The organism is Clostridium porci, assembly GCF_009696375.1.
In the GTDB taxonomy this organism is placed as follows: Bacteria; Bacillota; Clostridia; order Lachnospirales; family Lachnospiraceae; genus Enterocloster; species Enterocloster porci.
Genome location: NZ_VUMD01000023.1, coordinates 1 through 40885, shown reverse-complemented (window position 1 = coordinate 40885; position 40885 = coordinate 1). Strand labels below are relative to the sequence as shown.

34 protein-coding genes, 4 tRNA genes and 1 pseudogene are annotated in these 40885 nt (G+C 47.1%); 4 read left to right on the top strand and 35 right to left on the bottom strand.

The genetic code is table 11. The features are described from left to right. Positions 1-186: 186 nt before the first annotated feature. The 4 genes from FYJ39_RS18145 to FYJ39_RS18130 all read right to left on the bottom strand — a co-directional run bounded on the left by FYJ39_RS18145 (position 187) and on the right by FYJ39_RS18130 (position 6844). Positions 187-1245, bottom strand: coding sequence for an aldose epimerase family protein (locus FYJ39_RS18145; protein ID WP_154473812.1), 1059 nt, complete (start codon positions 1243-1245; stop codon positions 187-189). Positions 1246-1344: 99 nt separating this feature from the next. Then, on the bottom strand, positions 1345-2430 hold the full coding sequence (gene asd / locus FYJ39_RS18140; protein ID WP_154473811.1) for an aspartate-semialdehyde dehydrogenase: 1086 nt from the start codon (positions 2428-2430) through the stop codon (positions 1345-1347). 180 nt (positions 2431-2610) lie between these two features. Beyond that, complete coding sequence (locus FYJ39_RS18135; protein WP_154473810.1) at positions 2611-4845, bottom strand: DNA gyrase/topoisomerase IV subunit A; 2235 nt, start codon at positions 4843-4845, stop codon at positions 2611-2613. A 79-nt stretch (positions 4846-4924) separates the two neighbouring features. Then, positions 4925-6844 carry a DNA gyrase/topoisomerase IV subunit B gene (locus FYJ39_RS18130; RefSeq protein WP_154473809.1) on the bottom strand — a complete coding sequence of 640 codons (1920 nt, stop codon included), beginning with the start codon at positions 6842-6844 and terminating at the stop codon, positions 4925-4927. A gap of 169 nt (positions 6845-7013) precedes the next feature. On the opposite strand from FYJ39_RS18130, the gene FYJ39_RS18125 reads away from it, so the two are divergent. Continuing rightward, positions 7014-7084, top strand: a tRNA-Gly gene (locus FYJ39_RS18125). 196 nt (positions 7085-7280) lie between these two features. On the opposite strand, the gene FYJ39_RS18120 is transcribed toward FYJ39_RS18125, so the two are convergent. The 24 genes from FYJ39_RS18120 to FYJ39_RS18005 form a co-directional block, all read right to left on the bottom strand. Next, a complete protein-coding gene (locus FYJ39_RS18120) occupies positions 7281-8597 on the bottom strand; it encodes an AI-2E family transporter (protein WP_154473808.1) in 1317 nt (438 codons plus the stop codon). Between the two features lie 336 nt (positions 8598-8933). Beyond that, positions 8934-9006, bottom strand: a tRNA-Thr gene (locus FYJ39_RS18115). A gap of 77 nt (positions 9007-9083) precedes the next feature. Beyond that, positions 9084-9155: transfer RNA gene (locus tag FYJ39_RS18110), tRNA-Glu, on the bottom strand. A 12-nt stretch (positions 9156-9167) separates the two neighbouring features. Further along, a tRNA-Pro gene (locus FYJ39_RS18105) sits at positions 9168-9241 on the bottom strand. A 123-nt stretch (positions 9242-9364) separates the two neighbouring features. Further along, entirely contained in the window at positions 9365-9559 is a 195-nt protein-coding gene (locus FYJ39_RS18100; RefSeq protein ID WP_154473807.1) for a heavy-metal-associated domain-containing protein, read from the bottom strand. Between the two features lie 77 nt (positions 9560-9636). Beyond that, positions 9637-9942 carry a metal-sensing transcriptional repressor gene (locus FYJ39_RS18095; RefSeq protein ID WP_154473806.1) on the bottom strand — a complete coding sequence of 102 codons (306 nt, stop codon included), beginning with the start codon at positions 9940-9942 and terminating at the stop codon, positions 9637-9639. A 24-nt stretch (positions 9943-9966) separates the two neighbouring features. After that, positions 9967-12303 carry a heavy metal translocating P-type ATPase gene (locus FYJ39_RS18090; RefSeq protein WP_154473805.1) on the bottom strand — a complete coding sequence of 779 codons (2337 nt, stop codon included), beginning with the start codon at positions 12301-12303 and terminating at the stop codon, positions 9967-9969. A gap of 141 nt (positions 12304-12444) precedes the next feature. Beyond that, positions 12445-13815 carry a sodium-dependent transporter gene (locus FYJ39_RS18085; protein ID WP_154473804.1) on the bottom strand — a complete coding sequence of 457 codons (1371 nt, stop codon included), beginning with the start codon at positions 13813-13815 and terminating at the stop codon, positions 12445-12447. 133 nt (positions 13816-13948) lie between these two features. Then, positions 13949-18571 (bottom strand): PolC-type DNA polymerase III, encoded by a 4623-nt coding sequence (locus tag FYJ39_RS18080; RefSeq protein WP_154473803.1) that lies wholly within the window; start codon positions 18569-18571, stop codon positions 13949-13951. Between the two features lie 45 nt (positions 18572-18616). Then, the gene (gene ispG, locus FYJ39_RS18075) at positions 18617-19681 is read right to left on the bottom strand and encodes a flavodoxin-dependent (E)-4-hydroxy-3-methylbut-2-enyl-diphosphate synthase (protein WP_154473802.1); all 1065 of its coding nucleotides are present in this window, start codon (positions 19679-19681) and stop codon (positions 18617-18619) included. A gap of 10 nt (positions 19682-19691) precedes the next feature. Continuing rightward, positions 19692-20744, bottom strand: coding sequence for a M50 family metallopeptidase (locus tag FYJ39_RS18070; protein ID WP_178257995.1), 1053 nt, complete (start codon positions 20742-20744; stop codon positions 19692-19694). A 69-nt stretch (positions 20745-20813) separates the two neighbouring features. Next, complete coding sequence (locus tag FYJ39_RS18065) at positions 20814-21971, bottom strand: 1-deoxy-D-xylulose-5-phosphate reductoisomerase (protein WP_154473801.1); 1158 nt, start codon at positions 21969-21971, stop codon at positions 20814-20816. A 45-nt stretch (positions 21972-22016) separates the two neighbouring features. Continuing rightward, complete coding sequence (locus FYJ39_RS18060; protein WP_154473800.1) at positions 22017-22817, bottom strand: phosphatidate cytidylyltransferase; 801 nt, start codon at positions 22815-22817, stop codon at positions 22017-22019. A gap of 14 nt (positions 22818-22831) precedes the next feature. Further along, a complete protein-coding gene (locus tag FYJ39_RS18055; protein ID WP_154473799.1) occupies positions 22832-23551 on the bottom strand; it encodes an isoprenyl transferase in 720 nt (239 codons plus the stop codon). A gap of 89 nt (positions 23552-23640) precedes the next feature. Further along, positions 23641-24192, bottom strand: coding sequence for a ribosome recycling factor (gene frr, locus FYJ39_RS18050; protein WP_154473798.1), 552 nt, complete (start codon positions 24190-24192; stop codon positions 23641-23643). Positions 24193-24258: 66 nt separating this feature from the next. Then, complete coding sequence (pyrH, locus tag FYJ39_RS18045) at positions 24259-24960, bottom strand: UMP kinase (RefSeq protein WP_154473797.1); 702 nt, start codon at positions 24958-24960, stop codon at positions 24259-24261. A 162-nt stretch (positions 24961-25122) separates the two neighbouring features. Continuing rightward, on the bottom strand, positions 25123-25935 hold the full coding sequence (locus FYJ39_RS18040) for a mechanosensitive ion channel family protein (protein WP_353847310.1): 813 nt from the start codon (positions 25933-25935) through the stop codon (positions 25123-25125). Between the two features lie 70 nt (positions 25936-26005). After that, positions 26006-27943 (bottom strand): ABC-F family ATP-binding cassette domain-containing protein, encoded by a 1938-nt coding sequence (locus FYJ39_RS18035; RefSeq protein ID WP_154473796.1) that lies wholly within the window; start codon positions 27941-27943, stop codon positions 26006-26008. Between the two features lie 215 nt (positions 27944-28158). Further along, positions 28159-29196 carry an SIS domain-containing protein gene (locus FYJ39_RS18030; protein ID WP_154473795.1) on the bottom strand — a complete coding sequence of 346 codons (1038 nt, stop codon included), beginning with the start codon at positions 29194-29196 and terminating at the stop codon, positions 28159-28161. Positions 29197-29207: 11 nt separating this feature from the next. After that, entirely contained in the window at positions 29208-30023 is an 816-nt protein-coding gene (locus tag FYJ39_RS18025) for a PTS system mannose/fructose/sorbose family transporter subunit IID (protein ID WP_154473794.1), read from the bottom strand. After that, entirely contained in the window at positions 30016-30813 is a 798-nt protein-coding gene (locus tag FYJ39_RS18020) for a PTS mannose/fructose/sorbose/N-acetylgalactosamine transporter subunit IIC (protein WP_154473793.1), read from the bottom strand. Before FYJ39_RS18020 ends, FYJ39_RS18025 begins: the two co-directional genes overlap by 8 nt. Positions 30814-30829: 16 nt before the next feature. Continuing rightward, positions 30830-31315, bottom strand: a complete 486-nt coding sequence (locus FYJ39_RS18015; RefSeq protein WP_154473792.1) for a PTS system mannose/fructose/N-acetylgalactosamine-transporter subunit IIB — start codon at positions 31313-31315, stop codon at positions 30830-30832. 19 nt (positions 31316-31334) lie between these two features. Then, complete coding sequence (locus FYJ39_RS18010) at positions 31335-31742, bottom strand: PTS sugar transporter subunit IIA (RefSeq protein WP_154473791.1); 408 nt, start codon at positions 31740-31742, stop codon at positions 31335-31337. Between the two features lie 24 nt (positions 31743-31766). Further along, positions 31767-32774 carry an SIS domain-containing protein gene (locus FYJ39_RS18005; protein ID WP_154473790.1) on the bottom strand — a complete coding sequence of 336 codons (1008 nt, stop codon included), beginning with the start codon at positions 32772-32774 and terminating at the stop codon, positions 31767-31769. A gap of 298 nt (positions 32775-33072) precedes the next feature. On the opposite strand from FYJ39_RS18005, the gene FYJ39_RS18000 reads away from it, so the two are divergent. After that, on the top strand, positions 33073-33759 hold the full coding sequence (locus FYJ39_RS18000; RefSeq protein ID WP_178257988.1) for a GntR family transcriptional regulator: 687 nt from the start codon (positions 33073-33075) through the stop codon (positions 33757-33759). Continuing rightward, the gene (locus FYJ39_RS17995; protein ID WP_178257987.1) at positions 33759-34487 is read left to right on the top strand and encodes a GntR family transcriptional regulator; all 729 of its coding nucleotides are present in this window, start codon (positions 33759-33761) and stop codon (positions 34485-34487) included. The genes FYJ39_RS18000 and FYJ39_RS17995 overlap by 1 nt, the downstream gene beginning before the upstream one ends. 235 nt (positions 34488-34722) lie before the next feature. Here FYJ39_RS17995 and FYJ39_RS17990 read toward each other — a convergent pair whose 3' ends face one another. The 6 genes from FYJ39_RS17990 to FYJ39_RS17965 are packed head-to-tail and all read right to left on the bottom strand — an operon-like array spanning position 34723 to position 38947. Continuing rightward, complete coding sequence (locus FYJ39_RS17990) at positions 34723-35559, bottom strand: PTS system mannose/fructose/sorbose family transporter subunit IID (protein WP_154473787.1); 837 nt, start codon at positions 35557-35559, stop codon at positions 34723-34725. Beyond that, the gene (locus FYJ39_RS17985; protein WP_287847809.1) at positions 35549-36304 is read right to left on the bottom strand and encodes a PTS mannose/fructose/sorbose/N-acetylgalactosamine transporter subunit IIC; all 756 of its coding nucleotides are present in this window, start codon (positions 36302-36304) and stop codon (positions 35549-35551) included. Before FYJ39_RS17985 ends, FYJ39_RS17990 begins: the two co-directional genes overlap by 11 nt. Before the next feature lie 29 nt (positions 36305-36333). Next, positions 36334-36798 carry a PTS sugar transporter subunit IIB gene (locus tag FYJ39_RS17980; RefSeq protein ID WP_154473786.1) on the bottom strand — a complete coding sequence of 155 codons (465 nt, stop codon included), beginning with the start codon at positions 36796-36798 and terminating at the stop codon, positions 36334-36336. 6 nt (positions 36799-36804) lie between these two features. After that, a complete protein-coding gene (locus FYJ39_RS17975) occupies positions 36805-37224 on the bottom strand; it encodes a PTS sugar transporter subunit IIA (RefSeq protein ID WP_154473785.1) in 420 nt (139 codons plus the stop codon). Between the two features lie 46 nt (positions 37225-37270). Next, a complete protein-coding gene (locus tag FYJ39_RS17970; RefSeq protein ID WP_154473784.1) occupies positions 37271-37945 on the bottom strand; it encodes an HAD family hydrolase in 675 nt (224 codons plus the stop codon). A gap of 24 nt (positions 37946-37969) precedes the next feature. Further along, complete coding sequence (locus FYJ39_RS17965; protein WP_154473783.1) at positions 37970-38947, bottom strand: SIS domain-containing protein; 978 nt, start codon at positions 38945-38947, stop codon at positions 37970-37972. A gap of 173 nt (positions 38948-39120) precedes the next feature. Between FYJ39_RS17965 and FYJ39_RS17960 the strand changes: the two genes are divergently transcribed. After that, positions 39121-39885 carry a GntR family transcriptional regulator gene (locus FYJ39_RS17960; RefSeq protein ID WP_154473782.1) on the top strand — a complete coding sequence of 255 codons (765 nt, stop codon included), beginning with the start codon at positions 39121-39123 and terminating at the stop codon, positions 39883-39885. A 345-nt stretch (positions 39886-40230) separates the two neighbouring features. On the opposite strand, the pseudogene FYJ39_RS17955 reads toward FYJ39_RS17960, so the two are convergent. Beyond that, positions 40231-40482 (bottom strand): annotated as a pseudogene (locus tag FYJ39_RS17955) (DDE-type integrase/transposase/recombinase); the annotation flags it as partial. Positions 40483-40885: the final 403 nt, after the last annotated feature.

Here is a 40885-nt window from a genome sequence, read left to right as displayed (position 1 = left end):
GTTTTTTACTGTAAGCTGAAGCAATACTAACTCACCTGCATAGCAGGTGGTTTATTCGTTTTCCAAAGTTCCGTTTTTCGGATCAGCGAAAAACTCCACATTGGTAAACAGGGCTTTGCCCTAACAAAAAGAAGGAAAACCGGCAGAGCCTACCCTCCTGCCGTTTTTCCCTCCTGTCCCTTGCTTTTAAGCTGTCAGAAATTTGTAAATGGTAGTTGTCTGGTACGTTTCTCCCGCCTTCAGTATAGGCGAGGGAAAGCTAGGTTTATGTACCGCATCTGGGTAATACTGAGTCTCAAAGCAAAATCCATGGCGGCGGTCATAGTGGGCTCCTCCCTTTCCAGGCATCTCATCTGTAAGAAAATTAGCTGTATAAAACTGCACACCTGGAAGATCTGTATATACCTCCATCATGCGGCCACTGACTGGATCCATCGCTTTCGCTGCCAAAGCCAGCTCCCCTTTCCTGTGATCCAGAACCCAGTTGTGGTCATAGCCCTTTCCCAAAATAAGAGCCTTAAACTCGTTCCCAATATCTCTTCCAATAGGCTTCATGACTGTAAAGTCCATTGGAGTACCCACAACAGGAGCAAGCTCACCGGTTGGAATCGAATCCTCGTCTGCAGGGGTGTAGTACCTGGCGTTTATCCATACCTCCTGCTTCAAAATATCGCCGCTGTCATGGCCTGCCAGGTTAAAATAGCTGTGATTCGTGAAATTAGCAATGGTATCTGCGTCACATACCATATGATAGTCCAGAACCAGGCTGTTTTCATCTGTCAGAGTATAGCTTACCGTAATATTTGCGGTTCCAGGATATCCCTGATCCCCGTCCGGGCTTTCCAGCATAAAATCCAGCCGGCTTTCCCCCTCTTTCTCAGATGCCTGGCACTCCCACACCCTGTCATGATACAGGGCCGGGCCGCTATGAAGGTTGTTGGGGCCGTTGTTGGCCGCCAGCCTGTAATCCCTTCCGTTAATAGTGAGCGACGCACCGCCGATCCGATTGGCATTGCGGCCTATAGGGGCTCCGAAATGGGGCGGATTCTTCCGATAGCTGTCCAGGTCATCGTACCCCAGCACAACATCCCCCAGACTGCCCTTTCTGTCCGGCGCCATCATGGAAACCCACACGCCTCCCAATGTGAGAAATGAGGCGGATACACCGCTTTTGTTATTCAGTATGTACTTGTAAACCTCTGTTCCATCCGGCATTGTCCCGAATCGTTCCCTTAATACCCCCATAGCTCTGCTCCTTTCTGCCGCTTAAAGCTGATTCCTGCATTTGCAGGTTCCGGCTTCTTTATTAATAGACTCCGTCAGCCTGCTCCCTTTTCCTTTATCCTATTTAGCCTGAATATACCCCTTCGCCGTCAGCAGCTCCGCGCACAAAACCGCTCCTCCGGCTGCGCCTCGAACTGTATTATGGGACAGGCCCACAAACTTATAGTCATATACCGTATCCTCTCTCAAACGGCCGATTGAGATGCCCATTCCATGTTCAAAATCTACGTCTGCTGTTACCTGAGGGCGGTTATCCTCCTCCAGATACTGGATGAACTGCTTTGGCGCGCTTGGAAGCCTTAACTCCTGGGGTGCTCCTTTATACTCAACCAGCTTTCTGATAAGCGTTTCCTTTTCCACCTTCTTCCTGAACTTTACAAAGGCGGCAGCCGTATGGCCGTTCAACACAGGAACACGTATGCACTGGCAGATGATAACGGGGCTTTTAGCCTTTACGATCACGCCCCCTTCAATGGTGCCCCAAAGGCGCAGCGGCTCCTGCTCGCTCTTTTCTTCCTCCCCTCCGATATAAGGAATAATATTGCCCTCCATCTCCGGCCAGTCCTTAAAGGTCTTTCCAGCGCCGGAAATAGCCTGATAGGTTGTTGCCACCACCTCATAGGGCTCAAATTCCTTCCATGCGGTCAGAGCCGGCGCATAGCTTTGAATCGAGCAATTCGGCTTAACTGCAATAAAGCCCCTTTTAGTTCCCAAACGCTTTCTCTGGAAGGGAATCACCTCAAAATGCTCTGGGTTGATCTCCGGCACTACCATAGGAACATCCGGAGTCCAGCGGTGAGCGCTGTTATTGGAGACAACAGGAGTCTCAGTCTTTGCATACGCTTCCTCAATAGCCTTAATCTCATCCTTTGTCATATCCACTGCGCTGAATACGAAATCCACGCTGGCAGCCACTGCCTCCACCTCATTTACATTCATCACAACCAGCTTTTTAACAGATTCTGGCATAGGAGAGGTCATTTTCCAGCGGTCTCCTACTGCCTCCTCATAGGTTTTTCCCGATGAGCGGGGACTGGCAGCTACCGTTGCCACCTCATACCAGGGGTGATTTTCCAGCAGGGAAATAAACCTCTGCCCAACCATACCTGTTGCGCCTAATATTCCGACCTTCAATTTCTTTTCCATCGTTCGTTCTCCTCATTGTCCTTTTTCTTCCTCCTGCGGGGGGAATCTTTCCTTATCCTATACCAAAATCCAAAAAAATGCAACAAGAAATTCGCCTTTAGCGCACATTTGTATTTTCTGAACGGACATATCCAGTTTTTTGTATGTGGAAGCTGCTGGAGTCAGCCACTGCATTACCTTTTACAGCCGCACCTTGCTCCCCTTCCCATCTCTCCTGGAAAGCTTCAGACGATTCAGATGAACCTCCTTCCCTTTGTAATCAATCGTGAGGTACTCTCCCAGCAGATACAATTTCTCCAACTCCTCATTCTTAGCCAGCTTAATTCCTCTGACACCTTTGGAAGCCTTCTTCATTACAGAGATCTCCTCCAGCATAAACCGCAGGAATATTCCTCCTGTAGTCTGCAACACTGCTTCCCTCTGCCCCTCTACAGGAATCACAGCCACCAGCTCATCTCCCTCCTGGAGCTTGGTCGCAGCTACCATCCGGTTGTTGGTCTCAAATTCCCCGGCTGGAACCTGCTTCACCATAGCCATTCTGGTAGCAAACACAAGCACCTTCCCCTTCATATTCTCTGCGCTGGTAAGATGAAGAATGGTATCCCGTGTTCCGTCAAATTTGCTCAGATTTTCAATGGGAGTGCCCTTACCCTTAAGCTTCCCTGCCGGCACGTCCAGAACCTTGATCTGATACAGGCTCCCCTTAGCGGTAAAAAAGCAAATTTTATCTGTATTCAGACATCTTATCACATGAATCTGCTCCTTATCCACCGTCTCCTGATTCCGCTCGTAGGTTCCCCTATCCAGGCATTTGCAGTAGCCGAATTTATCCAGCACAAACACTACCTCCTGAACCTCTACTGCTGATTCATCATACACAGCTTCAGCTCCGTCTTCGATCAGCGTCCTGCGGGAAACAGAAAATTCCTTTTTGATAGCTTCCAGATCCTCCTTTATCACCCGGTTCATCTCCGCCCGGCTGCCCAATATCTGGCGATACTCTTCAATTTTCCTCAAGGTTTCCTTATGCTCCTTTTCCAGAGCCAGAATCTCCAGACCAATTAATTTGTACAGACGCATTTCCAGAATAGCAGAGGCCTGCCGCTCTGTAAAACGCAGCTTTCTGGCATCTTCCTCAAATCCAGGCATCTTAAACCGGATATTGGACACATCACCGGCCATCAGGCAGGCCTTTGCGTCTTTTAAACTCCTGGAGCCCCTTAAAACGGCAATAATCAGGTCAATACAGTCGCAGGCCTTTATAAGCCCCTCCTGAACCTCCTTCTTATCCGTCTCCTTTTGCAAAAGCACGCTGTATTTGCGCTCCGTATTTTGATACTGAAAATCCAAGAAATTCTTAAGAATTCCCTGAAGCCCCAAGGTCTCAGGACGACCGTCTACAATAGCCAGCATATTGACACCAAGAGTATCCTCCAGCTTGGTTTTTTTATATAAAATATTTTTGATCCGATCAATATCCGCATCCTTGCGCAGCTCCAGCACAATTCGGATTCCCTCTTTATTGGACTGGTTGGAAATGTCCACCACATCAGCCAGCTTCTTACTCTCCACCAGCTCCGCCACATCCACCAGAAACTTATTGATACCTGCTCCTATCATCGTATAAGGAATCTCAGAGACAATCAGCTTATCCTTATCCGCCTTCCGCTTCCCAAGCTCCACCTCAAGCTTTCCTCTCAGCTTCAGCTTTCCAACGCCCGTCTCATAAATTCCCAAAAGCTCGCTCTTATTGGCAATAATTCCCCCTGTGGGAAAATCCGGCCCTGGCATGTACTCCATCAACTGCTTAACAGATGCCTGAGGATTATCAATATAGGCCCTGACCACGTCAACCACCTCCCCAAGATTATGAGGCGGAATACTGGTGCTCATGCCTACCGCAATGCCTTCAGAGCCGTTAATCAACAAATTCGGCACCCTGACAGGAAGCACCTCCGGCTCCTTCTCAGTCTCATCATAATTAGGGATAAAATTCACTGTCTTATCCAGATCCTTCAGATATACCTCCTGAGCAAACTTCTCCAAACGGGCCTCCGTATACCGCATAGCGGCAGCTCCGTCTCCCTCAATGGAGCCAAAATTTCCATGCCCATCCACCAGAGCCATTCCCTTTTTAAACTCCTGGCTCATGACAACCAGAGTTTCATAGATGGAGCTGTCTCCATGAGGATGGTATTTACCCATGGTATCTCCCACAATGCGCGCCGACTTTCTATGGGGCTTATCGTGATCTAAGCGCAGCTCGCTCATATCATAGAGGACCCGGCGCTGCACCGGCTTTAAGCCATCCCTTGCGTCAGGAATGGCTCTTGCGGTGATCACACTCATGGAATAGTTCATGTAGCTGCGCTGCATCTCCTCACTGTATTCCGTTCTTATTATCTTTTCTTCCATACGATTTCACTACTCCTGTTATTCTCACAGAGACATCCACCCCAGTTCCGTCTGACCTGGGCGGCTTCCGGGTATTTAGTTAAGCGTCGATCTGCGCCTCGCCTGCGTGCTCATGGATAAATGCCCGTCTGGGAGCCACTTCACTTCCCATTAACAGCTCAGTTATCTCCGAGGCCATTCTGGCGTCCTCAATTTCCACCCGCTTCAGTACCCGGCGCTCCGGGTCCAGAGTCGTTTCCCACAGCTGCTCCGCATCCATTTCACCCAGTCCCTTATACCGCTGGAGCGTAAAAGCTCCCGCATGGGTTTTGCGGTAACGTTCCAGCTCCTTCTCATCATACAGGTACTGCTCCGCCCCCCTTCTGGGAATCACCTTAAATAGGGGGGGCATAGCGATATACACATGTCCATTATAAATAAGCTCCGGCATAAACCGGTACAAAAATGTCAGGAGAAGGGTGTCAATATGGCTTCCATCCACATCGGCATCCGTCATCAGTATAATCTTGTTATACCGCAGCCTTGTAAGGTCAAAATCATTGCCGTAGCCTTCAGAGAAGCCGCAGCCAAAGGCATTAATCATGGTTCGAATCTCTGCATTGGACAGAACCTTGTCCATAGAGGCCTTCTCTACATTAAGAATCTTGCCCCGGATAGGCAGAATAGCCTGATACTTTCGGTTTCTGGCTGTTTTTGCGGAACCCCCCGCAGAATCTCCCTCTACAATAAATATCTCGCATTTTTCAGCGTCCCGGCTTTCACAGTTAGCCAGCTTTCCGTTGCTGTCAAATGAGAAACGAGATTTGGTAAGCATGTTGGTCTTGGCCTTTTCCTCCGCCCTGCGAATCCTGGCCGACTTCTCGGCGCAGCCAATGATTCCCTTAAGCGCCTCAACATTTCGGTCAAAATAAAGCTGAAGCTCGTCGCCCGTCACTGTGAATACAGCTTTTGTGGCATCAGCGCTGGCAAGCTTTGTCTTAGTCTGACCCTCGAAAATCGGGTCGGGATGCTTGATGGCTATAACAGCCGTCATACCGCTTCGGGTGTCTGCGCCTGTAAAATTAGCGTCCTTTTCCTTCAGGATTCCCAACTCTCTTGCGTAAGTGTTGATTAAAGCGGTGAATTTTGTCTTAAAGCCAGCCAGGTGGGTGCCGCCCTCCTGAGTAAAAATATTATTGCAGAAGCCCAGAATATTTTCCTCAAAGGTATCTACAAACTGAATGGCAGCCTCCACCTCCACCTTATCCATCGTACCCTTAAAATAAACCGGCTCATGAACAGCGCTCTTACCTGCGTTCAGCTGCTTTACATAGGCAATAATTCCCTCCGGCTCATGGAAGGTAAGATTCTCCTCCTCTCCCGGCCGCTTGTTCTCATAGAACAGCGAAAGCTGAGGATTCAGATAGGCGGTCTCATGGAGACGGCTCTTTAACCACTCCGCCTTAAACCGCGTTTTCTCAAAAATGTCACCGTCAGGCAGGAAATTAATTCTGGTTCCTGTCTCCCTGGTCTTTCCAATCACGGGAAGAAGTCCATTCTCAAGGCTGACAACAGGCCTTCCACGTTCATATTCATCGTGATAGATGCATCCCTCCCGGTACACCTTCACATCCATATGGGCCGATAGGGCATTAACTACGGAGGAGCCCACACCGTGAAGTCCTCCGCTGGTTTTATACGCATCGTTATCAAATTTTCCGCCTGCATGGAGGGTTGAGAGTACAATTCTGGCTGCGGAAATGCCCTTTTTGTGCATACCCACCGGAATCCCCCGGCCATTGTCCCTAACAGTGCAGGAGCCATCCGCCTCCAATGTCACCCAAACGCTGTTGCAATAGCCTGCCAGATGCTCATCCACTGCATTGTCTACAATTTCATAGATCAGATGGTTTAACCCCTTCGAGCCCACACCTCCTATATACATACCCGGACGCTTACGCACTGCTTCCAATCCCTCCAGCACAGTAATACTGTCCGCATTATATTGTTCCCTTGCCATCTCAATCCTCCATATCCAGCGTGTACATGCGTACGTGCTTCATCTTATAGTATTAAAACATATTTAGTTTATTTTGGCAAGTTGTGCTCTGAGAAAAAATAAACGCTCAATAAATTTTCCAAATCTGCTTGATTAATTTAAAAAATATGTTATAATACAAAAGTACGCCGCAGATGTAGTTCATTGGTAGAATATCAGCTTCCCAAGCTGAGGAGGCGGGTTCGATTCCCGTCATCTGCTTTTAAAAAACGAGGTATGAGACGTTGCTTGTCTCATACCTCATTTTTTGCCCGTATCTACCGTTCCCTCTCCAGTATTTTCCCTTCGTACCCTTAACTCCGTTTTTCCAAGTCTTCCTCCATCACGCCAGAGCGATAGACCTTCAGCCGCATTTCCAAATTCTCTATGCTTAGTTCTCAGTTGACGCCCTACATTTTTATTCCCTGTCAGCTTCTGTCCTTCCATTCTGCTGGCCATCTTCAGCAGAAGCTTCCCTCAGCAGCTCCTCTTTACAGCCGCTTTTATCAACATAGGTGCCTTTCTCCTCATCAATATATCTAAGACTTAAGTAATCACCTGTTCTTACAGACAAATTCTTTTTTGCCAGAGACTTGCTTACATAGAGAGAAATAAACCGGTAAATCACCGCAAACAAAGGCACAGCTATGATCATTCCAACGAATCCAAATAACCCTCCGAACAGCAATATGGAAAACAGAACCCAGAAACTTGGAAGCCCGGTAGAATCTCCCAGTATCTTCGGCCCCAATATATTGCCGTCAAACTGCTGCAATACCAATATGAAAATAAGAAAGTAAAGGCATTTAACGGGGCTGACCAGAAGAATTAAAAACGCACTGGGTATCGCTCCTATAAAGGGCCCGAAAAATGGGATCACATTGGTTACACCTACAATCACACTTACCAGGAGAATATAGGGCATATTCAAAAATTGCAGGGCAAAAAAGCACATAATGCCGATAATAAGGGAATCCAGGAGTTTTCCTGTTATAAAGCCGCCAAATACCTTGTGGGTTAAGCGAACCTCGCTGATCATCCGATTGGCGCTTTTTAAGTTTAACAGACTATAAACAATCTTTTTGGCCTGAGCAGACAAGGTATCCTTAATATTCAGGAAATATACCATGACAATGATGCCGATCAGAATATTTTTCAGTACGGTAACAACATTAAATAAACCAGTGGACACCTCACTGATAATTTTAGATATATTAGGTACCAGGTCAATGGTCAGCCAGTTCTGAAACTCGGTAACTAACTGCTCATAGACAGGCATTACATACTGTTCAAGCGTGGAATTTTCCTCGAATATCCGCTCCACCCACAGATTCAGATTATTAATACTTTCCCCCATAGTTGCCTGAAGCCCCATAATACTGTTATAAATTTCGGGCAGAATCATGCGGCAGAGGCCCGCCACAATGGCAAAAAGCACAATGAGGCTCACTAGAGTGCCTACGGCTTTTCCGATTCGATTTACTATATTCTTGCTTTTGATAATCTGAGCCAGCCTGCGTTCTGCGAATGCTCTCGTCTTATTATAGACAGGCAGCATCAGGTAAGCCAATACTGCTCCATATATGACTGGCATAAGAATTTCCACTACCTTCTCCACTGCCCCGGCGACCAGATCAAAGCGGGACAGGAAAAAGCCAAAAGCAACGCTGCAGGCAATCACAGCCAGAGCTGTGATTCCCCAGTAAATATAATTCTTAAATCTCACTCGTCTCATCTATTTTTCTCCCATAGTAGGATTATTCCGTTTATTTAGAAACGTATTCTTCTTGCAGAGCTTTTGCTTGCGCAATTTAGTATAGCATATCCGGTTCTTTACAGCAATTAGGATTTTATCCGGCAGGCAAGGTTTGCCTATATTTTAACAGTTTTTTAATACCGGAGAAGAAACGTTTTATCAAGTATTTTTATAGAATAAAACATTTTGAGCGATTGCACAAAGTATTTTCGCAGCCGAACGGGTGAAGAAATGCGCATAAGCAACGCACTATTTCCAAAAAAGGATTGACAAATGCAAAAAAACAGACCACCAAAACTGATGGTCTATTTTGCAAGCTCCTGACCGGACTCGAACCGGTGACCCCTTCATTACGAGTGAAGTGCACTACCAACTGTGCTACAGAAGCATATAAAATATTGGCATCTGAATCCTGATATCTTCCTGAAAAATAAGGCTGCTGCCTGAGCAACAGCCTTATCATCATGACCTGACCGGGAATCGAACCCGGGTTTACGCCGTGAGAGGGCGTCGTCTTAGCCGCTTGACCATCAGGCCTTAACAAATACATCGAGGCGACGTGATTCGAACACGCGGCCTCTGCGTCCCGAACGCAGCGCTCTACCAAACTGAGCCACGCCTCGATACCTTTGGTAGTATAATACAAACGCCCAGGAATGTCAACCATAAATTGTCAAAATTTTTTAAATAATTTTAACAATAAACAGGGCTGTTTCAGAATCACTTTTAAATCAACCGATTCCGCCTTATGCCTCTACCGCTGAAAATCCCAGATCCTCCAAAATCTCCAGGGCCTTAGCCTCACAGCTGGCACTGCCCTCAATCGTTACAGTCTTTGCAGACAGGTCAACGATATTCTGAATACCAGCTGCATCCAGAGCTTTCTTTATTCTGTTTACACAACCTTCGCACATGATTTCCCCGCATTTAAATATTTTCATCTTTTTTATATTCCTTTCCCTTCGCTTATGAAAAGTTTATACTCCCTTTCATCCTCAATTCGAGAATTTTTCTTAGGCTACCTCATCAGCTTCTGAAGCAGCCTGCACAGCTCCTCCACCGTAGCATCACTGTCCCCCGATTTGATATCATCCACCACACAGCTCTTGATATGATGCTCCAGCAGCACCTTGCTAAAGCTGTTAAGGGCTGCCTGAACGGCTGCTACCTGGATAAGAATATCCACGCAGTAGCGTTCATTCTCCACCATCGCCTTGATTCCCCGGATCTGTCCTTCTATACGGTTTAAACGGTTCATCATCCCCCGTTCCTCCGGCGCCTCCCGATGCTTGCGGCGGCAGACGCAGCGTTCCTTCTGTTCCATCTTTTATCTCCTTATTCTCTGATTCTACAGCTTTACATTCTTAAGCCGCAGGGCATTTCCCACTACGCATACAGAACTTAGAGACATTGCAAAGCCTCCCAGCATAGGACTTAGCAGCGGCCCTCCCAGCAGATACAGTACACCGGCTGCCACCGGGATTCCCAAGGAATTGTAAAAAAAAGCCCAGAACAAATTCTGCTTAATATTGCGGATGGTAGCCTTGCTCAGCTTAATAGCCCGGTACGCATCCATTAGATCGGATTTCATCAACACCACATCTCCTGCCTCCAGGGCAATATCGCTGCCATTTCCAATGGCACAACCTATGTCAGCCTGAACCAAAGCAGGAGCGTCATTAATGCCGTCTCCTACCATCATAACGGTTTTTCCCTCTTTCTGCAACCCTTTTACAACCTCAGCCTTATCCTCCGGCAGAACCTCTGCCACCACTTGATCCACATGAGCCAGCTTTCCAATATATTCTGCTGCCTTTTGATTGTCCCCTGTCACCATATAAACCTGAATCCCTAGGCTCTTAATTTTCTTCACAGCCTCCACGCTGGTATCCTTAATGGTATCCGCCACACACACCAAACCCGCCAGACGTCCGTCAATCACGACATACATAGGTGTCTTTCCTGAATTTGCATACTCAGCCGCTGTTCTTGTAGTTTCCTGAGAAACCGGCACCTTCAAATGCTCCAAAAGCCGGCGATTGCCTACCGCTACCTTCCTCCCCTTCCAGGTGGTAGCAATCCCCGCGCCTGTAATGCTTTCAAATGCCTCCGGCATCACAAGCTCCATCTTCTTTTCTCTGGCAGCCTCCACAATCGCCTGTCCCATAGGATGCTCCGACAGCTGCTCGCAGGAGGCGGCAATCCAGAGCAGCTGCTCCTTCTGCTCCCTGTCCGAAATAGTCTTAGACTTCTGCCCTTCTCCCGGAGCATCTGATTTTTCCAGCTTCCATACTTGCTCTGCCACTGAACCGCAGATCAGACTTACGTCTGTTACCTTCGGCTTTCCTTCCGTGATAGTGCCTGTCTTATCCAATATCACCGCATCTACCTTGTGGCAGATTTCCAAGGCCTCTCCGCTTTTAATGAGAATACCGTGACCTGCACCCACGCCTGTACCCACCATAATGGCGGTGGGTGTAGCCAGACCCAGAGCACAAGGGCAGGCAATGACGAGCACTGCCACAAAAATAGTCAGCACAAAGGCCAGATCCTTTCCTCCCAGTATCCACCACAGCAGTGCGGCAGCCAGAGCGATTCCCATGACGGCAGGAACAAAATATCCTGCGACCCGATCGGCCAGCTTGGAGATAGGAGCTTTCTTTCCCTGCGCCTCCTCAATCAATCTGATAATCCTGGATAGGGTTGTATCACTGCCTACATGGGTCACCTCCACCTCCATGGCCCCATTGTAATTCATGCTTCCTCCAATGACTCTGTCCCTCTCCTGCTTTTCTACAGGAATACTCTCCCCTGTCAGCATAGATTCATCCACGCTGCTTGTTCCCTTTACCACCACGCCATCCAGTGGTATCCTGCTTCCCGGCTTAATCAGAATGTGCTGTCCAACTGTCACAAGGGCTGCCTCTACCTCCCGCTCTGTTCCGTTTTCATACAAAAGCGCTGTGTCGGGAGCCAGCTTCATCAGCTTGCGTATAGCCTCCGAGGTCTTTCCCTTGCTGCGGCTCTCCAAAAGCTTTCCAAACATCACCAGAGTTATTACTACAGCAGCCGATTCATAGTAAAGCTGATGGGCCTTCATAGGATTTGCGGGAATCCCGGCCGTCATCACAAGACTGTAGATAAAAGCGCTTCCTGTACCGATTGCTACCAAAGAATCCATGTTCGGGTTCCCCTTCAGAAGGGAGCGTATGCCTGCCACATAAAACCTCCTGCCGCAAATCAGTATGGGAATCGTAAGAATCAGCTGGGCCAGAGCAAAATTCAGGGGAGCCTTATCCATCTCCATAAAAGCAGGCAGAGGCAGCGGAAAGGACAGCATATGCCCCATTGAAATATATAGAAGAGGCACTGCAAAGCAAATAGCTGCTATCACCTGGCGCCTGGCTGTATGAAGCTCCTTCTCCTGCTGCCTCCAATCTTCTTCCTCTGCCTTTTTTCCCTGGCTTGACTCCTCAATCGGACTGGCAGAAAATCCCGCCTTTGAAATCCGTTGGCATATAAGCTCAGGCGTCACCTGAGCTTCATCATAGGTAATGACCATCCGGTTGGTGGTCAGATTTACATCACTACTCTTTACTCCTGCCAGCTTTCTGGTTACTCGCTCCACCGCGCTGCTGCACGCGGCGCAGGACATTCCATCTATATGATACTGTTCTGTACGCATATCACAGGCTCCTTTCGCTATACCCCCATAGGGTATATTTTAATTATATGGCATGGGTCTGCTTCTGTCAATACCTTATTACCCGAAATTAATATACCCGAAAATGAAAAATATTTTCAGAAAGGCTCAACAATATACGTTCTATTTTATAAATTTCGCCACATACCCCTGCATAAAGATAAGCAGCACAAACACCGGAAGCACGTAGCTTACATAAATTCTGGCCCACCGGGGGAATCTGATGCCTTCCCCTTCATTGGCTTCAGCCAGAAATCTTTGAAAGCCCCATCCGTAACGGCTGGTACAAAAGAGCAGATATACCATGCTTCCAATTGGAAGAAGGTTGTTGCTCAGGATAAAATCCTCTAAATCCATCACTGTACTGCCCGCCCCCAGAGGCATAAAGCCGCTCCAGAGATTAAAGCCCAAAACACATGGAATGGATAAAAGAATAACTGCAATTATATTATAAACCACTGCTTTTCTAAGGCTGCATCCTGTCAAATCCACAGCAAAGGCTATAATATTCTGAAATACCGCAATAATAGTGGAAAATGCAGCAAAGGACATAAACATAAAAAACAGGATTCCCCAGATTCTTCCTCCCGCCATATGGTTGAATACATTCGGAAGGGTAATGAATATAAGGGAAGGGCCCGCTGTCGGTTCTATGTCGTAGGCAAAGCAGGCCGGAAAGATAATCAGGCCAGACATAAAAGCAACCAGGGTATCCAAAAGCGTAACACTGATCGCCTCGCCTGTGAGCCTGCGCTCCCTTCCAATATAGCTTCCAAAGATTGCCAAAGCGCCAATCCCGATGCTCAGGGTAAAAAAGGATTGTCCCAAAGCAGCAAAGATCACGTCACCAATGCCTGCCTCCCACATCTTACTGAAATCTGGTCTCAGGTAAAATTCCAATCCAGGCGCTCCGCCTTCCAGAATTATAGAGTGGACAGCCAGAACAACCATCAGAATCAGCAGGCATACCATCATCACCTTTGTAATGCGCTCCACACCCCTTTGGAGGCCCATAGCACAGACCCCAAAGCACAAAATCACCACTGCCGCCATGAAAAGCCCCATTTGCGCTGGATTTCCCAAAATAGCGGCAAACACTCCCGATACAGCCTCTGTTCCCATGCCTGTAAAATCACCCTTAAGCATCTTAAAAAAATACAGGAGCATCCAGCCTCCGACTGTAGTATAAAACATCATAAGCAGGTAATTTCCTGCTATCGCAACATATTTGTTCAGATGCCACCTGGTTCCCTCAGGCTCCAGCACATCAAAGGACAGGGCTGCACTCTTCCTGCTGGCCCTTCCTACCGCAAATTCCATAATCACAATAGGAAGTCCCAATACCAGCAGAAACACCAGATAAACCAGCACAAAGGCCGCTCCTCCGTATTCTCCAACAATATAAGGAAACCTCCACACATTCCCCAATCCAATGGCACATCCTGCTGAAATAAGAATAAAGCCAAGCCTGGAAGAAAATTTTTCACGCTCCATGGTATCTATCCCCCAATTATCATCCTTTCGCCTTAAATGCCGCCGTATCCTCTACAGCCTCATTCAGAAAAAGTCCTCTTTTTCAGAGGACTCTCACTATACTAACATATTCTTAAAAAAATAGCAACGTCTGTTACTGCAAATCAAACAATGACAGCTGATTGGATCTTGGCAGATCCTTTAACAGCCCCAAATCAGACATAAGGCCGCATATGGTACCGTTTATCTTTGTTCGGTTGCTGAAATCCTCAATGGACAAAAAATTTCCATCCTTCACCGCATCCACTACAGCCTCCGCAGCCTTCTCTCCCAGTCCATCCAGGCTGTTCAGAGAAGGCATCAGCTTTCCGTCTATAATCTGAAACTCTCTGGCTTTGGCCCTGTAGATATCCAGGGGGAGAAATTCAAAGCCCCTGGCATACATTTCCTGCACAATTCTCATATCCCGCATGGTATCCTGCTCCTTCTTTGACAGGGTATCAGCTCTTTTTTTATAATCAGCCAGATAATATTCAAGCTTATCACGGCCCTGACACATAATCTCATAAGAAAACGCGCTGGCCCGAATGCTGAAAAAGGCGGCATAGTAGGCCAGTGGATAAAAGATCTTGCAATAGGCAATTCTCCAGGCCATCATAACATAGGCGGCAGCATGGGCTTTGGGAAACATGTATTTAATCTTCTTGCAGGACCAGATATACCAGTCTGGCACACCATGGGCCTTCATTTCCCTTTCCCACTCTTCCTTCAGCCCCTTTCCTTTGCGGACGCTCTCCATAATGGTAAAGGAAAGCCCTTCCTCCAGCCCCTGGGCAATCAGGTACACCATGATATCATCTCGGGTACAGATAGCCGTCTGAATGGTAGCCTTTCCCTCCTGAATCAGAGTCTGTGCGTTTCCAAGCCATACATCCGTACCATGGGCCAGGCCTGCAATCCGCACCAAATCCGAAAAGTATTTTGGCTTAGTATCAAGAAGCATCTGCATGGCAAAATCGGTTCCGAACTCAGGTACACCCAGAGCTCCCAGAGGGCAGCCGCCGATGTCATCAGGCGTAATGCCAAGGGCCTCAGTGCTTTGAAACAAGCTCATAACCTCACGGCTGTCCAGAGGAATGTCCTTTACAGGATCCAGCCCCGTCAGATCCTGGAGCATACGTATCATGGTGGGATCATCGTGCCCCAGAATATCCAGCTTTAGCAGATTGTGATCGATGGAGTGATAATCAAAGTGGGTGGTTATGGTGGAGGTGGTCATATCGTTGGCAGGATGCTGTACCGGAGTAAAGGAATAAATTTCCTCTCCAATGGGAAGCACAATGATGCCTCCGGGATGCTGCCCTGTGGTTCTGCGCACGCCCACACAGCCCTGGACGATCCGGTTAATCTCACAATTCCGCTTTCTGGTTCCCTTTTCCTCATAATATTTTTTCACATAGCCAAAGGCTGTTTTATCTGCCAGGGTACCGATGGTGCCGGCACGATAGGTCTGGCCCTTTCCAAAGATAACCTCCGTATAATCGTGGGCCTTGCTTTGATACTCCCCTGAAAAGTTCAGGTCAATATCCGGCTCCTTGTCTCCCTTAAATCCAAGGAAGGTTTCAAATGGAATGTCAAAGCCGTCTTTTTCCAGGGGAGTCCCGCACACCGGGCATGCCTTATCCGGCATATCACAGCCTGCCATACCTGAAAACTTCTTTACTTCCTCGGAATCAAAGTCATAATATCTGCACTTCGGACAGTGGTAGTGGGGGCTTAAGGGATTCACCTCTGTAATCCCCGACATGGTTGCCACAAAGGAGGACCCTACAGAGCCACGGGAGCCTACCAGATAACCGTCCTCATTGGATTTCCAAACCAACTTCTGAGCAATGATATACATAACAGCAAAGCCATTGGTAATAATGGAATGAAGCTCCTTTTCCAGGCGATCCACCACAATCCTGGGCAAATCCTGACCGTACATCTCATGGGCCCTGTCGTAGCATATCTTCGTCAAGGTCTTATCGGAATCCTCAATCACAGGAGGGCACTTATCCGGCCTTACCGGAACAATCCGCTCGCACATATCGGAAACCTTTCTGGTATTTGTCACCACCACCTCATATGCCTTGTCAGGTCCCAGATATTCAAACTCCTTTAGCATCTCATCTGTAGTGCGCAGATACAGTGGCGCCTGATCATCTGAATCCTTAAAGCCCTGGCCCGCCATAATAATTCTGCGGTATACCTCATCCTGAGGATCCAGAAAATGCACGTCACAGGTAGCGCAGACCAGCTTGTTAAACCGCTCTCCCAACTCCACAATCCGTTTATTCAGCTCAATCAGATCAGCCTCTGTCTTAACCGTGCTCTTCTCATCCCTGAGCATAAAGCTATTATTTCCCAGAGGCTGGATTTCCAGATAATCATAAAAATGAACCAGCCTGGCAAGCTCCGCGTCCGGAACCCCTCTCAGAAGGGCCTGGTAAAGCTCCCCAGCCTCACAAGCAGAGCCAATAATGAGACCTTCCCTGTATTGCTCCAGCAGGCTCTTTGGAATACGGGGCCTTCTGGAATAGTAGGTAAGATGGGACCAGCTGACCAGACGGTACAAATTAATACGCCCTATATCATTTTTAGCCAGAATAATCACATGGTTGGCCGGCATTTTCATGATTGTAGCCGTATCCACAGCGCTCAGAGCATTAAGCTGATCCAGATTCTCCACGTCCCGCTCCCTCAGCAGCTTTACAAAAGCGGCAAATATCTCTGCAGTAGCCTCCGCGTCATCTACTGCCCTGTGATGATTTTCCAGAGAAATGTTTAATGCCTTGGCTACCGTATCCAGCTTAAAGCGGTTTAAGTTTGGAAGCAGCAGCCTTGCCAAGGTCACTGTATCCAGAACCGTAGGAGCAAAAAAAATCCCCTGCTCTTCCGCAAAATGACTGATAAATCCCACATCAAAGCTTGCATTATGGGCTACCAGAACCCCATCCCCCACAAACTCCAGAAATTGTGGCAAAATCACCTCAATTTTGGGATGAGGAAGCACCATTGCATCGTTAATTCCCGTCAGCTTTTCGATGTCGAAGGGAATCGGCTCGTCAGGATTTACAAAGGCGGAGAAGCGATCCGTAATCCTTCCATCCTTCACCTTCACAGCTCCGATTTCAATGATTTTGTTCTTCTTTGGGCTAAAGCCTGTGGTTTCAATATCAAACACCACAAAGGTGTCTTTAAAGCTCTGGCCTCCAGAGTTTTCTACCAGCTGCTTCGTGTCGTCTACCAGATACCCCTCAACTCCATAAATGATTTTAAAGGGATCTCCTTTATCCAAGGCATGGTTGGCATCTGGAAAGGCTTGGACACAGCCATGATCCGTCACAGCTACAGCCGGCATCCCCCACTGCTTGGCTCTCCTGATAATATCCTTTACCTCGGAAACCCCGTCCATATCGCTCATTTTGGTATGGCAGTGAAGCTCCACTCTCTTTTCCAGACTGGTGTCTGAGCGTTTACTGGTAAAATCCTCGCATTTCTTAATCCCCATAACGGACCCCAGGGTCAGCTCTCCATCGAACTTATCTATGGTAGTCACGCCCTTCACCTTTATGAACATACCCGTGTTAATCAGAGCCCTTACCTCCTGGAACAGCTCTGGCCGTATAAACATCTTTACTGTAATGGTATCAGTAAAATCACTGATATCAAAGGTCAGGATAAATTTACCGCTTCGCAGCTCCCGGTTTTCACAGGCCAATATCCGGCCTCTGATAGTAACCTCTCCAATCTCCCCTTCGATCTTCTCGATCTCCATTGGCTCGTCCTCAAAATCCCTGCCATAGAGCACATCTGGGTTGCTGGATCGCTTTATCGTATACTTCTTATCCTCACCCCTATCCCTGTCTTTACCCCAGCCCTTTCTCCCCTTATTAAGCCGGGCTTCCTTCCTGAAGGTTTGGGAGTCTCCGGTTCCGGCTGCTCCCTCTGCTGCCCTTACCAAAGCCTGAGCTTCCTTTCCCTCCTCCACGGATTGAGCCTGAACCATAAGCATATCCCAGGGAGCCGGCTCAGCAATGGCAGAATCTCCTGCGCCGGCTTCCATAAATCCATCTACGGCTCCGTCCTCCGTCCGTCTGCCTCCGTCTGCTCCTTCCAGGCCCTCATCAGCCCCTATAGCTTCCAGCTCTCTCCTGTGGTTCTGCCAATAGATAGCCTGGGCCTCCCGTTCTATCTTAAGCTCCAGCTGCCGTCTGCGTTCATTGTCCCTGGAAGGCACAAAGGTAAAGCGCACCTCTACAGGAAGGCCGCAGCGCTCTCCAAATACCTTTTCCAACACTCGCTTAAGCTCGCCTGTCCTGTCCTTGTTGACCATGGTGTCCTCTACCGACAGAACCATCACATCCTCTTGGGCGAATGTGATCTCTGCCTTGCGAAACATGCTGAATTCAATCATACTGTAATTTTTCAGCTCCAGAAGAAGGCTTTCCCTGTACACGCCAAGAAGCTTCTGTGGAGTGTACTGATCCGACAGTCTGTATTTCTCCTGGATTTTGATGGCTACCAGCTTATCTGGAAACAGCTGATCCTTAATACCCCGTTCCAGGTCATAGATATTCTGTTTATGTATTAATCTGGGACTTTTTATATAAATGCGGATAGAGCTTTTATCCCTGGTAGCGGTAACCTTTTCTACCTGTACCAGACCTAAAAGCTCTCTTAAGGGTTCCGCTATATTCAGTGTTGGAAATACCTCCAGAAAATTCTTTACCATATAGCCTGCTTCTTTCTCTCGTAAGCTGAAATTTGACTGCGCCGATTAAAGACTGCCGCCCATAGAGAGCAGCTCCTGTCTCAAAGCATTTAAAAGCTCTGCCTCAGGGACCTTCCTTATAACCTTCCCTTTTTTTATCAAAAGTCCCTCGCCTTTTCCTCCCGCAATACCGATATCCGCCTCTTTTGCCTCCCCCGGCCCGTTGACCACACACCCCATCACCGCCACCTTGATATCCAGATTATCGAATTCCGCCGCCATGGTTTCCACCTGGTTCGCCAGACTGATTAGGTCGATGCTGGTACGTCCGCAGGTGGGGCAGGAAACCACCTCCACACCGCCGGTTCGCAGGCCCAGAGTTTTAAGCACCAGCTTCGCTGTTTTTATCTCCTCCACCGGATCTCCTGTAAGAGATACTCGAATGGTATCCCCGATTCCCTGATAGAGAATCACCCCCAACCCCACAGAGGATTTGATATTGCCTGCAGTTACAGTACCTGCCTCTGTAATTCCCACATGAAGGGGATAGGAAGTCCTCCTGGCAATCAGCTCGTGGGCCTTAATACACATCAGCACATCCGAGGATTTGATGCTGATAACCAGATTATCATATCCCATATCCTCTATGAGCGCCGTCTTACCCAGCGCACTCTCCACCAGCCCCTCTGCCGTAACGCCTCCGTACTTCTCCAAAAGCTGTTTTTCCAGAGAACCGCTGTTTACTCCCACACGAATGGGAATCCCATATTCCTTTGCCTTATCCACCACTGCCTTTACCCGATCTTGGGAGCCAATATTACCTGGGTTAATGCGAATCTTATCAGCGCCGTTTTCCACGGCTGATATGGCAAGCCGATAGTCAAAATGGATGTCGGCCACAAGAGGAATATGAATTTCCCTCTTAATTTCCCTTAAGGAACGGGCTGCCTCCATAGTAGGCACAGCCACACGGACGATATCGCAGCCCGCCTGCTCCAGCCGGTGTATCTGGGCTACTGTTCCCTTTACATCCTCCGTCTTTGTATTGCACATAGACTGAATCAGTATGGGGCTTCCTCCCCCGATCGTCCTGCCCCCTATGCTTATCTTCTTTGTATCCATCCTGGACATAGCTGTCTCCTTAACCAAATATTTTTCGCACATCGTTAAATAAAAGCAGTACCATAAGGCCCAGCAGAACCATCATTCCCGCCATATGAACCATTCCTTCCTTCTCTCGATCCACCGGCTTTCTCCGCACAGCCTCCAAGAAAAGAAACACCAGCCTTCCTCCGTCCAGGGCCGGAATCGGAAGGAGATTCATCACTCCCAGGTTGGAGCTCAAAAGAACCATAAGATTTATAAGGGTCAGTATGACGGCTGAAGGGCCATAGGGAACCGTTTCCTCCACAGTGGAATCAATGGCGCCCACAATTCCAACAGGACCGCTGATATCGTTCACAGACACCATGCCGTTGAACATCATGCGGAAGGTGTCAAACACATAGTGAATCCAGAACTGAACCTCATAGGCGCTGTAAGCCATAAGCTGAAGCGGATTCTTAACAGGATAGCTGGTTCCGTCAAATTCAACTCCCAGCATATAGTAGCCGCTATCCTGAGAATAAACGGGAGCGATCTCTTTTATAATGGTTTCCCTATTTCCCGCTCCATCGGTTCTTCTGGCAGTAACCCTTACGGTATCCTGAGGGTGGGTAAATAGGTACCAATTCACATCCCGAAAGGAATGAACCCTTCTGCCGTTCAGTTTAACAATCTCATCCCCAGCCTTAAGCCCTGCCCCCTGGGCCGGATATCCGTCTCTCACGCCCTGGAGCACTGTCCCTCCATGACCATTTACTCCGATTAATATCATGGCAAGAAAAAATGCCAGTATAAAATTAAATACAGGGCCAGCCGCAACCACAGAGATTCTGGCCCACACAGATTTGCTGCCAAAGGCTCCGTCTTCCTTGCATGCTTCATCCTCTCCCAGCATGGAGCAGGAACCGCCAAAGGGCAGTATTTTAAAGGAATAGCGGGTACCTCCCCTTTCAAAGCAAAACAGCCTGGGCCCCATGCCCAGAGAAAATTCCAGCACTCTTATTCCATTTAACTTTGCAAATAAAAAATGGCCGAATTCATGAATCATTATAATGAATCCAAGTATCAGCACTGCTATCACTATGCTCACTTATCTCTCTAACCTTTCTTTTTTTCTCAGGACATTCTCTGCCCTGGAATCCTGTTTTTCACTGAGATTCTATTTCCCGGAATTTACCTGGCTGTCAATATACTCATATGCCTCCTGCTCCGCCTCCAGAATCTGATCCACTGCCGGATTCTGAATGATACGGTGCCGCTCCATGGCCCCCTCAATGAGAGACATAATAGAGAGGTAGCCGATCTGGCCCCTTAAAAACATCGCAACTGCCTTTTCATTGGCCGCGTTAAACACAGCTGGCAGGCTTCCTCCCCTCCGCCCTGCCTCGTAAGCCAGTCCAAGCCCTCTGAAATTTTCCATATCCGGCGTCTCAAAGGAAAGCTGAGTCAGAGCCGCAAAATCCAGTCTGGCCCCTGGAAGGAAACGCCGTTCCGGATAATAGAGAGCATATTGGATAGGAAGCCTCATATCCGGAGTTCCCAGCTGAGCCATAACGGCCCCGTCCTCATACTCCACCATAGAATGAATCACGCTATCAGGCTGGACAACCACCTGGATCTGATCCATTTCTACGTCAAAAAGCCAGCGAGCCTCCATAACCTCCAGACCTTTATTCACCATGGTGGAGGAATCAATGGTAATCTTCTGTCCCATAGCCCAGTTCGGATGCTTTAAGGCGTCCTCCGGCCTCACCTTTTCCATCTGCTCTCTGGTCCATCCTCTGAAAGGGCCTCCTGACGCAGTAAGCAGTATCCTGCAAAGCCGGTTGCCGCCGGAGCCCTGAATACACTGGAAGATTGCGGAATGCTCAGAATCCACAGGGAGAATCCTCACTCCCTTTTCTTTGGCTAAGGGCATAATAATATGCCCCGCCGTAACCAACGTCTCCTTGTTGGCCAGAGCGATATCCTTTCCTGCCTCCATCGCGGCGATTGTAGGCCGGATTCCAATCATCCCCACAACAGCCGTAACCACCAGCTCTGCATCCGTACCGGCCGCAGCCTCTATCAGGCCCTCCATGCCCCATACTACTCTCACATCCAAATCTGCCACTGCCGCTTTAAGCTCCTTAGCCTTATCCTCCCTCCACAGGCAGGCCAGCTTTGGCTTAAATTCTCGTATCTGCTCCTCCAGCCTTTTAGCATTCCCCCCTGCTGCCAGAGCAGTCACCTGGATATCTTTATGATACCGTACAACATCCAGAGCCTGTGTTCCAATAGAACCGGTGGAACCCAATATCGCGATTTTCTTTCTCATAACTTATATTCTCCCTATCCTGAAGAAATACTCTTTTCCTGTTGTTTATTTTAAAAATGTCAGCGCAAAATAGACAGCCGGAGCTGTAAATATCATGCTGTCAAACCGATCCAGAATACCGCCATGACCAGGTATCAGGTGTCCATAATCCTTTACCTTGTGATTCCGCTTGATGGCTGAGGCTGCCAAATCTCCGATCTGGGATATCACTGCCGCAATGGCGCAGGCGGCGGCGCAGACCATATGGGGTCTGTCAATCTCTGTCATGCCTCCTCCAAACAGGGACGCATAGATAAAGCCCAGGAAAGCGGCGCCCGCCACGCCTCCCACTGCTCCCTCAATGGACTTCTTAGGACTTAAAACAGGAGCCAGCTTATGCTTACCAAAAAGCATCCCGCTGCAATAGGCGCAGGTATCACAACCCCAGGAGCTTAGAAAAATCAGCCAAACCACATAGGCTCCGTCATTCATGGCTCTTGTCTGATACAGATACGAAAGCATCACAGGCACATAGCATACGCCAAAAAAGGCGCCTGTTATTTCCTCTGTCTTGTATTCCGGAAATGTAAAAACATAAAGGGCCATTAGCGTCATCAGAGACCCAATCACCATCAAAGTTATATACCGCTGCCCTTCACACCACAAAATCCCGTAGTAGGAAACAGCGGTAGCATAGCCTACGATAGCCAGAAACCGCTTGTGGATTCCCAGCACCCGGTACAGCTCAAAAAGGCCGGCAAGTGATATGAGAGCCGTAACTCCAAAGAGGAGGACGCCTCCCTGCCCTACAATCACAACGGACAGAAGAACCAGAATAATACCGCTTATTAATCGGGTCGTAAACATGGCCTTTTCCTCCCCTATTTTACTCCGCCAAACCGCCGGTCTCTTTTATTATATTGCACAATCGCCTTTTCCAATTCCTCCTGGCAAAAATCTGGCCACAGACAGTCTGTCACCACAATCTCCGTATAAGCCAGCTGCCACAGAAGATAGTTGGAAAGGCGAAGCTCTCCGCTGGTTCTGATTAGCAGATCCGGGTCCGGAATTTCAGCCGTATCCAGATAAGAGCTAAATACAGCTTCATCTATCTGCTCCGGCAATACTCTGCCCTCCACACAGTCCTTTGCAAGCTTTGAGGCAGCTCTTCGTATCTCATCCCTTCCGCCATAATTTACCGCAATCACAAAGGTAAGCCCTGTATTGTCCTTCGTCTGCACCTCCAGCCGGTTAATGCCCTCCACAATATCCCGGTCAAAGCGTGCCCTGTCTCCAATCATCCTTACACGAACATTATTGGCGGAAGCAATTTTAAGCAGACGAACCATATAGTAACGAAAGAGCTGCATCAAAGCTCCAACCTCCTGCTCGGAACGCTTCCAGTTTTCTGTAGAGAAGCCATAGACAGTCAGATAACGGATACCCATCCTGGCCGCAATTTCAACGGTTTTCTCCACTGTAGCACAGCCTTCCTTATGGCCCATGGTACGGGGCAGCCCCCTCTTCTTAGCCCATCTTCCATTGCCGTCCAATATCAAAGCCACATGCTCCGGTATTCTCATCATTTCATCCAACGCCATACTTTCCCGCCTTTCCTATGTATCCCGCTTAACAAATATGGGAGGCAGGAGTCCCTCCTGCCTCCCATATTTATTTTTCCGCCTTAGACTTAAACGGTCATGATCTCCCTGGTTTTCTCCTCCACGGCCTTGTCAATCTTCTCTACCATCTTATCCGTAAGCTTCTGAATCTTCTCAGTTGCCTCCTTCAGATCGTCCTCAGACATATCCCCTGACTTCTCCATCTTCTTAAATGCTTCGTTGGCGTCACGGCGGATATTTCGAAGAGCTACCTTTGCGCCCTCACCCTTCTTCTTAACGTCCTTGCTAACTTCCTTTCTGCGCTCCTCTGTCATCTCCGGAAATACCAGACGAACACAGTTGCCATCGTTGGTAGGGTTAATGCCCAGCTCAGAGGTAAGAATGGCTTTCTCGATTGGCTTAAGAAGGCTCTTCTCCCAAGGCTGAATCACAATCATACGTGCCTCAGGCACCGATACGTTGCCTACCTGCTGCAACGGTGTCGGAGTTCCATAATAATCCACCTTAATCTTATCCAATACATGGGGATTTGCGCGTCCGGCACGGATTGTGCCAAAATCAGACAGCAGCACATCTAAAGTCTTATTCATTTTCTCCTCATATACGTTTAATTCTTCCATAAGTCCCTCCTGTTTATGCAGCAAGTTTCAGCCATGCCTAGCTGCTTAATTCGTTCTTTTTGAAATTCAGGCCGTTACAATCGTGCCATTTATACGTCCCTGCATAGCGTTTGCGATTCCGTCCGGTTCGTTCAGGCTGAATACAGCCATAGGCATCCGGTGCTCCATACACATAATGGAAGCAGTTAAATCCACTACAGCAAGCTGCTTGCTGATAACCTCCTGAATGGAAATGGTGTCGTACTTCTTAGCAGCCGGATTCAGCTTCGGATCACTGTCATACACCCCATCAATGGCTTTTGCCAGAAGAATGCAATCTGCATCCATCTCAATCGCACGCAGGGCAATGCCTGTGTCAGTCGAGAAATAGGGGTGTCCCGTACCGCCTGCAAAAAACACCACCATCCCTTTTTCAAAGTATTTATTAGCGCGATCCTTGGAAAAAAGCTTTGTCATGGAACCGCAGTCAAATGGGGTCAAGATCTGGGTCGTCATGCCTGCGCTGCGGAAAAGCTCTGATACATAAATGCAGTTCATAACAGTGGCCAGCATGCCAATCTGATCTGCTTTTGTCCGGTCAATGGCCTCGCTTGTGCGGCCTCTCCAGAAATTACCTCCTCCGATGACCACGCCTACCTGTATGCCTGCGTCAACAGCCAGCTTTACCTGACGGGCCACTTCCTTTACCGTAGCTTCATCAAAGCCAGCTTTCTTAGGGCCTGCCAGGGCTTCACCGCTTAATTTTAAGAATACCCGATTCATGTTCATAAAGCTTTTTCTCCTTGCAGTGATATCGTTCGTTATTCTTTCGTTATTATATCATAGATAGCCCAATTTGCAAAGAAAATTAAATTTTTTATATTTTCCCTCTTTTTCGTACATTTTCAAACATTATGAAACGGTTTTCCTATCTATGTATTAAATACCCCTTTAATCTTCCGGCTTATCTTCCACCACATGCACATGTGGATAGGGGATAGAAATCCCCTCCGCTTCAAAGTTTCGCTTGAGCAGCCTGCGGATGTCACTGCATGCAGTAAAATTATCATCTATGTTCTTCGTCCACACAGTGGATTTCAGTACGATTCCGCTGGCTCCCAGCTCCTTTACAGACACATTGACCTTATTACCTGTTTCCTTATCCTGACGAACATCCACAACCAGAGGGTAGCTTTCAATGGTCTCACGCATCACCTCAATGGCCTTATCCAGATCGCTTTCGTAGCTTATGGATATTTCCATATAATTTCCAATATAGTCATTGTTATAGTTGCTGTTTTCTACAATGGCTTTATTGATGACGCTGTTGGGAATAATCATACGGCTGTTATGATAAGTTCTAATCACCGTATGGCGCACAGTCAGGTCTTCTACAATTCCCGATATTCCAAGAGTGCTTATGTTCACCTTCTCCCCCAGATTAAAGGGTCTGGACCAGCTAAGCATCACTCCGCTGATTACATCCGCCAGCACCTGCTGAGCAGCAAAACCCACAATCGCTACCAGCAATGACGAGCTGGTCAGAAGGGTCGCGCTCAGAGCCTTGGTAGTCGTAAACAGGCCGCTGACAGAAATGCAGGCTATGACAGACAGAATAACCTTGGATATGCTTCTTAAAAACTTAATATGGATCTGTTCCTTCCGTTTCAGAATCATGCCGAAGATTTTGTTCAGCGCAAACATGCCTGCGCTCCACAGCAGGATAATAACCGCTATACTGATAATAAGATGGTTTACGTTCAATTCAGACTCCTTTCCCAAGTCTTTTGGCTATTCTACCATAAAATAAAGTCCTTTGCAACGGCTTCCAGACTTATCCAGATATCTCATTTTGGACTTTAGCAAGTCCTGGTTGCGGCCAGCTTTCTATCAGACCTGCTTCCTGCGCTTCTTCGTACCATTCCAGACACCCCTGATTCCAAGCTTCCCAAGCTTTCTCATAGTATTCTGCCATCTCCCTGTAGGACGCTTCCTCCTTCCAGCTTTCCCCTAGCCAAAAGCCTTCCTCTGCCTGACGGGACTTAAGAAGCCTGTCTATTTTCTCATACAAAACTTCCACCTTAAGCCTAAGCTCTTCCAGCCGCTCTCCGGCCAGACGCAGCTTCCAATCTCTGTATGCCGTCTCTGTGGAGCATTCTCTCAGGCAATGACGTTCTGCTCCAGGTACGGCTCTGAAGCTCTCAATTAATGCCTGTTCTTGCGCCATCCTCTGAGCTGTAAGAGGAATACCGGACTCCTGCCGTTTTTTTCTCTCCAGATAATGTTCATAGCCGAAAGGATAGTAAAACACTGACTGATTCTCAAAAATCAGAATCGCATCTGCCACCTGACGGATAAAATACCTGTCATGAGATACAAATAGAAGGGTTCCTTTATATGCCTGAAAGGCTGACTCCAAAGTTTCCTTGGCCTGAATATCCATATGGTTCGTGGGTTCGTCCAGTATTATGAAATTCGGTCTGCTTTGAAGGATTTCACAGAGAACCAGACGGGCTTTCTCCCCGCCAGACAGGACATTCACATCCTTTTGCGCTTCCCGTCCTCCAAAGAGATAGGCTCCCAGAATCGTCCTTGCTTCCTTCTGACTCATCCCCGGAAAAACAGAGGTAAAATGGGCTAGCACGGACTTCTGGGATTGAATCCCCGCACTCTGCTGGTCAAAATAGCCGATGGTTGTATGACTTCCCAGCGAATAGCTTCCACTCAGAGGACGGATCAGCCCTGCCACTGTTTTTAAAAAGGCAGTTTTTCCAGCCCCGTTGGCTCCCAGAACGGCAATCTTCTGTCCCCGGCGAATGCGCAGCGTAAGTTCCACAAGAGCTTTGTCATATCCGATTTTTAAATGTTCCGAAGTAAATACCCACTTGCCTCCTGGTATCAGCGGTTCTATGGCACCTGTAAATATGTGCGCTTCATCTTCCCTGGGCTGGTCAACCCGTTTCATCCGCTGGATAGCCTTTCGTTTTGATCTGGCAAAGGATGCCTTCGCCGGCTTATTCTTAAAACGCTCCACCAGCCTTTCCAATCTGACTATCTCCTCCTGCTGCCGCCGGTAAGCCTTTTTTTGAAGCTGATATCCTTTTAGCTTATCCTTCCGGTATTGGGAATAAGTTCCAGGATAACGTACCAGAATCCTATCAGACAGCTCGTAAACTACATCTGCCACCTGATCCAGAAAGAACCGGTCATGGGACACCGTCACAACCGCTCCAGGATAAGCGTTCAGATATTGCTCCAGCCATTGGCAGGCAGATACGTCCAGGTGATTCGTTGGCTCGTCCAGCAGCAGAATATCTGGCTTTTTTAGCAGGAGGCGGATTAGAGCAAGCTTTGTCTGTTCCCCTCCTGAAAGTTCTTCTATTTTCTTTTCCTTATCCCTTTTTTCAAATCCCATGCCAGTAAACAATAGGTCAATTTCCCGCTCATGCGCAAACCGTTCACCTTCAAAAACGTTTTTAAAAGGGAATTGCTCCAGCAAAAGATCTTCTACCTTTCGGGAATCATTCAAACACACCTGCTGATGCAGCATGCCTACTGTTATCTGCCTTGAACACAGAATGCCCGGACCGCTCCGCTTGTCATCTCGGTCTAAGGTAAGTTCTCCCGCTATCAGCCTTAGCAGGGTAGTTTTGCCTGCTCCGTTTCTTCCCACAACCGCTATCTTTTCATTGCCCCTTATATCAAAGAATATATGGGACAGGATCAGAGCTCCTCCCTCCGTCACTGTTCCGTCTTTTATCTGATATAACATATGTTTACATTTCCTTCTTTCTGTGCCGGAAATATCCGGCAGCGCTATCTCGTTTCGTTACTATCATATACGGAAAGCAAGAGGGTGTCCATCATTTTTCACAAACAGGCTTTTGAGAGGCTTTCCATCCTGCCGTTCAAGTTTTTACAAAAACTCCATATAAAAAACACGATACCAGCAGCTATAAAGCCAGCTGAAACCGTGTTGAGATTATCCTATAATACTTTTGTGATATATTGGTTGATCTGGGCATTGACTCCCCGTGTAAGGTCTCTTCCCCGATCCTCTGCCATCCGATACGCGATCACCTGGAACACGGTAATATACTCAAGGAAACGGAAGAAGCGGCTGGCTGGCTGAAAACTAAGATCCCGCTCATCCATTCCCGCATCTCCTACCAGAGCACAAAATCCGATCTCCTGCTTCAGGAACCGGGCGATTTTATGCGCTTTCTCATCATCCTCTCCCTCCTTAGCAAGCACAAAAAACAGCATATCATCTGCAAAGCAGTTCTGCGGCCCATGAATAAATTCCTCCAGCTCATAGCTTCTGGTCATCATGGGAACCATTTCCATCAGCTTGATATCCGCCTCCTGAGCTACCGCCCAGAGCTCTCCGCTCCCGGCCAGCATTGCCTTATTTCTTCTTAGCAGAGAGAACCTGTGCTGCTGATACCATTTAACCGCCGCTGCTTCAACCATGGGCAAATTCGCCGCCGCCCGTCTAAGCTCCTCTGTATAATGTTCCCTCTTGTTCGCTATCGAAAGCCCCAAAAAGCATACATCAGCCGCCGTACAGGAATAGCCCAGCGTCCGGTATAAAAACTCCTCTTTTCCGCAGCCCATGGAAATACTGATATGACACAGCGTTCCAATGGGACTCCCTGACGGATCAGCCGTAATGGCACAGGTCAAGGCCCCTGCTTCCTTTGCCTTTTGAGCGCTCAGGTAGACCATCCTTGTAGAGCCGCCCTGGGAAATAAATACATACAGTGCCTTGGAATCCCAGATTGTTTCAGAATTCAAAAATACATTTGGGTAATAAAATTCTGCGTGAAGTCCGCACTCCCTTTCCAGAAAGCCCTTTGCAGCAAAAGCAGCATTATAGGACGAGCCGCTGGCGATAAACACCAGCGATTCTATCCTATTTCCTTCGGTCTGCCAGCGAAGGCTTTCAAAAACCATTTCAACACTCCCTGCCAGTTGATTTAATTTTCCAGGAATCCGTTCAATACAATCTAAAACAGAAGCCATTATTTTCTCCTTTATAAAAGTCCTGCAACAGAGCCCAAAACCGCAATGGCAATGGAAGCCAAAAGCAGTGTGGTAGGTTTCACTTTCTTTGTCAGCAGATAAAACATAAACAGAGTATAGCACAGAGGAAGCAGCAGAGGGAAGATCTGGTCGATATAGCTCTGCAAAGCAAACACATTTTCCTTAATCGTAAATTCATATGCAAAGCTCAGCTTAACCATATCTGCGCTCATGGCACCTACTACCATAAGCCCTACAATCGTAGCGGCCCGTGAGATTTTGTCCAGAAGCCCGGAGCTTCTGGCATTGCCCATCAGATCCGTACCAAACTGGTATCCCCAGAAGGTACAAAGGTATTTAATAATCAGATGAGGAATATTAAAAATAAGCAAAAACAAGATAGGACCAAGGATATTGCCCTGGCTTGCTAAAGACAAGCCGATTCCGGTGGCTATGATACGCAGCGTTCCCCAAAAAATGGAATCTCCAATACCGGAGAAGGGGCCCATCAGGCCAATTTTTACCGAGTTAATAGAGGACTTATCAAAATCCTGATTTTCACTGGCTTCCCGTTCCATTGCCGCAGAAATTCCCATAATCAGCGTTTCAATGTGAGGTGTTGCATTAAACACTGCCATATGGCGTTCCAGCGCTTCTCCCTGCTCCTCCTTGCTCTTATAAAATCTCTTGATCGCCGGCCACATTGCAAGGGAATATCCCAGCCCCTGCTGGCGCTCATAGTTATAGCTGTGTTCCATCTCAAAGGAATAGAGGAACATACCTCTCAGCATATGCTTGTCTTCTTTTGTAAGCTCTCTCTTACTCATCAAACAGTTCCTCCCAATCATCATGTTCTTTTTCAGATACAGCTTCCACCGTACCAGAGCCACCATTGCCGCCTGTCTTTTCAAATACGATAATATAAGCCAGCACAATGCCAAAAGCCGTAACTCCGATTGCCGGAAGCTTCAGAAATGCCACACAGATAAAGCCAAGAATAAAGTAAATAATATTGTTCTTATTCATCATGGGCTGTACCAGAAGCGCAAATCCAACGGCAGGAAGCAAACCGCCTGCTACATTCAGTCCGTTCATAATAGAGGCCGGAATGGAATTAATAAATCCCTCCACCGCGGAGGCTCCGAAGTAAACGGTTGAGAATCCGACCAAGCCGTAGATGGCGCACTGCAGAAACAAGCCGGCCCAGTTTAACAGCTGCATTTTCCCAAGCTCCACATTTCGTGCGTACTTGCAGGCGCTTCCCATATACCAGGAACGAATGATAAAGCAGACGACCTTAATAGACTGTCCAAATATAGCAATGGGAAAGCCCAGTGTAAAGGCAACAATGGGGCCGCCTCCGCTTAATATCGCCAGCGCCGTACCAACGCCTGCACCGATCATTGGATCCGGAGGTACTGCAGATCCTACCTGAATCGCTCCCATAAATACCGTTTCCAATGTGGCTCCGCAAAGGATTCCCATCTTTACATCACCCAGCACCAGCCCTACCAGAGGACCTACTACTATCGGGCGAAATACCATAGGCGTAGTAAGACATTTTTCCACAAACCACACAGCCGCCAGTACCAGTCCTACCATAAATGCGTCACGCATCTTTTATAGCCCCTCACTATCTGTCTGCTTTTTTTCTAAGGCTTTCATATGGAACCGGCTGGTAAGACGGCACCTGGCGAACTTCAATCTGAAAGCCCTCTGTATGCAGCTGATCCAGCGCTTCCAGATCCTGATCATTTACAAATACTGCTTTTGCAAAATTAAAGGTTCCCTCTCTCTTTTGCATACCTCCCAGATTAATTACCGGTTTTTCCTTCAGCATTCCAACCAGCCGCACCACATCTGATGGATTGGCGCAAATTACAAATACCTTCAAATTGTCCAGCTTGGGATTATTCAGCATCTCAGCTGCCTCTTCTACCCTGCGCACTGCCAGCTTCACCCCGTCCGGCGCGCACAGCTTTAGCGCCATTTTCCGTACATTATCGTCAGCCGCCTCATCGCAGGCAATGACGATTGCCTGGTAATTTAATGCCGATTTCCAGCTATACGCTACCTGCCCATGAAGCAGTCTGTCATCAACTCGAATCATCTGTATCATAACATCGCCTTCTCCTTTTCTATAAATCAAAATCATCCTCTGCCGATAAGGTCTCGCCGGCATACATCAACTGATTTCTTCCTCTCTCAATCATAGCTTTCAGTTCTTCCCTGGACGGCATATCCGGCGCCATGGAAAGCTCTACCATAAACGCTACATTAACGCCCGCAATCAGATATGTATTGGGCCGTGAAAGATACTGTACCATCAACTGGTTCACGCTTCCTCCAGCTATATCAGTGCAGATAATCAGAGCATCCTCAGGCTTTAGCGTGCCAAGATATGTTTCAATCTTATCCTTTGGCTGCTCATCATCCGTATAGCAGTCGATCGCCGTGATATCCTCCCTCTCTCCGAAAATCAAATCGATTGTAGATTTCACCCCACTGGCAAAATGCCCGTGAGATGCAATTAAGATCTGCTTCATGGCTCCCCCTCCATCTTCTGAAGCTTAATAAGCAAACTGTCTGTAGTAACGGCGGAACTCCAGGTCGTGACCCGTCTGCTTCTCAAAGTGGTATGCCAGACGTCCCCTGGTAATTGAATTGAACATAATCGGAGATAAGATTATGCGGAACTCATCATCGATCCCATCCAGCTTATAGTCAGCCGTGTCAATCACAACCAGCTTGTCCGTATACTTTTTAAGGAAGGCTTCCGCTCTTTCGTCCAGAGGACGGTACTGATCCTCGCCTTTTACTAGATAGACCAAAACATCTTTATCCACCAGCTCCAGCGTACCGTGGAAAAACATAGACGAGGTAACGGCTCTTGTTCTCATCCACTGCATTTCCTCCAGAATACACATGGTAAACATATTGATCTCGCCCCATAAAATTCCAGATCCAACCCAGATCTGATAAGGCTCCTGCGCATATTTCACTGATAGCTCGTGGGCCTTATCCTCAAACTGCTTTTTCCATGAGGTTATATTTTTATGAAGAACAGCCATCTGCTCTGCAAATTTCGGATAACTGGGAAAATCTCCCCTTCTATAAAGCAAACACAGGGCAAACAAGTAAAACTTTAAATATGTATTCTCCATACCTGGCGCGTCACACAGAATCAGTTCGCTTGCCGTCTCTGCCAGCGGACAATCCGCTTTTCCTGTAAACACCACTACGGTAGCTCCCTGCTCCTTGCACCAACGGCAGATTTCCACAGTTTCCTTAGTATCTCCCGACTTGGAACCTGTCACAACCAGAGTTCTTTCATTAATATAGGAAGGCTTGTCAATCATCCCTTCGGCAGCATTCAGATTTACAACAGGCACATTGGAATACCTTCTGATAATGTCCTCTACAGACATCATCTCAAAAGTAGTGCCTCCGATGCCTGTTAAGACTATCTTATTGTATCCTTTTTTCGTAACTTCATCAGCCACTTCTTCAATCCGCTGCCTGCATCCATATGCTTTCTGTCCGTCCCTTAAAAATGCGGCCTCATCAAATTCCACCATAATACGTATCTCCTTTGCCTTTCATCTTAACCAATTCAAAACTATTTTTTTATTTCAAACTCCCCTCAAATGATTTGCAAATCCGTTTCGACCGGTTCGTAATTTTATTATACCACATTAAAACCAGTTGTCAAGTGGTTCTTTATTTTTTTCTTTTTCACTCCCATCTGATTGTAATTTTTTCTAAAATTCCCATTAATTCTGTATTTTAAATTGGAAAATCCATTGATTCTACATGTAAACCGGTTGCTTTTTGATATAAAAATATGTTATAATGGAAAAAGGGGGTATATTTAAGATGATTACAAAAGATTTGATTTTAGAACATCAATTAAAGCAATATATACAAGAACAAAATCTCAGACCAGGAGATCGCCTTCCCAGTGAACGAGATCTCAGCGAACACTTTGGAGTCCAGCGGCTTACGCTTCGGTCGTCCCTGCAACGCCTTAAAAATGAAGGGATTCTGACCGTTAAAAAAAGCAGCGGCTACTACATTGCCGATAAGCGAATTTTTATTTCCCTTGGCAAAGATATCTCCCACTTTGATACTAGGCAATTTAGATCCTGCCGTACCCTGCTTCTTAATATCCTGGAAACAGAATTTGACAATTCAGTTATGAATAAGTTTCCCTTTTCTGACAATACCGGATTCCGTGTAATCGGCTTGCAAACCAAGGAGCAATCTCCTTATGGCATCATTACTTCTCTGATTCCTTCCAGCTGTGTGGAAAGCCTTGATTTTCAGGATCTACAGGATCAAACCCTGTTTGAGCTGTACCACCGGCATCATCAGGACATCACTCACGGCCAGGAACACATTTCCTCCTTTAAGGCATCCGAAACAGAACACACGCTCTTAGGAGTTCCCGTCCATTCACCCATGGTATTTCACAGAGTTTATGGCTACAACCAGAAAGGGCAATGCGTGTTGATACAGAACATTCTTTATATACAGGAAAAAGTAGAATTTGGAGGTTGGTAATGAACACAGTCAATCCTTTATATATGCAGATTTGTGATAAAATTACATCTATGATTGAATCAGGAGAGTATCTGCCTGGCGAGATGATTCCCAGTGAACGGGAAATGGCCCGCCTTTATAATACAAACCGTATGACCGTCAAAAAGGCCATTGCTTCGCTTGTAAGGGATGGTTTGCTGATATCCGAGCCTAGCCGCGGTACCTTTGTACGTAAATCTGACACCCGCCTTTCCCTGGGCGAGACTTCTACACAGAAAAAAGCCATGAGCGAACTGGTTCGTCTCACCGGACAAATTCCCAAAAATAAAGTGCTTTTCTGTAATGTAATCGAGGCAATGGAGCCGGCCACCAGCCATCTGCGCCTGCAAAGCGGCGAGCATGTGCTGCTGCTCCACCGCATACGATATTCCGGTTCCATACCGGTAGCCCTGGAATACACCTATTTGCCGCTCAAATATTTCCCTGATATTACATCTATGGACTTTACATACATCTCATTATATGGGTATATGAAATCCGCCGGGCATGATCCAGAATCAATAAATCGCCGGCTAATTATGATGCCAGCCAATGACCGGGAGGCAAAGCTTCTGGAGGTTTCAAAGGAGGAGCCCCTTTACTTTTTTGAGTTTACAGGCCAGGATTCTGACGATCATTATGTAGAGTATACACGTTCCTTTATGCGTGCCAGTCAGATACGTTTTTCCATACAGTGGGATCGAGCGTGATGGCTGTCCGCGTTCCGTTTGTTTAAAATATCACAATGCTCTGAGGGGACAATGTGGTATTGCATATTGTCACCTTCAGAGCATGCATCTCTATCTTGGTAAAATTTCTCATCAGCCTCTGCCGCCAAAGCAAGGGATTCCAGCCATTTTCCGCCTGTTATACCAAAAACTACGAACACGATGGGCGCCAGAACCGCCAATGTTCACCGTTACGCCGTACAGACGCCCTCATTTCTTAAAGAATTCCTAGGGCTCCCAGAATGATACCGCAGATAACAATGCCAAGAAGAAGCACATTGGTATTGACTTTTTTCTGAATCAGTCCGTAGATACCCAAAGTAAATACAAGAGGCAGCAGCTTGGGAATTATGGAATCAAGCATATCCTGAAGTACAAGTTCAGTACCTCCTGTGGTAAAGGTCAGCGGAGTTGTGATGCTCACCATACTGGCTACCATTCCTCCCACAACCGCCAGACCGACAATGGACGCAAACTGCATCACCCGATCCATAATCCCTTCCTGATACAGCTTTGTCAGATATTTATTACCCGACTCGTATCCCAGAACCGTTCCGTAGTAACCGAACAAAATTGACGGAATCGCAAACAACAGCACCGCCAGGATCGGTCCCAGAACACTTCCCTGCTGCGCAAATGACAGGCCGATTCCAAAGGTAATGATTCTTAAAGTCCCCTGAAAAAAGCTGTCACCAATTCCTGAAAACGGTCCCATCAAACTGGTTTTTACCATGGAAATGGAATCCGCCTGGAAAGAACCGTCCTCCGATTTCACATTCTGCTCCTCCATGGAAGCCGCCAGTCCCATGATAAAGCCGGTCATCTGCGGAGTACAGTTAAAAAACTCCATATGGCGGCGGTAAGCCGCTTTCTTTTCTTCCGGCTTATTTTTGTACAGCTTGTCCAAAATTGGAGCCATGCCGAACATAAATCCCATATGCATCTGCCGCTCATAATTCCAGGAGCACATGATGGTCCAGGAACGTAGATACAAGCTTCGCAGATCCTTTTTGGTGATCAGCGCGTCCTGATGCGCCTGCTCATTATATTCCATTCTTCATTCCCTCCCTTCTGCCATAAGAAACCTTATCTAAGATAAAGGCCAGAATACATGCAAACATCGTCAGTCCGATCAAATCCAGACCGGAATATGCCACCACCAAAAAGCCGAACAGGAAATAGGGGAATAGCTTCTTAGAGATCATGGTGCTCAAAAGCATAGCAAAGCCCAAAGCAGAAAGCAGATTTCCGGCCACCGTCAGTCCATTTGAGATTACCTCTGGAATGGCATTTACAATTACCTCCACAATTCCCGTACCCAGATAAACTGTAAGGAAAATGGGGATAAAATAAATCAGCGCATTCAGTATGAAGGACCACCAGATATGAATATTTTTTGCCCTGCGGTAATTGCCTCCTTCGATCGCTGCATCTGCCACATGAGAAAACTGGGCCACGACGATACGCATGATCGCGCTCATGAACTCTCCGATTACAGCTACGGGGATGGCAATCGTCAAAGCCGCCTCCGCAGAAGCTCCGGACAAGCAGACAAAGGCCGTGGCAATAATGCTGCCAAACTGCATATTTGGCGGTCCTGCCGCTCCAATTGCCACAAACCCCATTGAAATCAGCTCCAGACTTGCTCCAAGGGTGATTCCCATCCTCAAATCGCCCAAAACAAGACCGGACAACGTACTTAAGATAAGAGGACGGCCGATATTCTGACGTCCAATCAGCCGTGAGTCGATCACACCGATCACTCCAACCAGCCCTAACAAGATTGCCTTTACTAACACGATTATCCTCCTTCCATTACAAACGCAGCCTATTTAGAAAAATCAGGATGCTCCACAGAAGCGGTAGGCACCTGCTGAATGTAGATCCGTACTCCCCTGGACAGAATCTCTCTGGTCTCCTTCAGCTCCTCTTCATTCAGATAAACTGCCTTTCCATATTCCCTGGAATTCTGTTTTTTTGCCACGCCTCCATAGTTAATCTCCTTTATCTCCGGAAGAATCTCACAAAGCATCCTGGCTTCCTGGGGCCCCTTCACGATAACCATAATGTTTTTATTTTTGTTCTGTTCCACTGCCTGCGCCAACTTGGAAAAGGGGATGATATCCAGCGTACATCCCACCGGTTTAGCAATGGACAGCGCCATCTTTCCAATGGGATCGTTAGGCACCTTATCATCCGCTACAATAATATGGTTAATATCCATCTGCCTGGTCCAGGAAAATACCACCTGTCCATGAAGCAGTCTGTGGTCTACACGCACCAGCTTTATCATAAGAATCTATCCCTTCTTCACTAGCCTATTATAGTAAACAATGCTGTTCTTTCCATCCTCTACAATTCTATCCAGGTTCAGGTCTTCCCATAATGTATGGTTCAATTTCTCAATCATAACCTCCAGCGCAATCACCAGATTAATCCCTGCAATTAACTTTCTGGACTCAGACATAAACCGAAGAGCAATATTAGCCGGTGTTCCTCCCGGCAAATCCAACAGAATGACCACACATTCATCCCTGTATTTTTCATCAAGCACAGCCTCAATTCTGTCTCCAAACTCGTCCAGTCCTTCTCCCTCCTTCAGACATAATATATCAAGCTGTGATTCTTCCATGTTTAAAGCCAGCTTCAGAGCGCTCTCGTAACCTTTTGCCAGCTCGCCATGGGTGAGCAACAATACGCCAAAATCCCTTTCTTCCATGCTTCACCTCCCAAAATCCGGATGTTTCGGAGTTACCCTTCAAACACTATTGCACAACATTTTCCGCGTGAAGCTTCTCTTCAATCTTTTTCTTCGCTTCAAACAAAGAATTCAAAATACACTCCGCTCTGCCTCTCTCATCCGGCCCCGGCTTTATCACATCTGGAATCATAATGCAGGGAATCCCGGCGCGGTAAGCAGCCTCTACCCCTACAGGAGAATCCTCCAGCACCAGGGCTCTCTTTGGGGGACATCCCGTCATCTCCAGCACCTTCAGATAAATATCTGGAAACGGCTTTCTGCGGCGTATCTCATCTCCGCAGCACACACATTGAAAATAAGAATCCACTCCCATTCTCCGCAGCCGTTCTTCTGTCAGATTTCTTTCAGTCGCAGTGGCAATCGCCCTCTCTATTCCTGCACCGGACAGATATTTCAGGAGCTCCACCGCCCCCGGTTTCAGACGAAGCTCTGTTTTTAGCTTCTCCATTCCTATGCGGCGCATTTCATTCATAAATTCTTCCACACCGCACTGATCCTTGAGTATATCCTTCAGTCTGTCCTGATAATCCTGTCCATTTCTTCCAATCAGCCTGTCAAACTGTTCCGGAGCAATCTGCAGATGAAGGAAGCCGGTTGTCTCCTGCCACGCACACTTCCACACCCGCTCCGTATCCAGCAGCAGTCCGTCCACATCAAAGATCACCAACCGTAAAGACATCCCGGCTTTCCTCCTATACATCTATTAATATTCCATATGCCACATATAGCGGCGTACATCCAAAGAATGTCCTCTCTCAAAGGCAATAGCCTCCACAAACACCCGGATAACCACGCCAGACAGGATCGCAGCCAAATAAGGCTTTGCCTCCTGGGCCACGTTGTCCAGCGGCAGCTCCTTCTGATCCAGGATCAGCATTTTTCTGCTGTACTTGGCGCTGAAATTCTCTACCCTCTGATCCAAAAACCGGGTATTGCCGATGCTCTTCACCAGAAGGAAGGGAACATCGTAATCTGTTACTTCAAAGGGTCCGTGGAAATAATCGCCTGAGTGGATGCACCCGGAATGAATCCACTGCATTTCCATAAACCAGCACATAGCTGTAGAATATACCTCTCCGTAATTTATCCCACTTCCGATGGTGTAGATCAGCTTCTCACGCTTATTCTCCTTTGCCCACTGCTTGGCCTGTTCCTGATACTGTGTTTTGGCCTTCTCAGAAAGCTCCGTGAGCTTATCCAGCTCTCTCAGACATACATCCCACTTTTCCTTCGGCTCAAGAACCTTTAAAAGACTGAACAGCAATCCGTACAGAATCCCCTTATTTTTATCGCTGTCGCTGACCTCCTTTCCCCAGTCATAGTGAACCGGATACTCCGCCGCATTCCAAAGTTCCGACTCTTCCGAATTTGACAAAGCAATGGTCATTGCCCCTCTCTCTCTAGCCAATCTGGTAGCCTCCACCGTCTCCGGTGTATTTCCGGAATGTGAACAGGAGATAACCAGAGAATTTTCATTCAAACTCTCCGGCGTATCATACACAAATTCGTTGGCCGTGTACACATGGCTGGGTACTTTGGTTTCTTTATCAAATATGTATTGCCCTGCCATCAACACTGCCTGTGAACCTCCACAGGCTACAAAATAGCAAACATTCACTCCACCTTTCTTCTTCAGTGCCTCTACCGCACGGCCGATCTGGTCAAAATGCTCTTTTCTCATATCTTATCTCCTTTCCCATTATTGATTATATATCATTATATAACTTTATATATTTTATTATAATTATATATTACCAAAAAGCAAGCACTTTCTGAAAAAAAACCAATAAAATTACAAAATTGCCTATCATGATAATATGTGATATAATAAAAGCCCAAAGGAGATTCCTGATTATGAATTCAAAAAGCGCAAAACCTCTGTATCTTCAGATTGACGCCGCCATCCGAAACGATATCCAGACCCACATCTATAAAGCCGGCGATAAGCTTCCCACAGAGGTGGAACTCAGCCAGAAATACAATGTAAGCAAAATCACCATACGAAAGGCCATGGATAAGCTTTCCCAGGATGGGATGGTACAGAAAGTCCAGGGAAAAGGCACCTTTGTCCTTCCCCGAAAAGATAAAGTGAATCTTTCCGAATCCAAGGGCTTTGCCGATTCCCTCTCGTCCATGGGCCACTCTGCTAAACAAAACGTATTGGCAGTCAAAAGCATACCCTCTGATTCTAAATTATCAGAGTGTCTGGAGATTGAAGAAGGCAACCCGCTCTTCTGTGTAGAACGCCTGATGTGGGCGGATTCCAGGCCAATCGGAACCGATACCATCTATGTTTCGGAAGAAAGATTCCCCGGCTTCATACAAAAAGCCGTTACCGGAAAGCCGCTCTACCATATTTTTAAAGAAGACTATGGGGTGGAAATTACATCATCCACCATGGAGATCAACGGAATCTCCGCAGATGGCGCTAATGCCGCGCTGCTAAAGTGTGTGATCGGAGATCCTCTTTTCTATATCGAAAAAACAGCTTATGATCAGAACGGTCTTCCTGTTCACTATTCCTCTACTCTGATCCGCTGCGACTCCATCACATATGTAGTAAAGACCAATAAGCACCTGCATATGGAAGAAAGGATTTCCGACGGACAGAATTTATAATATTTATAAACTTATCTTTTAAGTGGGATGTTACAAAACAAGGCTTATTTGAAGCGCTATGTAGGTCTTATTAGCTGCCTTTTTGTTTGGGAACAGATTTTTTACTTTTGGCTCTTAAAGCCATGTCTTTCTGTTTAGCTGCTTAAGAAGTTGATTTGATTTGTACAGGACGGATCTAGTCAAGACCACCAGCTAAGTGCAACATCATAAACTTAAGAGAGAATCCTTCTTATGTCTGTTATTTGTTCCTATATAAAAATTATATTGGGGGGCAAAAAAGTCCATACTTTCCCTAATGGAATTGTGTGGACTTTTTAAAAACTACTTTTTTGATTGTTTTTATATTTATTTGAGAATTCCTTTTCCAGCCAAAAATCCCTCAAATAGGTTACTAGTATATTGGCTGCCTAAATCTGAATGTAGGATAATTCCTTCTGTATGTTTGACATTCAGACAAGCGTTTTTAATTGCTTCCAATTCCAGTTCTGTAGGCATGGAAGTGCCGTAGGCATAACCTATAATCTTACGACTGTACAAATCCATTACGGATGCCAGATACGTCCACCCTTCTTTCAGCTCGTGGATGTAGGTGATGTTGCTGTTTGAACTCCGGAGTATACGATTTTTGGTTTTTCGCCATGTTGAAGATCTCCTTTGCTATTATAGATGGTCCAACTTTTTCTGTCCAAACTTATATACTAACACCAGTATTTACTACCGTTTCTACTACTTCTCATAGAAAAGATTTGTATTTGGCATTACGCTATGAATTTTTCAATGTGCGAGTCTTATGTTATCCGGCAACCTGATACATAAGAGTTTTGAAAACACTTACTCTATTCTTCCCCATCTTGCGCTCCATGCAGGAAATCGGGGAATGCCGCTTTACGCGGCATTCCCCGGTCAGCATTGATTGCCTCTTTTTCGTATACTTACCTCGTTTTAGGATTCTGGCTTCCAAACTCCATTGGCATCTACATAGTAGTTATCCGGGGTTCTT

Excerpts from the sequence above, each read along its gene's own strand:
- FYJ39_RS18000 (WP_178257988.1), top strand. The coding sequence starts at position 33,073 with ATGATTACAAAAGATTTGATTTTAGAACATCAATTAAAGCAATATATA.
- FYJ39_RS17995 (WP_178257987.1), top strand. The coding sequence starts at position 33,759 with ATGAACACAGTCAATCCTTTATATATGCAGATTTGTGATAAAATTACA.
- FYJ39_RS18130 (WP_154473809.1), bottom strand. The coding sequence starts at position 6,844 with ATGGCAAGGGAACAATATAATGCGGACAGTATTACTGTGCTGGAGGGA.
- FYJ39_RS18010 (WP_154473791.1), bottom strand. The coding sequence starts at position 31,742 with ATGAAGCAGATCTTAATTGCATCTCACGGGCATTTTGCCAGTGGGGTG.
- FYJ39_RS18085 (WP_154473804.1), bottom strand. The coding sequence starts at position 13,815 with ATGGAGCGTGAAAAATTTTCTTCCAGGCTTGGCTTTATTCTTATTTCA.
- FYJ39_RS18055 (WP_154473799.1), bottom strand. The coding sequence starts at position 23,551 with ATGGCGTTGGATGAAATGATGAGAATACCGGAGCATGTGGCTTTGATA.
- FYJ39_RS18060 (WP_154473800.1), bottom strand. The coding sequence starts at position 22,817 with ATGTTTACGACCCGATTAATAAGCGGTATTATTCTGGTTCTTCTGTCC.
- FYJ39_RS17990 (WP_154473787.1), bottom strand. The coding sequence starts at position 35,559 with ATGGAATATAATGAGCAGGCGCATCAGGACGCGCTGATCACCAAAAAG.
- pyrH (WP_154473797.1), bottom strand. The coding sequence starts at position 24,960 with ATGAACATGAATCGGGTATTCTTAAAATTAAGCGGTGAAGCCCTGGCA.
- FYJ39_RS18020 (WP_154473793.1), bottom strand. The coding sequence starts at position 30,813 with ATGCGTGACGCATTTATGGTAGGACTGGTACTGGCGGCTGTGTGGTTT.
- FYJ39_RS18025 (WP_154473794.1), bottom strand. The coding sequence starts at position 30,023 with ATGAGTAAGAGAGAGCTTACAAAAGAAGACAAGCATATGCTGAGAGGT.
- FYJ39_RS18035 (WP_154473796.1), bottom strand. The coding sequence starts at position 27,943 with ATGTTATATCAGATAAAAGACGGAACAGTGACGGAGGGAGGAGCTCTG.
- FYJ39_RS18005 (WP_154473790.1), bottom strand. The coding sequence starts at position 32,774 with ATGGTGGAATTTGATGAGGCCGCATTTTTAAGGGACGGACAGAAAGCA.
- FYJ39_RS18065 (WP_154473801.1), bottom strand. The coding sequence starts at position 21,971 with ATGAGAAAGAAAATCGCGATATTGGGTTCCACCGGTTCTATTGGAACA.
- FYJ39_RS18095 (WP_154473806.1), bottom strand. The coding sequence starts at position 9,942 with ATGGAACAGAAGGAACGCTGCGTCTGCCGCCGCAAGCATCGGGAGGCG.
- asd (WP_154473811.1), bottom strand. The coding sequence starts at position 2,430 with ATGGAAAAGAAATTGAAGGTCGGAATATTAGGCGCAACAGGTATGGTT.
- FYJ39_RS17960 (WP_154473782.1), top strand. The coding sequence starts at position 39,121 with ATGAATTCAAAAAGCGCAAAACCTCTGTATCTTCAGATTGACGCCGCC.
- FYJ39_RS17980 (WP_154473786.1), bottom strand. The coding sequence starts at position 36,798 with ATGATAAAGCTGGTGCGTGTAGACCACAGACTGCTTCATGGACAGGTG.
- FYJ39_RS18030 (WP_154473795.1), bottom strand. The coding sequence starts at position 29,196 with ATGGCTTCTGTTTTAGATTGTATTGAACGGATTCCTGGAAAATTAAAT.
- FYJ39_RS18080 (WP_154473803.1), bottom strand. The coding sequence starts at position 18,571 with ATGGTAAAGAATTTTCTGGAGGTATTTCCAACACTGAATATAGCGGAA.
- FYJ39_RS18015 (WP_154473792.1), bottom strand. The coding sequence starts at position 31,315 with ATGATACAGATGATTCGAGTTGATGACAGACTGCTTCATGGGCAGGTA.
- FYJ39_RS17970 (WP_154473784.1), bottom strand. The coding sequence starts at position 37,945 with ATGTCTTTACGGTTGGTGATCTTTGATGTGGACGGACTGCTGCTGGAT.
- FYJ39_RS17975 (WP_154473785.1), bottom strand. The coding sequence starts at position 37,224 with ATGGAAGAAAGGGATTTTGGCGTATTGTTGCTCACCCATGGCGAGCTG.
- FYJ39_RS18100 (WP_154473807.1), bottom strand. The coding sequence starts at position 9,559 with ATGAAAATATTTAAATGCGGGGAAATCATGTGCGAAGGTTGTGTAAAC.
- FYJ39_RS18090 (WP_154473805.1), bottom strand. The coding sequence starts at position 12,303 with ATGCGTACAGAACAGTATCATATAGATGGAATGTCCTGCGCCGCGTGC.
- FYJ39_RS18145 (WP_154473812.1), bottom strand. The coding sequence starts at position 1,245 with ATGGGGGTATTAAGGGAACGATTCGGGACAATGCCGGATGGAACAGAG.
- FYJ39_RS17965 (WP_154473783.1), bottom strand. The coding sequence starts at position 38,947 with ATGAGAAAAGAGCATTTTGACCAGATCGGCCGTGCGGTAGAGGCACTG.
- FYJ39_RS18120 (WP_154473808.1), bottom strand. The coding sequence starts at position 8,597 with ATGAGACGAGTGAGATTTAAGAATTATATTTACTGGGGAATCACAGCT.
- frr (WP_154473798.1), bottom strand. The coding sequence starts at position 24,192 with ATGGAAGAATTAAACGTATATGAGGAGAAAATGAATAAGACTTTAGAT.
- FYJ39_RS18135 (WP_154473810.1), bottom strand. The coding sequence starts at position 4,845 with ATGGAAGAAAAGATAATAAGAACGGAATACAGTGAGGAGATGCAGCGC.
- ispG (WP_154473802.1), bottom strand. The coding sequence starts at position 19,681 with ATGTCCAGGATGGATACAAAGAAGATAAGCATAGGGGGCAGGACGATC.